Below are 46,623 nucleotides of genomic sequence, written 5' to 3'. Positions count from 1 at the left end.
CAACTGTGCGAGCGGGATGGCGGTGTCGGGTGCGTCGATCCATCTGGCGTCGGTGAGGTCGGTCAAGCGGAGGCTGGTCCGGCCGGCCAGCGGGTGCTGATCGGGCAGCGCGACGGCCAGCGGTTGCTCGGTGACGGCCATCGCCGTGAGTGGGCCGACGTCGGGGAGGTGGAGTGGGTCGTTGGGAGCGGCCATGCCGTCGACAAGGCCGAGGTCCAGGGCTGCGGTCGCGACTTCGCGGGTGATGGCCTCGCGACCAACGACACGCACCGTCACCTCCAAAAGGGGCTGTGTCTGGCGCATGTCTGCAAGCGTCCCGGTGAGCTGTGACGTCATGGCCAGCGGTGAGACGCCGATGACGATGCGGGCGGCGGGTGCTGCGGTCAGGCGCGCGATGTCCGCGCGGGCGGCGTCCAGTCGCAGCAGCAGCGGCCCGGCGTGCTCGAGCAGCCGGACGCCGACACCCGTCGCAGAGACCGGACGCCGCTGCAGCAGGACTGCTCCGAGGTCGCTCTCGAGCGCGGCGATGTGCTGGGACACCGCCGACTGGGTGTAGCCCAGTTCGCGGGCCGCCTCGGAGAAGGATCCGCAGCGTGCCACGGCCACGAACGTGCGGAGAAGGTGCGGATCCATGTCCATCAGTATCGCTAATGGAAGGGTCACAGATCATCGTTGGTGCTGGACTCGGTTGCCGGCGCAGGATGTCTGCATGCCTGAGCCTTTGAATATTTCGACAGCCCGTGTCGCGCTGGTGGGCGACCGCTCGCCCAGCGTGCGAGCCCACGCCCGTATCCCCGGTCTTCTCGACGCACTGGCCCAGCGCGACCAACTGGTCCTGGATGCGTACTGGGTCCCGACGCAGGACGCAGAATCCGCCGGCGCCCTTGCCGGGTTCGATGCCATCTGGCTGGTGCCCGGCAGCCCGTATCGCAGCGAGGCCGGGGCAATCGCGGCGGCCCGCATCGCGCGTGAGCAGGGGATCCCGTTTCTGGGCACCTGTGGTGGCTTCCAGCACGCGGTCCTGGAGTTCGCGCGCGACGTGTGCGGGCTCTCCGGCGTTGACCATGCGGAGAATCAACCGGAGGCGGACGACTTGCTGATCGTCCCGCTGGCATGCTCCCTGGTCGGTCACGAAGGCGCGGTCAAGGTAGAGGCAGGATCATTGGCGGAGCGTGTCCTGGGAGCTGAGCGGACTGTCGAGCGGTACCACTGCTCGTATGGCCTCAGGCCGGTCTATCTGGATGTGCTGCGTGCGCACGGACTGCGCTTCAGCGGCGTTGACGAGGCGGGTGACGTGCGTATTGCCGAGCTGCCGGGCCACCCGTTCTTCCTCGCCACCTTGTTCCAGCCGGAGCTCGCGGGAGACGGCACCCGGCCCCACCCGATCATCCAGGCGCTGGCCGCAGCAGCGGTCGACCATGCCGCCAGGGGCTCTGCGCCGACGCTCACCTGAGCTGAGCCGGTTACGGCTCGTGCGTGGACATGGTGCCGTCCCTGCGCCGACTGACGTCGGCGGCGTAGGCGGCCCAGTCCCCGGCGGATGCTTGCTGCCACTGGACGGCGACTTTGATGTGGACCCCGAGCATTCGGGCGAGGATCGCGGCGGGGACTTCGGTGGCGAGGGTGAACAGCGCGGTGGAGCGGTCCTGCTTGGGCCGGATCCCGATCTTGTGGAGGCGCTGGCCGATCCGGTCGTTGTCGTTGGAGACCTTCGGCCGCGAGTGCGATGATGAACTGCGCGAGTTGCTGCACGACACAGATCTGGCCCGCCACTACCCTCCCGCGTTGGAGACCACCCTCGCCTCGGACGAGGCGAACCGTGCCGCCGTGCAGGCCCTCGATGAACCGGCGGCCCGGGAGCTGGCCGTCGCGGTCGCCAGAGCGCTCATGGCCGGCGCACTGGCCCGGGCCGGCGCCGACGCGGAGTGCACCGGCGCCGAGCGGGACCGCATGGTCGAAGTGATCACGGCCAGGCTGGGCGGCGACGCGCGGATGCCTGGCGGCCGGGCGGCGGCGTTGCTCGGGAAGCTCGCCCTACGCGTGACGACCCAGCCCGCCCTCAACCTGTGGCGGGGGCCTATCACAGGAGGAGCCACCCCGTTCCTCGGTGACATCCTCCGCTACCAGGCCAGGGGGCAGGCCCTGCGCGACCACCTGCACCGTGCGATCACCGCCGACGACGGACCGACCGTGCTGATCGGACACAGCCTCGGCGGTGTCGCGCTCGTCGACCTGCTTGCGCAGAGCGCCGCATGTGGAGCGCCCGTCCGGGGACCCCTGCTCCTGGTGACTGTCGGCTCCCAGGCCCCCTTCCTGCACGAACTGGGCGCCCTCGCCGGGCTGGATCCGGACGACTCCCTGCCCGACGGCTTCCCCCGCTGGCTGAACGTCTACGACCGGCAGGACATGCTTGCCTTCCTCGCGGAACCAGTCTTCCCCGGCGACGCCAGGGTCACCGACCACGAGGTGAGCAGCCGCCAGCCGTTCCCCCTGTGCCACAGCGCGTACTGGAAGACCGGCGGTGTCTACGACGGAATTGCGCGAGCCGTGGCGGAGATTGAGTGACCGACCTGAACAGCATCCTCCCTGAGACCCTGTGCCCGGAGCGGACGTTCGCGTTCGTCGTCGGCGTCGAGCAGTACGAGCTCAGCCCGGGCTGGAACCTGCGAGGCGCGGCGCGCGACGCCCTGAGGTTCGCCCAGTGGCTCACCGGCCCGGGACAGGTGCCGCCGGACAACGTCCGGCTTCTGCTGTCGCCCCTGGACCTGCAGTGCTTGGACTGGTCGGCCACCCCGCAGCTCGCCGCCCTACAGGACCGATGGAGACCCGCCACCGAAGAGAACGTACGCAACGCGCTGTTCCGCGAACTCGCCGAGTGCGACGGCGACATGCTGTGGATCTACTGGGCCGGGCACGGCTTCCTTCGGAAGAGACAGATGATGCTGCCGTGCGCCGACGCTCATCGTGGGGAGATCCGACACCTCAACCTTGACTCCGCCCTGCACTGGTGGCGCACCGACCTGGTGAAGAGCCGCTGCTTCCCGCTTCAGGCGGCCCTGGTCGACGCCTGCCGCGTCGAGGTACCGCGAGGCAGCGCCCTGAACTTCGGCAGTATCGACTACGGGGGCGGCACCCTCCAGGCCGGACGGCGCCAGTTCGAGCTGTACGCCTCCCGCGAGGGCGAGGCCGCGAAGAACGACGCGGAACGCGCAGCGGGCCAGTTCACCGACGTGCTGCTCAGCGAACTCGCGGACCGGACCCTGCTCGACTCCGTGGCCAGCCTTCCGGACATCGCCCGCCGGATCCATCGGCGCTTCGAGGAACTGCGCCGCAACAATGAGGGCTGGCAGCTTCCGCAGTTCATCCGGGATCGTGACTGGGCCGAGTGCTCCTTCCTCGACGGGCCGCAACCTCTCCCGCCAGCTGCCGCCCGGCTCGACCAGCTCGCTTGGGACGGCCTCGGAGCGGTGTTCGCGGACCGCACCCTGCCCCGTGACACCTACGACGCCTACGCTTGGGCGTTCACGGTCACCGGGTGCGCGGCTCCGGTCCACGAGGGGCTGCCCGGACAAAGCCTGATCGACATCGCCAGTGACCTCGACGAACGGCAGGGGCGCCGGCCGGATACCCCGCTTACCCTGCCGTTCGTGCGCTTCCTGGCCGACCGCGTCCGGGATACCGATCCGGACTGGGCCACCAGGCTGTGTTCGTGGGTGGAGCAGACCCGTCAGCGGTTGGGCGCACAGCCCCTCCAGCCGCCCCCGCCCTCGGCCCGCAGCACTGTGCTGCACCTGCGCCTGGATCCCGCTCCCGACAGCGAGGACTTCCATGTGGCGCGCATGTGGCTGCGCCGGGACACCACCGCCACGGTGATCTGGGAGTCGCAGGGCCCATTGACCCTCGATCAGGTCCGCGAGGAGCTGGGCCGCCAACTCAGGTGTACGGCACATGCGTTCGGCGCCGCGTCGGCCCCGGACGCGCACACCTGCGTCGAACGCGTCGAGTTCCATGTGCCGTTCGAGCTGCTTGAGGTCCCCTTCGACCAGTGGGCCATGCCCGCCCGGCGAGGCCGGACCCGCCCTCTCGGAGTCCTGTACCAAGTCGTCGTCCGCTGTCCGGAGGAACGGCAGGATGCCCGAGCGGCCTGGCTGCGCAAGTGGAGCTGGCTGCGGACCCAGGGCGGTCGGTTCCCGGACTCCGTCAGCGTGGTGACGGACCATCAGATTACCGACATGCTCGGCGTCAACCTCGGCATCGCGGAGGCACCCGCCTGCGTGGTGGCCTCGGGCAGCCGTACGGCGGACGTGCTCGACGCGACACTGGAGGGCGGTGTACCGGTAACTGTGTGGTGGCGCGACGGTGGCCCGGCGGCGCGCGGTGCCGAAGAACCGGAACTGGCCGCGCTGCTCGACCCCGCCGACGATGGCACACCGACGACGAACGTGCTGACCCTGCCCCGGCAGGTCCACGCCCTGCGCCGCACCCGGGCCTCGGTCGACACCGAAAGCCGGCTGGCGCTGCTGTGGGACGATCCCGACCACACGATGGACGTCCGGTCCCTGCACGGCTCGGCGGCAGCGGACCCAACCCGACCATAAACCAGGGGGTGCCTCGATGGCGGGGACGGCGAAGGACTGGTGGCTCTACCAGGGGACTGGTGACACGACGGAGCGCCGCGAACGGCTGAAGGCCACACCCGCACCGCCGTGGAGGGAGTTCACCGACACATCCGATCCCTTGTGCCCGCCACCTGTCAGTCCTCTCTCTAGTTACGACATGAACATGGCCTTGAAGTGCACTGCTTAGAGTTCATCGAGGATACTTTGGTTCGGTGTTTGACCTGGGATGGTATGGCTAAGTTGCTCGACCTCTGGTCTCGCTTAGGTTCGCTGAACTGCTGTGCTGTGGTTACCCCGAGGATGTTGGAGATGGAGAGAGGATTTCCTTGGGAGCGCGTCGACTGACGCCATGTCAAAATGTACCCTTTGGGTGATTACTCCGATCTTTCTGGTATGTCGAATCCCCTGTTGGCATGAGGCTGCTGCCCCCGCGTCCGGACGTAGGTGCGCTGCTGCTCGGGGTGGGTGGTCGGGGTCGGGCGGTGCGGGTGGAGGAGATGGTCTTGTTGCGGAAGGCGGAGACCACACTGTTCCGGTCGGACCGGGATCTCATCGTTGAACACGGGTGGAGTGGGTGAGGTCGAACAGGTCGCGGATCGACTGCCGTTGCAGGAGGCACGTGAGCTTGTCGGCGAGGATCTCCTCTAGGTGCATCACCGTCAGGTCCGCGGCGCAGTCGGAGCGGTCGCTGAGGCCCACGAGGGCACCTGATCCGCGCGGGCACCCGACCGCACGGGTCGGCTCCAGCACCCAGGTGCGGCGGGCGGCCGGCAGGCAGCGGTGTGCACGCGGACCGCTTCATTCGGTAGCTTCGGTCGCCGCCCGGTCCGCGGGCGGCGACCAAAGCCGACCCGTATCCGCGGCCGCCGAACCGGGCGGTGCGCCGCGAACGCCGAGGAGCGAGATGCAGTTACGCCCCCATCAGCGCGAGGCCCTGGAAGCGATCGAGGCCGGTGCCCGCGCGGGCCTGCGGAGGATGACGGTGGTCTCCGCGAGCGGCAGCGGCAAGACCTTGATCGCCCAGCGTGCCGCCGAATCGGTCGCGCCGACCGGCGCGACCGTGGTGCTGGTGCCCACCAAGGCACTGGTCGTGCAGACCGCCTTGAAATGGCGCGAAGCCGGCTACCGCGGCCTGCTGTTCGGCCTGTGCTCCCTGTCCCAGCACGACAGCGGCATCCCCTGGCAGACCGTACGCATGACCAGCGATCCCGGCACGATCCTGCCCGCCGTCCAACAGCGGCGCGGTGCCGCGACCGTGATCGTGACCTATGCCTCCCTGCGTCACCTGACCGACGCCCGCGCGCTCGGCGCCATCCGCTGGGACCTGCTGATAGCCGACGAGGCGCACCGCACGTGCGCCGGCTTCGCGGACGGCTGGGGAGCCGTCCACGACGACACCCTGATCCGTGCCACCACCCGCCTGTACATGACCGCGACCCCCAGGATCTGGGCCGCCCGCACCGGCACTGCCCAGGACACCGGTCGCGTCCCGCTGGCCACCATGGAGCACCAGGAGGTGTTCGGCCCGATCGTCTACCGCCTGGGCCTGGCCGACGCCATCGCGCGTGGCATCGTCGCCGACTACCAGGTCCTGGTCGTCACCGTCGACGACACCGACCGCGACCTGCTCGCCATCCTCAACGACCCCCACCCCGCCGGCAGCGCCCACCTGGACGGACTGCGCAACGCCGCCGTCCAAGTCGCCCTCCTGCGCGCCGTCGCCGAACACAGGCTCCGGCGCATCCTCGCGTTCCACAACCGCGTCGAAGCCGCCGACGGCTTCGCCCGCACCCTGCCCACCACCGCCGCCAAGGTCCACGAACCGCTGCGCCGCACGCAGCTGTGGTCCCACGCCGTCACCGGCGAGCAGAACGACACCCTCAACCAGTCCCTGCTGGCCGCCTTCGACGACCCGGCCCACGACGTCGCCGTCCTGTCCAACGCCCGCCTCCTGAACGAGGGCGTCGACCTTCCCGACCTGGACGGCGTCGTCTTCGCCGCTCCCCGCTACAGCACCATCGACGCCGTCCAAGGCGTCTCCCGGGGCCTTCGCCAGCCGCCGGGCGCAGGCAAACTGTCGTCACCCGGTCTTTCTGAGTGTTGCTGTGGCTGTGAGCTGGGGCTTCTCAGTTCCTCTGGGTGATGTTCGTGGTGCCTTTGGGGTGCTTGGAGTGTGGGGCTGGGTGATGCGGTGTCTGCCTGACCTGCGCGTACGTGGGTGTGTGCAGGTTGATCGAGCAGGGTGCAGTTCCAGTGAGCTGCTACTCGTTAAGACAGGTCAGGCGGTATCGGGGTTGGTGAGGTCGTCGAGGGTGGATCTATCGGCTGTGCTTGTGTGCTTATTCGTCGCTGGTGCTGCCGGTCTGCGGTTCGAGGTCGATTTCGTGTAGGGCCAGGATGAGGTGGCTTTCGACGTCTGTGGTGGCCTCGAGGGTTGCCTGCAGTTCCTGCCGGCCACGGTCGAGGAGCGTGTCGACTGAGGGGCTGACGGGGGGCGCGGGGGGAAGGGCGGCGGCATACAAGGCGGCTGTCAGCCTGCCGTCGACGTCGGTGGTCGTGTCCAACGCGTTGGTCAGGCGCTGCATGGCCGAGGCCAGCACGCCATCTACCGGTTGGGCGGCACTGCGCCTGGGCGAGTTGCTCACAGCGCACCTCCTTCGTCCTGTTCCTGGAGCATGCGCTCGAGGCTGTGACGCGCCCGGCGCAGGTTCTGCCGGACGTTGGCGCTCGGGACTCCCAGTGCTTCGGCCGTCTGTGTGGGCGTTGCCCCGTCGATCTCGAAGGCCATTACCGTGCGCTGCAGAACAGGAAGCCGCCGCAGCAGCTGCACGAGGTCGATCTGCTCGGCGATGTCGTTGCATGGGGCAGGCACGCCCGCTTCAGGCAGGTCGGCGGGATCCCAGGACCAGGTTCTTTCCTTGCCTTTGGCCTTGAGCCACATGCGCCAGGCGGTGGTCCGCAGCCAGGCCTCGGGGTGTGTCACTGACTCCCAGGCCCGGGCCAGTTGCACGAAGGCGCTCTGCACAGCGTCCTCAGCGTCGTGCCGACTCGCACCGGCGGCGATCAGGAATCCGACGGTCGGAACGAAGCGGACTCGGAAGAGGGCCCCGTACTGCTGTTCCTGTTCGAGTGACAGACCCTGCTGCTCCTTGGGCTGCCTGGGCCGTTCTTCGACAAGCAGCCCGGTGTCCCGCTCGGGCTCGGCACGTGTGCTCTGCAGCAGCGCACGCCAGGACTTGACGGTGGGACGCCTGCGAAGCAGGGCGAGCCGTTCTCGTTCGGTCATGCCGCCCCACACGCCGAACTCGACTCGATTGTCGAGTGCGTCGGCGAGGCACTCAGTTCTCACGGGGCAGCCGGTGCACACCACCTTGGACCGGTCCTGTGCCGTTGACTGCACGAACAACTCGTCCGGATCAGCAGTACGGCAGGCCGCCTGTGCCGACCATTCATTCACCCACGATGGCACTGCCGCCCCCTTGCTTCCCAGCCGCCCGTGGGCCGCCGACTTCAATGGTGATCTTGTCGTGTTCGTCCATGACCCGGCTGCCGCTGGGCAGTCCCCGGATCATTTCGCTGCGATGCCTGCTGCGGGTACGGGCCATGCTGGTGCGGCCGTGCACCCGGATCCACATCCGCAGCACGCTGGTGAGGTATCCGGCCCCGGCGGCGAGGGCTGCAATCTCATACTCCGGCATCGCTGGGGCTCCTGATCGGTGAACGCGGGCTCGTCTTTCGAGGGTGAGTGCCTGTGAGGGGACCGTTGCGTGACCTCGATGCCAGAACTTTTTTGAGTTTCTTCCTTCCGGCCATGCAGAGCAGGGCAGTTGGGCATGCCGGGCCGAGCAGCTGTGGCCGCGTCAGTTCATGCGGGAAGGATGCCCACCGCGGAGAGAAGCTCCTGCTGGGTGGTGTGGAGGGTGGTCCATCGGGTGCGTTGCCGCTCAGTCCACCGCTGGAGGGCGGGGGAGTAGGGCTGGCCGGTGTGGTGGTGCAACTTCGCCTGCTGGTAGGTGCGTTGCCAGATGCTGGGCCAGGGTGCGTTCCACCAGGGGTCGAGGTCCTCAAGGACTCGGCTGGTGGTGGGGGAGAGGCGGCCTTGGCGGGCTGCGCGGCGTTTTTGCACCAGCCATCTGCCGAGGGGGAAGCCGTCGTGGTGGGTGTCTGCGCTGGGGGAGAGGTGGCCGTTCAGGGCGGCGTAGGCGCGGGCGTGGGCGAGGCCTGGGCTTATGGGGTAGACGCGGCTGGTCCGGCGGCGGGCGGCGGCTTCGGGGGTGATGTCCAGGTCGGTCAGGAGTTGTTGCTGTTGGGGGCGTAGGTGGGGCCAGGCGGCGTGTTGTGCTCTGATCCAGGTTCGTACGTCGGCCGGGACACCGTGGGGGCGGGTTTGTGTGGTGCGGGCGCGGGCGCAGGCGCGCTGCCAGGCCAGGTCCCAGGGCGGGTTCCACCACGGGTCGATCGCGGCGAGGGCCTGGTGGCGGGCGCTGGGGGTGGTCTCGCGTCGGGCCTGTTGGCGTTGGTCGTTGAGCCAGCGGCCGAGAGGGAAGCCGTCGTGGACGGTGGAGTAGGACACGGCCAGGGTGTGGTGGGTGTCGGCGTAGTCGCGGGCGTGGGCGAGGGCGGTTTCTGCGTAGGGGTTGAGGGGCCGGGTGCGGGCGCTGTCGCGGGTGAGGCCGATGTCGGCCAGGAGGCGCTGCTGGCCGGGGTGGAGGTCGTCGTGGTGGTTGCGTTGTGTGCGTAGCCAGGTGCGCTGGGCGGGGGCGAAGCTGCGGAAGTGGTGGTCGGCGTCGAGCCGGTGGCCGGCCTTGATCTGGTCGTGGATGTGCTGCCAGGCGCGCTGCCATGCCAGGCTCCAGGACGGGCACCACCAAGGGTCGATCCCGGTCAGGGCCTTCGCTGCGGCAGACAGAAGGGCGCCCCGGTCGGCGTCGGTACGGGCGTGCTGGCGTTGCCGGCGCAGCCACCGCCCGAGCTGGAAGCCGTCGTGGACGGTGTCGACTGCGGCGGCGAGGGTGCCGTGGATGGCGTGGTAGGAGCGTGCGTAGCCCAGGGCGGTGGCGAAGTCGGCCTCGTTTTCGGCGGGCCGGGCGGCGGCGCCGTGGGCCTGGGCCGCGGTGATTCCGATGCGGGCGAGCAGGTCGTGCTGGTCGGGTTGGAGGGTGTCGTACTGGGCGCACTGGGTGGTCAGCCACGTGGCGAGTGCGCTGGTGGTGCCGGGGAACCCGGCCGCGGTATCCAGGACGTGACCGCCGTCGACGTGGGTGCGTGCCTGGTGCCAGGAGCGCTGCCATTCCAGCGTCCAGGGCGGGTTCCACCAGGGGTCGATCGCCGACAGTGCCAGCGCGCGGGGGGAGGGGGTGCCGTGACGTAGCTGGTGGGCGCGGTCTTTGCTGCGCTGGTTGGACAGCCACTGCCCCAGCTTCAGCCCGTCCTGGATGGTGTCGGTGGTCGCGGTCACCAGCGTGCCGTGGGTGTCGGCGTAGGCGCGGGCGCAGGCGAGGACGCGCTGGAAGTGGGTGGCCATGTGCTTGCGGCGGGGCCGGGCCGCCTGTACGGCTTCGTGGGTGAGGCCGATGTCGGTCAGGAGGCGCTGCTGGCCGGGGTGCAGGTGGTCGTAGCCGGTGCACTGGTTGTAGAGCCATTCGCCCAGGCCGAAGCCGGTGGTGGGGAAGCCGTGTTCGGGCCGCAGGGTTCCGCGGGCGCGGCTGTGGTCGCGGGCCTGGTAGTAGAAGCGCTGCCACATCACCGTCCACGGCGGCCGCCACCACGGATCCAGTGCCTCGAGTTCCGCGACGTGTTCGGGTGGCATCGCGGGGAATTTCCGGTGGTTCGACAGCCACCGGCCCAGGGCAAAGCCGTTGAACCGGCTGTGGATCGGTGCGGCGAGATGGCCGTGGACGGCGGCGTAGGCGCGGGCGTGTGCCAGGCCGGTGGTGAAGGCCTGGTCCGAGGTATGCCGAAGCCCCAGGTGCAGCCGCGTTGCGCCCGCGGCCTTCTCCGGCTGCTGTGCGGCGTCGCGGTAGGCGGTGAGTTCGCGGGCGATGGGCCGGGGCCGGTGCGCCATGTGCAGCGTCCACCGCCGGTCGGCGACAGCTGCGTCCGCGTCGGCCCGTACGCAGTGCTGCACCCAGAGCAGCAAAGGACCGGCCGAGGTCGAGGCGATCCGCTCGGCAAGCCACGGCCGGTTCGTGGCCCGCGCCAACTGGCTGACCAGGGCAGGGGTGTGGGCAAGCGTGTGGGGCAGGTGTCCGCCTGTGTCGGCGAGCAGCCGCTGTCTGGTGCGTTCGCTGGTGAGGACCGAGGTGAGGGCGACGGTCTCCGGGTAGGTGACCGCGTCCCGGGCCAGCAGCCGCCACCAGCCCGGATCAGCCCCTGGCGCCGCGAGCTGCAGTGCCCGGCGCGGCCACTGCTCTTCTTCGGGCCACTGCTGCGCCCACCAGGAGACGATCACGGCATGCGCGACCTCGAACGCGCGGGCGGCGTCCGGTCGATGGCGCAGCAGATCCAGATGCCGCCGGTGCGCCGCGGCCATCTGCGGCAGCTCCGCCAGGTCGACCTGTTCGGTGTCGGCCGGCCCGCCGTCGATCCAGTGGGTGCCGAGCATCCAGCGCCGGTGGCGCGGGCAGATCCGGGTGTGCGGCTGCAGATACACCCGGGCGGGCTTGGTACGTCCGGTGCGTGCGGCCGTGCACAGCCGGCATCCTTCCCCCGCGGACGGCACCACGGCCCCGAAGCGGAACCGCCCGGCTGCACCCGCCCCGTCCGGCGAGACGGGCTCTTGGGCGGTCCAGGCGGGCAGGGCCCGCTGAAGGATCTCCTCGGGCACGCGGCAGAACGCCGATATGCGGGCGCGGGCTTCGGCGTTGAGGTACACCTCGCCGTCCGTCCGGTAGCCCTTGAACAGGCCTCCGCCGACCTGGAGGAGTGCCGGGATGAGGTCTCTGACCCCGAGGCGGTAGCGGTCGGCCAGCCGGTCCAGGTACGACAGGTTCGTCTCGCCCTGCAGCGGCGCGAGCCGCACCGGCCCCGGACGTGCCGCAGCCGTACGCGGCGGCTGCGGCTGTGGTGAAGGAAAGTCATGCATCAGGGAGCAGAAGTCGTTCCTGGCGGGGTCGGATGTACCGGCATCCGACATGGCCAAACGGGGAATCGGTAGGGACGGTTGAGGCAGACACCGCCGGTCAGGGCTGGCGTTGCGAGGGCATCCGGTGGCGGTGTGGTGCCCGGGCCCGTTGTTCGGCGGCGCTGTCGAGTTCGATCTGTTCGAGCAGTTTCTTGGTGATCTTCTCGGTGCCGTCCAGCAGGGACACGAGGGCGGCTTCGCGGATGAGGTGGGAGAGGCTGCCCATCCGGCCGCCGGTGCGGGCGTGCAGGTAGGCGGCGTGTGTGACCAGCGTGCCGGGCCGGTGCCGGCGCAGCCGCAGGGCGCTGTCCATGCCGTGCACCAGGTCGTGCCAGATCTGCTTGTCGTCCGGGCTGCCGTAGCGCAGCGGCTGGTTGCGCACGATTTTGAAGCGGCCGGCGAGCTGGGAGCCGCGCACGCCGGTCAGCAGCGGCGAGGATTCGACGTCGATGCCGGAGTAGACGAAGGTCGCCGGGATGCGCTCGCCGAGGTACTTCAGCTGGTCGGAGGTCTCGGCGCCAGCCCGGCTGCGGGTGTCCATCAGGTGTACGTCGTCGACCAGGACCAGCTGGGTGCCCATCTCGCACAGCAGCTCGCACACGGCGTTGGTGATCTGGATCTGGTTCATCCGCTCCAGCATCGGCAGGCCGAGGAAGCGGGCGAACTCGCTGATGAGCATCTTCGGGGTGGAGGACGGCGGCACCGTGATGAACAAAACCGGCAGACGCCCGTCCTGGTTCGGGTGGCGGCGCCGGTCGGCGAGTTCGACGGTGCGCCCGAGCTGCTGCATCGCGGTGGTCTTCCCGGTGGTGGCCGGCCCGGAGATGATCAGGCCGCGTCTGGCTCCGCCCTGCTGGCCGCGGTTGAGCAGCAGCAGGCGGCGTACCGCGGTGGAGATGGTGTCCATGGCGGGGGTTTTCAGCACCACGAACCGTGCGTGGTAGTCCTCCCGTTGCTCCAGCGTCCATTCCTGGTCGTCGGCGTCCCGTGCCGGTGCGTGGGGCGTGTCGACGAACTGCTGCCATCCGTCCCACGTGGTCAGCGGACTGAAAGTGCTCGTGGTGGCGGGCTGGGCCGCTGTCACCATGCCTGGGCCTCCTGGTACGGGTCGTAGATGCGCATGCCGCCCGCCCCGGCGGCGTCCACGGTCTGCTCGGCGGCCTGGTCCTGGGTCGTTTCGGCCGTCGGCTCGGATGCTTCGGCCTCATCCGCGTGGGCTGCCGCGGCGTCCTGGCCGTCGGCGAGGGCGGCGAGAAGGTAGTCCTCGTCGTCCTGGTTGTCCTCGATGTCGTCCAGGCTGTCGTCGGCGTCCCAGCCGTCGGCATCCTGAAGCGGGACGGTGAAGGAACCGGGCAGCCCGAACGAGGCCCCCGGCGCGAGAGGCGCAGGCCACTGCTGCGGGGTGGTGGCGGGGGAGGGATCGGTCATCTGCGCGGCCGCCTGGGCCCGGGCGGCTACCGTCCGCTCTCGCCTGCTGCCCAGTCCCTGGCTGGCACGGCGCAGCAGCGCATCGAGTGCCTGGGCGATCGCCGCCTCGTGCTCTTCACGGCCATGCCGGCGTTCCACGGTGCGGCGGACGTGGTCGAAGGTGAACGCGGTGAACGGGCGCCTGACCGCCCCTGCGTGGACCCACGGCACCTCGAGCCATCCCTCGGGCAGGCGCACCCACACCCGGTTCGGATCGTAGGGGTTGTGGTGGACCTCCCACCGTCCGTTCTTGTCCGCCCGCGGTGAGCGGCGGCGCCGGTAGGGGTTCAGGCCGGGGTGGTCGTAGGTGCGGTAGCCGAAGCGGACGCCGTAGTCGTTGACGGCCTGCCACCGAAGAGGCAGCAGCTCGACGTAATCGTCGGCGGACAAGGGCACCGGTACATGCCCGGTCACCGCCACCAAAGCCGCCCACATCTCGTTCGGGGAGACGGCGACCCGCGGCATCATCGGGTGCCGCAGCGCCTCGTGCCGACGCTCCTGCCACCCGCAGATGACCCACTCGTCCAGCAGTTCCTGAAGCTGCGTCAGGCTCCAGCAGGCATCCTGCTCCGCGGCCGCGCCCCGCTGGGAGACATCGGAGCCGGTGTGGCCCGGCAGGTACTGGCTGAACCCGTCGGCAATCGCGCGGAAGGTCCGCTCCACGTTCCCCTTCGCCGGGCCGTTCGCCGGCGGCACCGGCTGCACCGACACCCCCAGGCTCTCGCACGCCGAGACGAACGACGCCGACACATACACCCGGCCCTGGTCCACGACCACCGTCTCCGGCATGATCACCGGCCGGGCGGCAGCCTGCTCCAGCCGCGCGTCCAACGCGATCAGCCGCTCGTAGGGGATGACCGACCGCTGCATGGACAGTGCCGCATCCCAGCCCGGCCGCATCGCCACCGGCACCACCATCTGCGCCAGCAGCATCGCCGCGTCCACCGACGTCGTGCCCACCGGACGCACCACCGCCGCGCAGATGCTGCGCGTCGCCACGTCCAGCGCGATGCACAGTTCAAGACGGCCGGTCACACCGTCGTCCAGGACCGCCAGTACATCCAGCGGCGTGCTGTCCAGCATCACCAGCTCACCCGGCCGCAGTGCCACCGTCGGCGTGAAGGGAGGTGCCGGCCGCGACGCATGCCACCGCCGCTGTGTGGCTGTCCCCAGCAGCCCCTGTCCGTCGGCCACCGCGTGCACCAGCCGGTTGAACGTCGACGCCGGCGGCAGGGCCACCGCCCCGGCGCCGTACTCCTCCTCCAGCAGCCACCCCACCCGACGGCGCAGCCGCACCAGCGTGCCCGTCGACCGCTCCCGCTGTCCCTCCAGCCCCTTCCTGACTGCCGCGACCACCCGCTCATCGGCCCGCCCCACCGCCGACCGCTGTCGCACAGCCCGGCCGTCCACCAGCCCCCACAAGCCCTCGCTGCGGTAGCGCGCCCGCATCCGGCGCACCGTCGCCGCACTCGCCGCCCAGCCCGCCGCCCTCAACTCCTCGGCCTTCGCCCGCTCCCGCTGCGCCAGGCTCCGTGTCGCCGGATCGAACTGCTCACGCGGGGCGCCCTGCCCGACCGCATCAGGAAAGCCGGTCTCCACCTCCCGCACATGCCGCTGCCACGCCAGAGCCCGCTCCCGCACCTGTTCCGGCAGCGCCTCCAGCAGGCCGAACGGCGGCACCCTCCCCGGCGCCGTCCCGCCTTCCACCTCGAAGGACGGATCGGCGAACAGGTAGGGCAGCAGCACCACCGCCGAGGCGCCCTCGTCGGTCACCAGCGTGGCCCGCGCGCCTTCCAGCACGGCGAGCGTCCATACCCGTCCGTCGTAGCGAAGGCGCGCCCCGACCTCGACAACAGCCTGCGTCACGCCGCTTCGGCCTCCTGCCGTGCGACCGAGACGACGACACGCTCGTGCAGCGGTTCGTCCAGCCGCACCCGCAGCACACCGCTCCACAGCGCGTGAAAGACCGCAGGCCACACGGCGATCGGGTCACCCAGCTCACACACCGCCTCCACCGCCGGCCGCGGACTGGCGAACACCTCCACCAGGGCCGGCATCCGCGGCCCTGCGGCGTACCGGGGATGCCGGTAACCCGCCAGCCACCGCACATTGGCCACCAGCACCGGATCCGGCGGCCCCGCGAGCCGGTAGGACCAGCCCGCTGCCTTGGCGGCATCCGCCACAACCCGTGCCCGCGCCGCAAGCCGGGCAGAGGGCCCGCTGCGTCCGGCGCAGTCGAGCAACAGGCCGCTGCCGTCCTGAAGCCGGGCCATCAGCTGCGGTGCATGACCGACGACCTTGCTTTCCTCACGCCACACCAGTTCCACCGGCCGGCAGACCAGCGCCACCACCGCCGGATCCCGGTCCAGCAGCATGAGCTCGGTCCGCATGACACCGGACCCGTACGCCACCAGCCGCCCGGTCGTCGACGACCACCACCAGCCCGGAGCCACACGCCGCCCGTACCGGACGGGAAACGGACGTATCGCCGGACCGTCCTCGAAGACGACGTCCTGCGCAGCCTCAAGCCACGGGAGCTGGTGTGCGCGCCCCAGCGGGTCTCGAAAGCGTGCATCGAGTCGGCTGGCATCTACGGCTGTATCGCCGCCGCCTCGAACAGCGTCGTTCGTCGCCTGCATGCATGCAGTCAACCCAAACTCAAGTCCTCGCCGCCGCAGCCGAGTTGACAGAAATATCCCCTGCGTCTTGGACCGCAGCCCATTGCCATCACGAGCCGGCTGCCTGATGAGACCTTGCTTCATAGTTGGCCAGGAATCTGGCCAACCTGGGGGTCTGCTGCGTCGTGCTGGCGTCCCGCCGCCGACCCAGGGGCCGAGGGGACATCCCCGGCTTAACGCCGGTCGCATCAAGGGCTGCGTACGGACACGAAGCGAAGCAACGGGCCCTCCTCCTTCTCCGGGGTGTAGATGCCGACCCCCAAGACGATCTGCGACGGGTCCGCCTCACCCTCGTCGACGGAGCCGTCCTCCCCTTCGTGAATGGGATACAGGAGCACCGCCCCCAGGAGCGACAACGCCCCGTCGGCCCGACCCACTGCAGCCTCGACCGCAGACTCGTGCGACGGCTTCGTGATCCTGCCGAAGCTGTCCCCCCGGTCGGCCCGACGCGCTCGGCGGAAGAGTGGCAGCGATTCAAAGCCGAGAACCGATGCCGTGGGTCCGTCACCATCGGGTTGCGGCACGACCAGCAGCCACTGGCCCCCGGGCTCCCGCCCCAGCTGCTCCAGGTAGCGGAGGTGCGGGCGCAACTGCGGCCCGGTGCCCTCCAGCTCGGAGAAGACATGCATCAGGCGGGCGTGCGGGACCAGGCCGGTGCGGGCGCGGAGGGAGGTGGATCGACCGCTGAGCACGCGGGGCTCCGCCAGGACGTCCAGCAGTGGCCGCCACTGCTGGACGTTGCGGGCTTTCGCCGCCGCGTCCACGGGGTGGGCGAGCGGCTCGATCCACCGGCCGGGCGAGCGGATCTCGACCAGTTCGGCGTTGAAGAGAGCGTTCCGTCGCTGCTCCGGATCCACCGCGCCCAGGTGCTGCGCGAGCAGCGGGGGCACTTGGGCGGGCGTGAGCTGTGGCCTGCCGTCGACTTCGACGGCGTAGCGCGCCAGATCCTCCTGGAACGAGAGCTGGTCGCGGAAAATCGCCGCGAAGGCGTGGAAAAGGCCCCCATCGGCATCGTTCGGGACCCGCGCGAAGTAGAGCCGCATCAGGTCCCGGTAGCCGATACGGAAACCGGCCCAGCGTCCCATCCCGGCCAGAACCACCGCGCTATCAGTGTGGGGCCCCTGGTAGATGACGGTCAGACCCTCGACGGTGCCGCCGCCGGAGAGCCGTGAGCCGCAGACGAGGATCTTCCAGATGTGCCGCCGCGTGAAGTCCAGCTCATACCCGCCACGTTCGTCGTGTGTGGATCCGCTCTCGATCACGACGGCGTTGCCGTCGGAGTCGATCCGCGACCACGCAGCAACGACGTACGGTACGAGCTCGTCGAAAGACTCGGGGACGGGCAGCCCGTCGGCCCGCTCGCAGGAAACGGGCTCGACGTCCCTTTCGTACAGCTCGCGGAGCCGTCCCAGACCGTCGGCCCGGTCGTAGGAGCCCTCATACCAGAGGCGGCGCAAGCGCGCTGCCTGTTCCCGCTTCCGAATGACGCGATCAGAAGAGTTAACGATCATGGTGTGGTGGCGATAGTCGGTTCTTGCTTCGCCCCCGCCACGCGCGGCCCGGTACAGCTTCACCGCGCCGGTCAGCACGAACATGTCCATCGCCTGTCGTTCGCCCTGGTCATCGTCCTTGTCACGGAGCACGAGGTTGCGGACGTGCGCCTTCTCCGGAGAGTTGGCGAAGGTCCGCCGCTCCTCCGGGACGTCCGAGTCGATGTCGTGGAAGTCCTCCACACCCACGTAGCCGGCGGGGCGCGGCAGGGAAACGATGAAGTCCCTCGGGAACAGGTCCTCCGAGGCGGCTGGGTCCATGAGGGTGCCGACGAAGGGTGACGTGGCGTAGGCGACGTACTGCGCCCTGGGCAAGAGGCCCAGCAGTTCCGCCATGGCGGTCTGGACGGACGTGAGGCCCGCCTTCCCCGTTCCGGTCGCCTTCCTGTGGGTGTTCACGACGCCCGGATCCCACTCGGTGCCGTCGTCGATGATCAGCGTGGGGATCTCCGCCAGCGGCGTTTGGATGCTCTGCAGATCCTTGACCAGCTTGGACAGGATGGTCTTGTTCTTCTTCACGACCATGAGCCGTACGGCCGTGGCGTGCAGGTTCTCAGGATCGTTCAGCGGCAGCTGCGGCATCCGCTTCTCGAACTGGAGCGCGGCGAGGCTCTGGCGCAGGCCGGCGTAGTCGTTGTCGCGCGTCGTCAGACGGGCGATGTCGAACGATCCCTCCGAGGCGGGACGTCGACCGTGCCGCAGGAACCCGTCCGCCTTGAACCAGTCGGGATCGTCCCCGTACTCGGAGTCCTCGGACTCGTCTGCGCCGCGCAGGATGTTCTCCCGCCCCACCAGATCGCGGTCGAGGGTCCGCTGCCGTTGGTACCGCAGCGTGTTGCTCGGTCCCGTCAGCACGATGACCAGGCGGTAGCCCGCGTCAACCGCCTTGGCCACGGTGCCGGTGATGTGGGCGCTCGCGCCGGACCCCACGGGCGTGATCACCAAGCCCTTAGCCTGGTAGGCCTCCGCCGCGCTCGGGTCGGCCAGCTTCTCCACCACCTGGTCCGTCGCCTCGTCCAGGTCTGCCACCCTCGGGTCCGCCCACCCCCGCCGCCTCAGGACGTCGACGTACGCGGGCCAGTACCGCCCCCGATCGGGCCGTGCCTCCGGGGCGTACCACCGGGCGAACGACGACCGGATCACCACGGGCCTGCGACCGTCCCGGAGTCCGGCCTCGGCGAGCAGCTTCCCGATGCGCCGCGCAAGCTGATCGCGCTCCTGCTCGACCTGGGCCAGCTCCTGCTCGCGCTGGTGCAGCCGGTGGCGCAGGGAGTCCAGCTCGGCCGCGGTACCGTCCGTGTCTGCGAAGGCCCGGCTGTCCTCCAACTCGCGCAGGCGCTCCTCCAGCTCGCGCCTGCTGCGCTCGAGGAGCCGGATGCGGCTCGCCGGATCCAGGCGGCTCTCTTCGTCCTTGCGGAACAACGCCCACACCCGGGCGGTCTCCTCCTCGGACAGCGGCGGCCGAGGGGGCTCGCCCGCGTCGTGGAGGAGGTTCTTCACGAAGTCCTCCTGCGCGGGCCGCTCGCCACTGAGCGTGCGGCTTACGGAGCTGGCGGCGCGCGCTTCCTTGTTCGCGTACGTCCGCAGGGGCATTTCGAGCCTCTGAAACAACTCGCGCAGAGCAAGGGCGAGTTCCCGGCGCTCCGGGCCCGCATCCGGGTGGAGCGGGCCGAGGGCGCCGGCCCCACTTCGACGTCTACTGGTCGTCACTGACCCAGTGTCGGCCACCACTTGGGCCTGTCAGACTGTTGCGCACGAATTGGCAACGCGTTGCCCTCCATTGGCAACTGTTGCGCGCTGCGCACCACCCTCCGCACGCCTCAAGCTCGCAGCATGACCCAGACGGCTCCAGAAGCTCCCCAGCGCAAGACCTCCCGCCTACGCCGCGCCGCCGCGGTCGTGATCCTCGGCTTCATCGGCGGAATCGCCACGGGCCTGGGGCGCACCGCAGGGGCGGAGCTCCCGAACTGGCTCCAGCTGCTGCTCTGACAGCGCAGCGATGTGGTGACGACTGATCAGAGGCCAGCTGCAAAGGTGGCCAAGTAGGAGTCAAAGCACACCTGGTCCGTCGCGGCGCTGCCGCACAAGAGCGCCCAATGGCTAAATCCAGGGTTAAATAATGCTAGGGTCCGTGGTGGAGGTGGCGATGGCGGACCGGCCGAGTCAGGATGAGCTGTTCGCGGCGGTGGATGAACTGCTGGCGGGTGAGCCGGAGTTGCCGTCGCCGACGGAACGGGCCCGGCTGCGGGAGGCGGCCGGTGTCACGCAGGCGCGGCTGGCTCAGGTACTGCGGACGACGACGCAGACGGTAAAGAACTGGGAGAACGGCCGCTCCGAGCCGCGCCCGCCACGCCGTGAGGCGTATCTGCGGCTGCTGGAAGGCTGGGCGGCCAAGCACCCGGCCGAACCGGTCACCGAGCCCGTGCCGGAGACCTTCACCGGTCCCGCGCCCGCACCCGAGCAGCCTGCGCTCGCCGACAGGCCTGCTGACGACGCGGCGCCTGGCCACGGGAGCTCCCCGCGCCTCCACCGTCCTGCATCTGCTGCGTCCGGTCCGGCCGGCGCCTCGAGGTCGGCGTCGACGTCACGGCGTCCGGCCAGCCCGAAGGCGGCCGCACCCGTAGCCGATTCACGCTTCCCGAACGGCCCTCTCGCGGTCCTGGATGGGGACGGCACGGCGTACTGCCTGGGCGGTGTGCTGCTGGACTGCCCGGCGACCACGGTCCCGCAGCTGGTGGAGTGGGTGCTGACTCTCACGGTCCTGTCTCGTGAAGTTCTCACCCAGGTGTCATTCTCGATGAGTACCAGGAGCGTCTGTATGCAGGGGAAGTGGGGGAGTTGCTCCTGACATTGGACGAGAATGACTGACGCATGGCTATGAGAATTGCCTGTTCAGCTCCACGAGAATCACAATACGAGGGCGGCTGTGACCTGCGTCTTTGCTCTATAGGTGGTCTTCAAGTATGGCCTCCACTCGATTTCGCGCCGGGCTGTGGGTGCCGCCCCGCCGTGACGGCTCCCTATCGGTCGGCATGCTGAGCTGGCGGATAGGGATGGCCTCGGCGAACTGGGCCAGGTTGTTGCCGAACCCGCGTCAGCCTCGCGCGCTAGTCCTGCGACGACGAAGATTGAGCCCGTTTCATCCTGAAGTTGCTGGTCGCGCGGCTGGTGTGAGTGCGGTGTCCGGTTCTCGTGCAGGTCGTGGGCGGTTGCCGAGCATCGTGATCGTCTGACAACGAGGCCAGATGGCTTCCGTGGTCCGGCTGGCGACGTGCGCGACGGATCGAGATCTCGCTGTTCAGGTCTTCCGTGGAGGGTCAGTCTTTGCGGATGCTGAGCAAGTCGCCGGGCTGGCAGTTCAGTTCGCGGCAGATCGCGGTGAGGGTGGAGAAGCGGATCGCCTTCGCCCGGTCGTTCTTGAGAATGGAGAGGTTGACGACTGTCACCCCGACCCTGGTCGCCAGTTCGGACAGGGTCATGCCGTGCTCGGCCAGCAGTCGGTCCAGGTGGACCTGGACCCGATGCTCCTCTTCTGGTGGCATCAGACCAACCCCTCGGTATCGGCGCGCAGCTTCGTTCCGCGCCGGAAGACTTCTCCCAGCGCCAGGACGAGGAAGGCCAGCAGCACGTACTCGCCGGTGAAGGTGACCGAGAACGGGATCTGTTCGGCCATGGAGGTACCGCTGACCAGCATTTCTGTGGTGAGCGCCGGCAGTACCGGGGCGAGGAGGGCCTGCACCAGTACCGCGAGTCCTATGACGCTCAGGCGTCGGGCGTTCACCGGCACGAACACGTCGCCGCCGCGCAGGGTCCGGGCCATCTTGAAAAGGAGGGCCAGGATGAGGAGCAGGAGCAGGCTGCCGACGATCTCCGGCAGGGCGAGCAGCAGGCACTGACTCAGGTCGGGGTCGGCGAAGACGAGATCCGCCCGGTGGGCGCCGGTGAGGGTCATACCGTGGCCCGTTACCGCGTCGGTCACGGTTCCCGGTACCCGGGGCGGCGTCTCGGGCTCAACCTCTCGGGTGTCCATCGGATCTATCAGACCGGCCACCCCGAGGGCCGGAAGCAGCACTCCGAAGACGCCGACCAGCAGAGCAGCCAGGCCCAGAGCTGCCTCCAGCAACCGGCTGTCGGTCTGGCTCCACCAGGACTTGGCACCCATGATTCCCCCTGTCGACCGGCAGCATGCATATCGTTTATCAATACCAACGATAAACGATATGCCTTGTCAAGGGAATGTACCTGCACAGCGAGCCTGCCCACCCTGGCGATCTCAAGGTCCGTGAGGACGAACAGGGCCCGCAGGAGCCTGGTCGCGTGCCGGGCGTGGAGATTGACGCACTCGTGCTGCTCTCGGACGTGATCGTTAGCAGGTGGTTCGTCTGCCACGGGCCGGTTCGCGGGTTCTGGGGCGGTCCACCCGAGGCGTCTCGTAGGTTCCGCAACGGGAGGGAGGCGCATAGTGGACGTGCTGACGTGGACGATCGAGCGGCGGATGCGACTGACCGAGCGGGCCGAGTTGCTGCGCAAGGAGCTGGCGGAGATCGACGCCGAACTGGGCCGGCTGGAGGCGGCCGAGGTGGTGTTCGGACAGTGGGCCGAGGCGACGGACGGGGGACGGCGGCCGTCGGGCATCGTGGAGCCGGAGCCGGCGGTGGTGACGCACGGGGCGGGTGGGATGCGGCTGACCCCGGACCGCGAGGAAGGCATGGGGGCGGAGGTGCTCACGCCGGAGTACCGGCGGATCATGGAGATCGTCGCGAAGGCGTCGGGGCCGGTGATGGCCAAGGACGTCGCGCTCGCGCTGGGTCGGGAGAACACCCCGGCAAAGGTCGAGCCGGTCCGCGGCCAGTTGCGCAAGCTGTCCGACCGGGGCTGGCTGACCCGGACTGGCTCGGGACGGTACCTGCCGCGTTGATCGCCGGCTGGGGCAGAGCGGCCGATTCCGGCCGTAACACGAGGGCCCCCAGCGGGAGTTGGCGTTTGTGTGAAGAAACAGCCGCCCGCCGAGGGCTCTCCCGGTGTTGTCTACCAGGTCCGGCTTCCTGTGTCGAAGCGGACTGTCGATCTCGTCGGCGGACTGATACGCCGGCGCCGCAAGCAACTGGGCACGCGCTGGCGCAAGGCCGCTCCGGGCACGCAGGCGATCGTCGTGCTGGCCGTCCTGCGCCACGACCAGCGCCTGGCCGACATGGCCGGCGGCAACTCCGTCTCGGCCGCAACCGTCCGCCGCTGGGTCCTGGAAGTCATCGACCTGCTCGCTGCCCGGGCCCCGCGAATGGACCGCGCCCTGAAGAAGATCGCCCGTCGGGGCGGTGCGGTGGTCCTGCTGGACGGCACCCTTGTGCGCACCCGTCGCCGCACCGGGGCGGACAACCGCAAGAACTACAGCGGGAAACACAAGGCCCATGGCCTGCTCTTCCTCGCGCTGACCGATGAGAAGGGAAACCTGATCTGGATCTCCTCCGCCCGCCCTGGCCGGGCCAGCGAGATCACCGCCGCCCGCCACGACCACATCACCAGGCATCTACGCGAGGCCGGCCTCGGTGCCCTGGCCGACCTCGGCTTCGTCGGCCTCGACGACGACCCCGACGATGCTCCGGTCATCATCACCGGCCGCAAGGCGACCCGCTCCCACCGCCTCACCGACGCCGAGAAGGAGGCGAACCGGCTGGTCAGCCGCGAACGTGCCGCCGTCGAGCACGGCTTCGCGAACCTGAAGACCTGGCGCATTCTGACCAAGGTCCGCATGAACGCCCATCACGCCACCACGCTGCTACGGGCCCTGCTCGTTCTGGCGAACTGCGAAGTCCAGCGGTGACAGACGATCACCCGACGGCGATCACTCCACCTGTCAGCACGAGCACCGCATCACGGGCTCACACCAGTACCGCAACCTGCGAGTTCAAGATGAAACGATCTCATTGGAGTTCCGTGTCCCCCGCTCGCGCGGGCTTTACCTCAAGCGTGAACCGATGCTGGCGTCACGGATCGAGTCACTCCCGCTCGCGCGGGCTTTACGAGACGGAGGCCGAGAAGATCGGCCTCATGCGCGAGTTACTCCCGCTCGCGCGGGCTCTACCGCGGCGGCTGCGGTGCGGACGCTCTTGAATCCGGTCTACTTCCGAGCGCGGGCGCTGCCTGCACCCCGACTCCGAGGTCTGGCTCACCGGCGAGTCACTCCCGCTCGCGCGGGCTCTCCAGGATCGTGCGGGGCCGTTCGGCCAGGGCGGTCGGGTCACTCCCGCTCACGCGGGCTCCAACTTCACCTCGACTCAGGGGACCTTGCCCCGGTTAGTTACTCCTGCTTGCGCGGGCTCTGCAACGCGGCGGTCACCGTCCTGGACAGGAAGTCTGGGTCACTCCCGCTCGCGCGGGCTCTACTATCGGCCGGAGTCACTGGTGTGGCTGGAGGGCGAGTCACACCCGCTCACGCAGGCTCTACCCCAACGTCGAAGTGAACTTGGAGTATATCGCCGAGTCACTCCCGCTTGCGCGGGCTCTACGCGGACGCAGTCGTCCTGACCACCTATGCCACCGCGTCACTCCCGCTCGCGCGGGCTCTACGAGAGGTCCTCCAGCCAGGATCCGGGGATCTTCGAGTCATTCCCGCTCACGCGGGCTCTACCTGATCGAGGGCGGGCCCACCCTGCACCCGGCCGCGTCACTCCCGCTTGCGCGGGCTCTGCCCCAACGTCGAAACAGACTCGGAGACATCGCCGCGTCACTCCCGCTCGCGAGGGCTCTACGTCCTCGAACACACCACCGAGGACTGGTACCACGCGTCACTCCTGCTCGCGCAGGCTCCACGGCGGGCTGCCCTGCCGGCCGGATCTCGGCCTTCGGAAGCACTCCAGCCCAGCGCGGGCCGTACCCCTGCGTCTGAACACAGAGGGTCAGAAGGCCGAGTCCCTCTCGCGCGGGCTCTACGTCCACCTCAACCCCCACGAGGTCCGCCAGATCGAGTCATCCCCGCTCGCGCGGGCTCTAACGGAAGCCGATTGCCTCCCAGAGGGCGGCGATCGAGTCATCCCCGCTTGCGCGGGCTTGACGTGGTGGTGTTGCCAACCGAGTCCCGGCTTCGAGGCTACTCCAGCCGTGTGCGGGCTGTGCCCTTGTGTCTGAAGACAGAGGCCAGGGAGCGGAGTTGCTCCCGCTCGCGCGGGATTTGCCCCAAGTTCGCCCGGCGCGACGGCTTCGGTCTATGGGCCAGGCCCGCCCGTGCGGGCTCTACCGCGAGGTCGTCGGGAAGGCCGCGACAGTGGCCGGGGCACTCCTGCTCGCGCAGGTTCTACGGCACGGGTGTCGCCAGCCGGGTCTCGGCCCCCGAGTCGTATCCCTGCGTCTGAACACAGAGGACCAGGAGACCCAGTTACTCCCGCTTGCGCGGGCTCTAATATCGGCCGGAGTCGCTGGTGTGGCTGGAGGGCGAGTCATTCCCGCTCGCGCAGGCTCTGCAACCCGGTGTGGCCACCGGAGTGGCAGCGGCACGGGTCACTCCCGCTCGCGCGGGCTCTACGCGTCCACCAGGACGATGCAGCGGTCCACGTACGCGTCACTCCCGCTCGCGCGGGCTCTACCCTTCTTGACCTGGGCACTCTGGGGCACTTTGTCAGTCGCTTGCTCGCGACCGGCTAGGGAAATATGTCACATCAGAGGGTGAGCCCGTACGAGATGTACGGGTAGAGCGTGGATTTTAGCGGGCGCGAGGCTGGTTGCTCCGCTTTTGCGTGATCATGTTGTCGTGGGTTCGGGGAGGCGGCAGCGTGTGGGGATGGGAGCTGTTGAGGACGCGCGGTACGACGGTGTTGACCGTCGTCCCTGCGGGAAGTTCGATCGTGCGACGCTGAGGGTGTATTCGCTGCTGTTCCACTTGATCGATGTGGGTGCGGTGGCCGCGGTGCTGTGGGACCGGTTCCTGACCCCGAGCCAACGTAAGGTCATCAGCGCCGGGCTCAACGTCTCGCAGGAGCAAGCGCGTTCGCTGGTGTCTTTCCTGGCTGCCATGCATGACATCGGCAAGCTGATTCCGAGTTGGCAGTCCTCTGTGCCCTTGGTACGCATACGGCTGGGGGAGGATCTGCTGGCGGACATGGGCCTGGTGGTGCACGTGCCGCACGCGCGCGCGTCGATGCATGCGGGGCTGCATCTGCTGGGCGAGCTGGGATTCGCCGTCGGCGGTAACGACAGTCCCGCTGTCCGTGCTGCTCAGTCTTTGGGTGGGCACCACGGCCGGTTCCTGCAACTCGACGTGGACGGGGCAGCATCCGTCCACCGGGTGCAGGCCACCCTGGGCGGGCCTGTGTGGCAGGACCTGCGCCGCCGCTACACCCGGCTGCTGTGGCACCTGTTCGGTGTCGACGAGGCTCCGGATCGGATGTCGGTCGAGGCTGCGGTGCTGATCACGGGTCTGACGATGGTTGCCGACCGTGTCGCGAGCCAGCGCCGGTACTGGGTGCCCAACGCGGACACTCCGTCCTTCGGGGCTGCCGAGCACCACAGTCACGCCCGCAGGCAGGCCGAGGAGGAGGTCGAGCGGCTCGGCCTTACCCGCTTCGCTTTGGACCGGGTCCCGTTCACCACCGCCCACCCGGGACTTGAGGAACCCAACGCTCTTCAGGCCTCCGTGATGGAGGAGTTGCCGCGGCTGGTCGCCGAGCGGGGGAGTGGCATCGCGGTGGTCACCGATGCCATGGGGGCGGGAAAGAGCGTGACCGCCCTGGAGATGGCGCGGATCTTCAACGAGCACTGTGGCACTCAGGGGGTGATGTGGCTGCTCCCGGCCACGGCCGCCGCCGACCAGGCCTACGAGGTCCTGGACCGGTACGTGCGCGCCCACCGGCCCGAGTACGCCCCCGTGATGCTGGTGCACCACCACAGCGACCTCAACGAGGCCTACACCGGCCGAAGCCTGTCCCCGGCGGACATGTCCGTTCTGGACGGACCACCCGACAACCCGTTCACCGACGGCCCGGACGACCTTGCGGCCGGCGACGGGACGGAGTCCGGCCCGGGCACCGCCGGCCCGGACCGATGGCTGCGCGGAGGGGACAACGCGCTCCTGGCCCAGTACACCGTCTCCACCACCGACCAGGCACAGATGGCTGTCCTCCCCGTCCGCTACAGTGCGCTGCGCATGCTGGCCCTGTCGGGCAAGACAGTCGTGGTCGACGAAGCCCACGCGCTGGACCCGTTCAGCCAGCTCCAGTTGCTGCGCCTGCTGCACTGGCTGGGAGCCCTGAACTGCCCGGTTGTCCTGCTGTCGGCGACGATGCCTGCGTCCACCGCCACCGAGCTGGTACGGGCCTACCTGGCCGGAGCCGGCCAAACTGGTCTCCACGGCGCCTCGTTCGCCCCCCGCTACCCCGGATGGCTGTTCGCGGACGCGGCAACCGCCACCGCCCACCGCATGTCCGAACCGGCCCACGGCCGGCAAAGGGCCGCCCAGCGCAGGACCGCTCACCTCCGCATCCGCCCGGTCACTTACCGGCGCCTCGAACAGGCCGGCCGCACCGTCGACCCCGGGGAGCGCCTGGCCGTGATCGCCGACACACTCCAGCCGGTGGCCCGCCACGGCGGATGCGCGGCTGTGGTGTGCGCGACCGTCGCCGACGCGCAGGACACCTACCAGTACCTGCGCCGCACATGGACCGGCCCACCGCACGACCTGGTCCTCGTCCACGCCCGGCTCCGGGGGCGGCGACGGCAGAGCACACTGCGAGACCTCCGGACCCGGCTGGGGCCCACCGGCCCGCGCCCGGCACGCCTCGTCTTCGTCACCACCAGCCTCCTCGACATGAGCCTGGACCTTGATGTCGACCTGATGGTCAGCGATCTCACTTCTCTGGCCCGCCTGCTGCAGCGCCTGGGGCGCCTGGGCCGCTTCACCCGTCTGTGGGCCGGGCAGGATCGCCGCCCCGCCTGGTGGGACCGTGACAACAGCCCGACGCTGACGGTGCTGAACCCGGTCAACTCCCGCGGCGTGACCGCTCTGCCGCCCGGGTGGGGCACGGTCGAGCCCGCCGTCACCCTCCACGAAACCGCCCGGCTCCTCCCCACCCTGGAGAAAGAACCCCTTGTCGTACCCGACGATGTCCAGGCCCTCGTCGAACAGGTCCACGGCGTCACCTCCGGTTTCGCGGCGGAAACGACGCGTCTGCAGCAGATGGCAGCCACCCACCAGACCCGCACCAGTCGTCAGCAGCAGCTCAGCGCGATCCACCTGGCGCCCCCGGCGATACGGGTCTCTTCCCTGGCCGACCTGCACCGTCAGCACCTCACCACCGCCCAGGCGGCCACCCGGCCCGGCATCCTGCCCCGCCGCCTGCTGCCCTGCTACCGCGGCCCCGACGGCACCCTGACCCTCGACGCAGCCGGCCTTCTCCCGCTCCCGGACCAGGAACACCTCAGCCAGCGCCACCTGCGCAGCATCCTGGAACACACACTCCCCGTCCCGGCCGCCTGGGTCACCCGCGCTTCCGACCGGCATCAGCCGCCCGAAAGCTGGAAGAAGCATCCTCTTCTCGCCGACACCGTGCTGCTGCCCACTGATTCTTCAACACGGGAGAGTGAACAGCGTTTCGGTCATCACTGGCTCCGCATGGACGAAGAACTCGGCCTCCTGCACCGCAAAGACCATCAATGATCACTGCACGTAATGCTCAGGGCTGAAAGCATCACGCCACCCTTCGATAGTCGGACTTTCTCACCGGTCGTGAAGCGCTGTGGCGACATGATTCGCTGTGCCGCACACCACCGAACGCCCGGTCGCACATCGCACACCGATCTGCCCCACAAGGGCGCTGCTATGCCCCCTGCACAGCACCGGCCGCGCTCGTCCCGGCCGCCGCGTTGCCCCGCCGCAGCAAACCAGCCGAGAACATGCCCTGGTCCCGGCGGCCCGCACCCCGCCTCCTCACGTTCCTCCCTCTTTCCGGAAGACACCCCCTTGCCCTCGTTATCCCCGCCCGCCACGTTCAGCGCAGCGGACAGTCCCTGGATCGACGTCCGCTCCGGTCACCAGTACGACCAAGTGGGCCTGCGGAGCCTGTTCCTGGACGCCCACCGCATCGACGATCTCGCCCTGCCCCACCCGCCGGCAGCCTCAGCCCTGCTGCGGGTCGCGGCCGTCTTCACCGCCCGGATCACCGGCCTGGACGACCCCGAACTCACAGCCTCCCAGTGGAACGCCCTGCGCCGCCGCTGCCTGGTCCGGGGCCGTTTCGATCCGGACGCCGTCCACGCCTACTTCGACCAGCACGGCTGGGACGTCTTCGACCCGGTCCGGCCCTGGCTGCAGGACCCCTCGCTGCGCACCCAGTGCCCCCACAGCACCGGCATCAACGTCTTCGTGCCCGGGCGCCCCGCCGGCAACAACCTGGCCTGGTTCAGTCCGCACAGCCATCACACCGCCGAACCCGTTCCCACCGCCGAGGCCCTGCAGATCCTGCTCATCCACCACTACTACGGGCGTTCCGGCAAAGGCACCCCCCGCACCCTGGACGGTGCCACCAGCATGAAGCAGACCAGCGGGCCCCTGCGCTCCAGCGTCTCCTTCCACCCCCTGGGCCGCACCCTGCACGAAACGCTCCTCACCGGTGTCCCCGCCTTCACCGGCGACGAGCAGCCACCCGGCGCTGACGCCTGCCCGTGGGAAGAACCCGCACCGCCCGACCCGCAGGCCCCGCCCCGCCCGCCGACCTGGCCCGGCCGACAACTGACCGGACAGAACCGGCACGCGATCCTCCTCGTGCCTGGCCAGGGCGGCACCACCGTCACCGACGCCTACATCACTTGGGCCACCCAGCAGCCCAAGCAGATCACCACCGACCCCTACCTCGCCTACCGCTTCACCCCCGAACGCAAGAACGTCGCCCGGCGCCGCACCATCCACCGTGCCGACGCGTCCCGCGCATGGTGGCGCGACCTGGAGACACTGCTCCTGGCTCCGGATGAACACGGCACGCACCGCCGGCCGGCCATCTTCGACACCCTCAACGACCTTCCCGAACCCGTGCGGCGCAGCCTGCGGATCCGCGTCCACGGATTCGACCAGGACGGCAAGGCCATCGACCGGCAGTGGTACACCGCCCTCACCCCGCCCCTGCTGAACTGGACCCAGGAACACGACCCGGTCAAAGCCCAGCGCATCGCCGAGTGCTGCCGGGAGGCCGAACACGCCGCACACCGGCTGGCGACCGTCGCCAAACAGGCCTGGGACACCGTCGCCCGCAGCCGCACCACGCAGCCCCCCTGGGCGGGCAAGGCTCTGACCCGGTACTGGCCGAGGGCCGAGACGGTGTTCTGGCGGCTTCTGGACGAGCCCGGCACCGGGGCACCCACCGCCTTTGCGGCCGCAGCTGCGGCCGCCCTGCGCGAGGTCACCGAAGCCGCCCGGATCCGTCACCCCTCCGCGGGCCGCGCCGTGGCCCATGCCGTCAGGGACCTCTACCGCCAGCCCTCAGCACCCCGGAAGGCTGCCTGATGCCCACCGCAGCCGAACACCGCGCCTCCTGCGACGCGTTCGTCGCCCACGTCCACCTCCTGTGCGCCGAACCTGGCGCCCGCGTCCGCCTCAGTAGAGGGAGGGGCCGGCCCGTCGAGGAATGCGCCCCCATGGACCGCTACCTGGCCCGGCGCACCGCATGCCGCGCCGGACGCCGCGCCTACTACACCGTCGCGAGCCTCATCGCGACAGCCGGGCCCCAGGCCCACACCCCGGGCGTGCGCCCTGACCCGGACGACGACGCCGGCCTCATGACCCTGGGAGACGATCCCGGAGTCCGCCTCGTCGCCCCCGTCGAACCGGCCCCCGCACCATCGCCGCCGGATCCGGCGGCCTGGTTCGCCAGGCCGAACTTCGGCGCCACCCTCGCCACCGCCGTACACCGAGCCGGCCACGGAGCGGAGCGCACCGAGGATCTCCTGAGCGTCCTGACCCGCCTCAGCGACGACCAGTTGCACCGCCGCCTGCCCGCACCTGTCACACAGCTACTGAAGGACGGCATCACCCCCGACTGGGGTGTCCTCCTCCACGACCTGGTGCAACGCCCCCACCAGCGTGACCAGGTCGGATTGCGCTGGCGCGACGCCTTCTACCTCGCCACCCCCGAACCCCGGCGCTCCTGACACCCCCGCCCCAACCGGCCCCACCCCTCCATGTCGGCGCTCCCCACCGGGACACCACCCCGGTGCAGGCCGCCCGGCGGCCCATGCCCCGGAACCGTCCGGTACCCCTCGGGCCTCGCCCGACCGCCCAGGCCGCCCGACCGCCCGGACCGGCCGGCGGCACACAGACCGATCCCGGCCCTTCACACGGCCCACGGCACCCCGTACCCCGCGGCCCATCCGCGCCATGCCCGCCGCCCCAGTGAAAGAAGCACACCCATGCACACCCCGGCACGATTTCTCGACCTGCACATCCTCCACCCTGTGACCGCTGCGAACCTCAACCGCGACGCGGACGGCGATCCCAAGACCATCTCCTTCGGGAACGCGATCCGGGCCCTCGTCTCCTCCCAGGCATGGAAGCGCCCCATCCGCCTCAACGTCGAACAGGACCTGGGCGAGCACGCTGCCCGCACCCGCGAGGTGCCGCCCCTCGTCACCCGGAAACTGCAGGAAGCCCAGTGGCCCGAGGACCTCGCCGTGTTCGCCTCGGCACAGATCGTCCACTCGGCCAAGAAGGGCGGCCTGAAGCACAACGACAAGGAGGGCTACCGCACCCAGGCCATGCTCTTCCTCCCCACGGACGTCATCGACGACCTCGTCGCCCTGTGCGAAAAACACCGCACCGAACTCGAAGAAGCACTCGCCGCCCACACCCCCAAAACGAAGATCGACGCGGTCCTGCCCGCCAAAGACCTCGCCGCGCACCTGACCCGCCGCACCGCGAGCATCAACCTGTTCGGGCGGATGCTCGCCGAACTGTCCGCCGGCCACGTCGAAGCAGCCGTACAGATGGCCCCCGCCTTCTCCGTGCACCAAAGCGACCCGCAGCCCGACTTCTTCACCGCGGTGGAAGACCTGCCTCAGGACGCAGACCCTGGCAGCGCCCATCTCCAGACCGCGTTCCTGACCACCAGCGTCTTCTACCGTTTCGCGACCATCAACATCACCGACCTCCACCACAACCTCGGATCCGGCGCCCCCGCCGACACGGTCAACGACCTCGTCGAGCTCTTCGTCCAGCACTTCATCCTGAGCATGCCGGGCGGCAAAAAAACGTCCACCGCACCGCACACCGTCCCCGACCTCGTCCACTACGCCGTCCGCGACCGCCGCTCCGTCTCCTACGGCGCCGCCTTCGAACAGCCAGTCAAAGCCGCCCCTCAAGGCGGCTACACCGCCCCCGCCCGCCAGACGCTCACCGACTACGCCGCCACCATCACCCGCCTGCTCGGCACCCGCCGCCTCGTCGCCCACGGACATACCGGGACCTTCGCCAAGCCCATCAAGGACCTCGGCACCCACCACACGTCCTTCGACGACCTCGCCGCCGCCTGCGCCACCGCCGCGACCGCCGCTCTGACCCCCGCAGGCCGGCCGTGACCGGCCTTGTCCTGCGCCTGGCAGGCCTGCTGCAGTCCTACGGCGAACGCGGCGTCTTCCACTACCGCGACACGTGCGCCTTCCCCACCCGCTCCTCACTCATCGGCATGTTCGCCGCGGCCCAGGGCCGCCCCCGCGAACACGCCCTCGACCTCTACCCCCACCTGCGGGCACCGGGCGACACCACCTCCCCGAGCCACCGCGACCTGACCCTCACCATCCGCGTCGACCAGCCCGGCACCCTGTACCGCGACTTCCACACCGTCGGCGGCGGCCGCCCCAAAGACCAGAGCCTCCTTACCGGTGACGGCACCCGACGCAAGCTCACCGCCTCCACGCTCGTCTCCCACCGCGACTACCTCACCGGCGCCGTCTTCACCGTCGCCGTCGAAGGACCCGACCTCCTCATCAGCCACATCGCCGAAACCCTCGAACGGCCCCGCTTCGGACTGTTCCTCGGCCGCCGCGTCTGCCTGCCCGACGAACCCCTCGTCCTCAACGCGGGCAGCCCCGACCCCGTCGACGAACTCCTCACCCGCACCCCCCTCACCCGTAACCGGCCCCCCGGCTCCACCGACACCCATGTGCCCACCACGTTCGTCTGGGAACACCCGCCCCCCGGCGCCGACCCCGCCACCCCGCCCGACCGGGAAAGCACCAGCGAACCCACCAACCTCACCCGCCATGCCCGACGCCACCTGCCACGCCCCCTGTGGATGAGCACCGAGCACCTGCCCGCCCACCTCTGCGCCGGACCCCGACCGATCGACGCCCTCACCACGTACATGCACGGAGAACCCGCATGACCAGCCTCACCCGCATCACCATCGACCCCCACCACGCAGCGGCCAGAGCCGACCTCGCCGACGTCAACAGCCTCCACAAGACCCTCATGTGCCTGGTCCCCGACCAGGCCGGCCCCACCCCCCGGGCCACAGCCGGCCTGCTTTTCCGCACAGAACCCGGACCCACCCTCCTCGTGCAAACAGCCCACACACCCGACCTCACCACCCTGCCCACCAACTACGGCACAGCCCGCACCATCGACCTCACCCCCCTGCTGAACTTCCTCACCCCCGGGCGCACCATGCGCTACCGCATCACCGCCGCCCCCACCACCGCACGCTCCGCAGGCAATCCCACACCCCACCCCGTCACCGGGAAACGCCGCGGCAAAATCACCCACCTCACCGGCGACGACGCCATCGCCTGGTGGCAACACCGCGCCACAGACGCCGGACTCGAACCCGTCACCATCTCCTCCCTCCCCAGGCCCTTCCCTCGCACCCACCTCGCACGCTCGGCCCCCTACTTCAGGCTGACCCAGTTCGACGGCTTCGCCCGCATCACCGACACCGGCCTCCTCACCCACGCACTGAAGAACGGCATCGGCAGGGCAAAGACCTACGGAGCCGGCCTTCTCTCACTCGCCCCCGCCTGACCCCAACCAGGAAACACATTCGTCATGCCACAAATCCCTGACCAGAACGCCCTGCGCGCTGCCGCCATCCACCGCCTCTACACCCTCGAGCAGTCAGAACGGCTCACCCGCTCCCGGCTCATCGGCGTTGCCGACGCCTTCGGCGTCGCCCCCCGCACCGTCGACCGCTGGCTCGCCAACGCCCGCGCCAACAACGGCACCTACCAACCCCGAAGCCGACCCTGCTTCATCCTCACCCCGCTCATGCTCGACGCGGTTGCCCGCTGGCGCGGCAACGCCACCGCCGCATGGAGGGAACTACGCGCCGACGGCCACCCCGTCCCGTCCCTGCCCACCTTCCACCGCGCCGCGAACAGAGCCCTCACACCCGGAGTACGGGCCGGCCTCCGCGGCGGCGAGAAGGCCCGCCGACGCTATGACGTGTCCGGTGAACGGGACCGCCACCACCGCAACTACGCCTGGGAAACCGACCACGTCGAAGCCAGCGTCAAAGTTCGCATCGACGGCCACATCCGCAAACCATGGATCACCTTCTTCGTCGACTGCGCCACCTCAGCCATCTGCGGCCTCGCCATCAGCCCGCAACGCCCCAGCCGCGAAGGCGTCCTCGTCGCCATCCGCGACGCCGTCCTCATCGACGAACACCACGGGCCGTTCGGCGGCATCCCCACGTACGTGCGCGTCGACGGCGGCAGAGAATTCCTGTGCGCCACAGTCAAGGAAGCACTCGGCGTCCTGGGATCCGAAATCATCGCCCTGCCCCCCTTCAACCCCGACGGCAAAGGCAACGTCGAAGCAGTCAACGGAGCCATCAAAAAGACACTGTTCGCCGGCATGCCCGGCTACACCCACGCACCCACCCTCCTCGGCGGGAAACCCGTCGACCCCGACCAACCACTGCTCCACTTCGAAGCGTTCGTAGGCCGGGTCCTCGAATGGGTTCACCGCTGGAACCACGAGAACACCCCCAGGGGCCTGGGAGGCCAGACTCCCCGCCAAGCGTGGGACGCCGACCCCGCACTCATCGACACCGTCACCGCCGAAGACCTCCACACCTACACCCTCGAACGCCACGGCAAGCCCCTGGTCATCAACAACGGTGGTGTCCGCTGGCAGAAACGCAACTACATCGCCGACTGGATGCACGGCCGCGTCGGCGAAAAGGTAGACCTGCGCTACCTCCCGCACCACGATCACCGCGTCGAGCTCTACGACCCGCAAACCGGCCGCCACCTCGGCGCCGCCGTCATGGCCGGACAAGCGACCCGCGAGCAAACACTCAACCTCAAACGAGCCCGGCGACGCGAAGCCGACCGCCTGCGCACCCAGCTGAAGAAGGCCGAGAAGAACCGCAACACCCGCTACGCGGCCGCAACCCGCCCCTCCCCGCCCGTGCCCCTGGACGTGATGCCCGAGGAAGAGGCCATCGAGCACCTGCGGGCCCTCGACGGCTTCGACCCGGCAGCAGAGGCACTGCCCGACCTCATCCAACTGCCCGAACCCGACGCCGAATGGACCCTTCCCCTCAACCCCAACACCGAGCCCTCACCCCAACCGCCGACCCACACCCAGGACCAGCCGTGAGCACCCCCACCACCTCCCCCCGCCCCAGCCAGCTCCCCCCACCCAGCCAGGACCACTACCTGGGTCTCACCGGAGCCAACGCCATGGCCACCAAAGCCGTAGCCGAAACCGAAGCCCGCATCCTCAAGGCCATCAAGCACAACGCCATGGTCTGCATCCACGGACACGTCGGCCTCGGCAAAACCTTCGCCGTCCACACCGTCCTACGCCGCCGCGCCCCCGAAACCACCGTCCGGCTGCGCTACAACAACGGCGCAAACATGAACGAAATCCGAACCCAGCTCTGGCGCCGCCTCGACCTGCCGGGAGAACCACCGCAGTCCGTCGGTCCCTGCGACCAGCAGATCCAAGACGCACTCGAAGCAGAGCCCCGCGTCCTGCTCATCGATGAAGTACAAGGACTCGGGACGAAGGCACTGGAATACTTCCGCAACCTGTGGGGCGACGACGCCCGCCGAGCGGCCATCATCTTCGTCGGCAGCGGCAACGCCCGGCAGAAGATCCTCAACAACCCGGCCCTGCACTCCCGAATCCTCGACTGGTACCAGTTCAGCCCTCTCACGCCGACCGAAGTCCAGGCCATCATCCCCGCCTACCAGCAGACCTGGGCCGGTACGCAGCCCGAACTGATCCTCTACGCCGATGACATGGCCGGCCACGGATCGTTCCGGAACTGGGCAAGAATTACCCTCCTCCTCCACGACGCACTCGAGGAGAACCCCGACCTCGCCCTCAGCAAGGACCTCATCCGCTGGGTACTCAGTCGCATCGACCCCACCACCCGCCACACCCCGCAGCGCAGCTGACCGCACCGCCCCCGGCAGGAGCGAAACCCGCCTGTGGGTGGCCCAGTACGGACGAGCGGGGAGGCGCCGTTCAGTAGCGCCTGCCGGGCTTGGAGTACCAGGAGCGAGGTCGCCCCGGCCAGCACGGTACACGCAGTGCGTGCGAGTACGACGGTCACTTCCCGGGCCGGGTGGGAGACGGTACGACGACCGTGCGCTGTCTGTACGGCGCGGGACGGAGTTGGGACCATGGACGGCGGGCCGACGGTGGGGGAGTGGTGGCATGGGTTCGGACGAGATCAGGTCCCAGGGCTTCAGTCTGTGGGAGCTGTTCCGTGATGTGACCTATGAGATCGACTACTACCAGCGTGAGTACACCTGGGGCGAGGACGAAGTCCGCACCCTGCTGCGGGACCTGTGCGGATCGTTCAGGAACTGGTTGCCGAACACGGCCTACCTGCGCCGTCCGCACACCGCACCGCAGTACTTCCTCGGCCAACAGAGACCCGGGTAGCATGATCGCAGAACAGCTTCCGAGCGCCGACTGTGCCCCTATTGAGGAGCAAGCCGCAAGCCGGGCAGCACATCCAGGATCGCGACCATTGCGTCAATCCAACGGTCGACCTCGGGAAGTTCGGCCTTCCTCCGTGACCAGGCTTCGTCCGGTGCGTGCGTAAACGGCACGGCGCGGAAGGCCTCCTGAGGGCCGCGGCCGAGACGCGGCAACTCTCCGGCCAGTGTGATAGCGGTGGCTCGCTCCGGCCACTGCAGGCCGCAGTCGGCAGCGATGGCCTGCGCACTCTGGCACTGACCCCAGCTTTCGATAATGCCGCCAGTCCAATTGGTGGTGGCCGCATGATAGGAGACGGGGATGCCCGTCAGCGCCTCGAGACGCCGGTTACGTTCGATCAGCTTGTTCTGGTAGTGCTGGGCGGGAATCGGACCAGGCGTGGCCAGTACGTGCGGTGCCGGTGCAGGAAACTGGGCCCGCATCTCGTGGTGCAACGCCTTGATCGCCAGTAGCTCGGCCCTGACCTGTGCCGGATCCGCGACGCTGAAGGGTGCCATCACCGTGTCCACCATGTTCCGGCCTGCCAGTGAGGCGCGCTGGCGCGCCCGGTGCTCTGCGGCCGCCTGCGAAAGGTGCTGCTGCAACTCGTTGATGACCAAAAGCGCTACTGGAAGCGCAAAGAAGAAGCACACCAGGCTTGAGGCGACGTTTGTGAGGAAGGCGTGGTTATCCCAGAAACCGTGGGCTTCGGCCGCCAGGCCGGCAAGAAAGCCAAGTCCTCCCAGTGGGATGCCGACGAGGGCAGTCCGCTTGACGCTGCGCGGAGTCCGGCGCCATCGCGCCATGAGTCGGGTGAGCACGTGTGAGATGACTCAATGTATCTCCGAGTGGTTCCCAATGACGTGCCTCGCGAACAACTCGACCAGGTGCGTACCAAGAACGGGCCGCTGCTTTTGCTGCGTACATGCTGGACTGTCGGCCCCCACGGCGAAGACAGGAACTTGGCCCGAGGTGGTCGACAAATCGGTGTAGGCGGTCCGGCCTTAACCCTGCGCCTCAGGCGACTCCGAACCTCCGACGGACGGACCCTCGCACCATGGTGATCAGGATCTCGCACAGCTTGCAGCCCGGGCCGACAGCACGGATGCGGCGAGAGATCTGCAGGAGTGCATCCGGTGTCCCCTCTTGAACAGGACTGTCCCCATGGTTCCCCAAGTGGCAGGAGGCTCGCCCTCCGACCATCCTGCGGAAGAAAATGAAACAACAATACGTTGTTTCATTGAGTCATTGGGGTAGAATGGCGGCATGGCGCATGATGTTCACGACGAGGCCCGCCGGCGGTTGTCCGCGCTCGCGGAGGACCCCGCCGCCCACTGGGCGCCGGCGCGCCGTCTGGAGCAGGACGCGGCGTTGCTGGGGCGGCTGTTGAGGGTGGCCGCCGACCATCAGCAAAGCGGTGGACAGGCGGTGGACGTGACCTTGGACGATGTGGGTGCGGCGCTCGGCCTGTTCGAGGGCATGCGCCATCAGCTGGACCGGCTGGAAGCCCAGGTGGTCATCGAGGCCAGGCGCCGCGGCATGGACTGGCGGCAGATCGCCCGGCATCAGGATCTGAACTCCTCCCAGGCCGCCTCGCAGCGCTATCAGCGGCTGATGACCCGCCTCGAAGAGATCCGCCAGGGCGTCAGGTAGGGGGTGCGCAGATGACGGACCAGCCCCAGGAACTGTTCGCCGCCGTCGACTCGCTGCTCGCCGCCGTCGACGGCGGCACCGTGCTGCCCATCCCGGCCGAGCGGGTGCGGCTGCGCGAGGCCGCCGGGCTGACCCAGGCGGCCATCGCCCAGGCTCTCGGCACGCGCGTGCCGAGCATTCAGGCGTGGGAGGCCGGCCGCGCCGAGCCGAAGGGGGAGCGCCTCGAGGCCTACCACAGGCTGCTCGAGGGCCTCGCCCAGCGCCATCCCGCACCCGCCCCGCCTCCCGGCAGCAGGCCCGCGCCACCGGAGCCGCCCTCTGCCCGGTCGATCCCGGCAGCACAGGGCCCTGTGACGGCTCCGCGTACGGCACCCCCGGCCCAGGACGCATCACGCCGGCCGGTGATGCGGCGCCCGGCCCGGCCGAAGACAGCCGCGCCTGCTGCCGATGCACCGTTCCCGAACGGGCCGCTGGCGGTGCTGGACGGTCACGGCATCGCGTACTGCCCGGACGGAGTGCTGCTGGACTGCCCCGCGGCCACGCTCCCGCAGCTGGTCGACTGGGCAGTGAAGGAGTCCGGGCTCGGCGCCGAGCGGCTGCACCGCCACGGCAAGGACTCCGATCCACTGATCGTCCTCACCGATGAGGCCACCGCCCGCCTCGGCCTGCCCCCCGCCCTGGAAGACCGCCGGGGCCTGCGGCTGCCCGAGACCCACCCGGTGGTACGTCAGATCACCGCCGCGAAGTGGCAGTTGACCCGGCGCGGCCTCGGCCCCTGGGCGCGCATCTACCGGCCCGCCCACGACGGCCGACGCCAGTGCGTGCAGCTGGCCGTCCTGCCCTGGGGCGCACTCGACACCCGCACCTGGGGCAGCGCCCACCAACGGCCGGCCCCCGAACTGGCCCAGATCCTCGGGGACTACGCCACGCGCGTGATCACCCCGCGCGGTTCCGCGGCCGTCTGCGGCCTGGAACTGATGACCGCGCTGCGCCCGCCCACCCGCCCCGTCAAGGACCCCGCCACCGGCACCTGGGCCTCGGGCCCAGGCCCCGGCTCGCTCACCGCCGCGGTCGACCCGGCGCCGCCGGAGGCCCCCGACGAGCATCCCGTGGTCGCCGCCCTGTACCCGCGCGGGCACCAGCGCATTCCGGCCGAGGTCCTCGACGAGGAAGCCTGCGAATGGATCCGCGACCCGGAACTCCTCACCGATGCCGAATGCGCCAGGCCGTTCGCGGTCGGCATCGACGTCAATATGGCCTTCGCCGCGGCCGTCAACCGGCTGACCGTCGGCCTCGGCGCACCGGTCCACGTCACGGCTCCGGCCTTCGACAAGTCCCTGCCCGGCAGCTGGCTGGTGGACCTCTCCCACATCGACTTCGATGCGCGCCTGCCCAACCCGTTCACCCCCAACGGCACCCGACCCGAGGGACCCGCCTGGTACGCGACCCCCACCCTCGCCTACGCCACCGAACTCGGCCACACCGTCACACCGCTCGAGGCATACCTGCGGCCCGACAACGGCCCGTACTTGGACCCCTGGTACACCCGCCTGCGCGACGCCTACCTGACCACCATGGAGCAACTCGGCGTCACCTCCCACCTGCCCGAGGCGGACTTCCTCACCGCCATGGACCACCACAAGCCCACCGACCCCGCCCAGGCCGCCGTACTCTCCGCCATCAAGGCCACCGTCAAGGGCGGGATCGGCAAACTGAGGGAGCGCCCACAGGGCGCCGGATACCGGCCCGGCCAGCGCTGGCCCGCCCTGGAACGCCCCACCTGGCGACCCGACATCCGCGCCGCCGTCATCGCCGCAGCCCGCATCAACATGCACCGCAAAATGCTCACACTCGCAAGCGTCGGGCTGTTCCCCATCGCGGTCCTGTCCGACTGCGCCGTCTACCTCTCCAACGGGCCAAGCCCGCTGGACTTCCTGCCACGCACCCCGGATGACAAGCCGCTGCCCGGCGGCTTCCGCCTCGGCGTATCGCCGGGCATGGTCAAGCACGAAGGCACCCAGCCCTTGATGTGGGCCGTGCAGATGCTGGACGAGGGCCACAACCCAGCCCGGCACATCAAAGGCACCGACGCCGCCGCGGGCGGAGAATAGGCGGGCCGCGATGGGCATCTTCGGCGACAGCCTCGACAAAGCCACCACCAGCACCTTCACCCGGCACCCGCCCAAGTCCCCCCAGGCCCAGATGCGGTTCCTCGTCAAAAGCGCCAAGGGCACCCGGGCCGCAGCCCAAGCGCTGGGCATCTCCCAGCGCACCGTCGAGCGCTACCTGAAAGGCCAGATCAAGCAGCCACGCCCGGACCTCGCCGCACGCCTCGCGGACGAGGTACGCCGGCGCTGGCAGCCCCGGGTGCGTGAACGGGCCAAGAAACAGGCCGCGACCACCGGCGGCATCGTCATCGAAACGCGCGCCCGGTTCGGCTTCACCGCCGCCCCCGGCACCACCGACGACGCCCGCATCCGCCTGATCACCCAGCAGCTGCCGCCCGCCTACGCCGCCCGCCTCTTCGACGCCCACGCCGCCGGCGCCACCGACCAACAGCTCCAAGAGATCGCTGCCGAAGGCCTGCAGGAGATCTACTTCAAAGACCGCGGACGGCGCGCCCCCGGCCTGCAGGTGGCCTTCACCGACATCGACTACGTCGAACTCGACTTCTAACCCACATCGCTGTCGTACCGCCCGGGTTGCTCGCCCGCGCGACCTGCGCAGTTAGAGACGGGACCTCCTCTCCGGAACGGGGACGGACGGACAACGGACACCTCGACAACTGCATCGGCCTTCGCAAGTCCTGCCTCTCTCCTGTCCCCGCAGGCCGGGGGCCTGCCCTCCCGCCGAAGAGCACCGAGGACGCTGAATGCCATCGGGCTATGGCCGACGCGCAGCGTGCCCGGCACGCCGTGCCGGGCGGGCTGCTGCTGCTCAGTCATTCCCGGTGCTCAGGCAGGTGCCAGGAAATCTCGTCGTTGTCCCGGTGGTGCCAGGCGGCCAGGAGGCGTGTGCGGACCAGCCGGTCGAGAAGGTCCTCCGTCTGCTGGGGTGACTGTCCGCACAGGCGGGCGAGGACGTCCAGGTCGGTGCGGCCCGCACCGGCCCGGGTGTGAGCGGCCAGCACGAGCGTGGTCAGCTGCGCGGCCGGTGGCAGGGCGGGCGGGACGGTCAACGGGGCGGGGTGCAGCGCCCATTGGGCGGCGCGGAGCCGTGCGGTGCGCCCGGGGGCCTGGCCGAGCACGGCGGCATCGAGCAGCTGCGCCTCCAGGCGGGAGTGCTTGCCGGTCGGGCAGTGCAGCCAGCCGGCGTGCTCCAGCTCCTGCCACAGTTCCGTGCGGCCGTGCAGCCGCATGCCGCGCAGGAAGCCCCCCGGCAGCCGGACGCGCCCCTGGCGGTCGGCGCGCAGGGCGCACTGCAGGGCCAGCAGCCGGGCGGTGGGGGAGGAGAACCGGGGCAGTGCGGCGGCGAGATAGGTGAGCATCTCCCGCACCCGTTGCTGCTCGCCCGGCCCGTACGGCGGCGTACTGCGCGCGGGCCGTGTTTTGCCGGAGGCGGACTGGGTGCGGCCGGCGTTCAGCAGTGTGGGGGGCACGATGGCGGTGTGGCTCATGGCGGCCGCGCATGCGGCGCAGGCATCGGCCAGCCGCCACGCGCGGCCGCCGCGGTCGCAGGTCAGCGCGAGGAGTACCGGACCTGAGCAGCCGCGGTGGCGGGGGTGCCAGTGGCAGCCCCGTGCCCGGCACTGACAGGTGCGCAGGTGCCGGGGCAGTGCGTCGGCGCGGGCGTGGCGTGCCAGATGGGTCAGGGCGGCCGACCGTGCGGAGGCGGCCTGCAGTGGGTGGTTGTGCGTGGGGCAGTGCGGGCAGGCCAGAGTCGGTCCGCCCGGCTGCGGGCGCAGTTGCACCGTCCAGATGCGTCGCATCGCGGCATGCGTACCGGAAAGCCGCATCGGCTCGTCGCCCTCCCGTCTGAGTCTGTGCCGCCGGGGCGGGGGGTTCTCCCGGCAGGCGCAAGCGGGAGTCGGCCGCACCGTAGTGCAGATCTCTGCACTCGCGCAGCGGCCGCGGCGGCAGGGCCCACCTGCGCAGATAGTGCAGAAGTCTGCACTGACAGGGCAGGGTCCTGCACCGTCGGATGGTGGAGTGACGATCTTGCCGCCCGACCCCGACCTCACCGCGCTGCGCGTGACGCTGGCGCAGCTGAGGAACGAGCGCGGATGGACCTTCGACGAACTCGCCCGCCGCAGCGGCCTGGCCCGGCGCACCCTCATCGACCTCGAGCACGGCCGCACCACCGGCAGCGTCACCACCTGGCACGCCCTCGCCCACGCCTTCGACATCCCCATCGAGCACCTGCTCGGCACCCTCTGCAACGACCACGCCCCGCCCGGGCTCAACGGCTCCTGACCCCCGGCCGCACCCAGCCCTGAGCCACACACGAATCACCCGAACCGGCGAGCAGCCGCAGAACGCATGTCCGCCCAGGCGCGCGGGAGTTCGATACCGCTGGGCCGTTCGGGGGACACCACCCCCGCCCACCCCGTCACCGCGGCGTGGCGCCTGGCACGGTCCCGCCATGCGCCCCAACACCGCCTCCACCGGCAGCCCCCGCACCCGCCAGCCGCGCCGCCCGCTGCGGGTGGCCGCCACCAGCCCCAGCCGGCTGCTGCGCACCGGCCAGAGCGGCCGCTGCCGCGGGTGCGGCCACCGCATCGACTGGCACCCGCGCGCCGACCAGCGGCCCATCGCCCTGCACCCGGCGGAACTGGCCACCGCCCACGTGCCCGCCTCCTGCCGCTGGCACCTGAGCAGCGGCATTGCCCTCCCGCACGGCGACGGCAGCGCCTGGTGCCGCATCCCGCACGCCGTGCTCTGCCCCCACCGCACCCCCACCGCCCCGGCCGGCCCGCACATCCAGGCGCTACGCCGCCAACTCGCCGTCCGCACCCGCCGCCTGATCGACACCGGCGCCTTCACCCCAACCCCGGCCGCTGCCTGCGGATCGCCCGCCGGCACGACAGGCCGTCCCACCCGGCCCGTCGTGCAACTGCTGCTGGGCCGCTACCTCGCCGAGACCCCCATCGAAGACATCCGGTGTGTGGCCCAGACCCGCCAGCGCCACCGCTGCCCGCAGCCCGTCCTTGCCCCCCACACCCCCCAAGGCGCCTGGACCCTGCTGCCCACCAGCCCCCAACGCGGGCAACTCGCCCTGCCCGCCGCTCTGATGGCCGTCTACGACCTCAGCCGCCTGCCGTACACCGAGCAGCTGCGCTGGCGCACCCAACGCTGCCCCGCCCACGCCGCAACCCCGGGCGCCGCCGACCTCGCCCTGGCCGGATGGCAGATCTTCGACCCCCTCCAGCACACGGAACACATCCACACCCGCCTGCCGCACCCCACGCCCGGCCGCCCCGGGAAGGCGTGACGATGCCGCACCACGCCCTGGACATCACCCTGACCAGACCCCTCACCCTCGCCGAACTCCAGCAGGCCGCCCGCACGATGCCGCTTGCAGCCAACCACGACGCCACCCATCTCATGACCGTGGTGCCGGCCAAGACCCCGGGCAAGGCCCTCAACCGGCTACGTCACCGGATGGGCGGACGGTTGCCCATCGACGTGATCACCACGCACTACCCCGACTCCAGCGGGCAGATCCTGCTCAACGTCGCCTTCCCGCCCGTCACACAAACGGTTCTCCGGGCCGCGGCCGACCGCGCGGGACAGCCGCCCCGCCGCTTCGTGCAGCTCGCCCTCCACCGAGCCCTGGCGCGACACGCCAGCGACGAGGCCAACCGCCTCGACCAGGAAGTCCAGCATTTGCTCGCCCACACCCCCGCCTCCCACTTTCTGGCAGCCGTCGGGTGTGCCCTCGCCCACACCCCCGGAGTCGCGCCATGCTGAACCCCACCGACGAACAGCAGGCCGCGGCCGACGCCTTTCACGCCGGCCACCACCTGGCCCTCCAGGCCGGAGCAGGCACCGGCAAGACCACCACCCTGGCCCAGCTCGCCCACGCCACTCAACGCCGCGGCCGCTACCTCGCCTACAACCGGGCCATCGCCCAGGATGCGCGCTCCCGATTCCCGTCCACAGTCCAGTGCAAGACCGCCCATGCCCTGGCCTACGCCGCCGTCGGCCACCGCTACACCCGCCGCCTGAACGCGCCCCGCCGCCCGGCCTGGCAGACCGGACACGCCCTCGGCATCACCAAAGCCATCCGCATCGGCGAACGCGACCTGTCACAAAAAACGCTCTCCAACGCCGTGCTGCGCGCCGTGGCCCGCTTCTGCCACACCGCCGACCCCGAGATCACCCGCCACCACGTCCCCCACCTGCGCGGCCTCGAAGACCGTACCCTGCACGCTCAACTCGCCGCCCACGTCGTCCCGTTCGCCCGCAAGGCCTGGGGCGACCTCCAGCACCCGGACGACGGCGTCGTGCGCTTCGACCACGACCACTACCTGAAAATCTGGGCCCTCACCCAGCCGAAGATCGACACCGACTTCCTCCTGCTGGACGAGGCCCAGGACACCAACCCCGTCGTCGAACAGATCTTCCTCAACCAGCGTGACCACGCCCAGCTGGTGATGGTCGGCGACTCAGCCCAGGCCATCTACCAGTGGCGCGGCGCCAAAGACGTCATGACCGGCTTCGACGGAACCCAGCTCGTCCTGTCCCAGTCCTTCCGCTTCGGCCCCCAGCTCGCTGACGAGGCCAACCGATGGCTGGCCATCGCCGACGCCCCCATCCGCCTCACCGGTACCGAGACCGTGCCCACCGAACTCGGCCCCCTCACCCAGCCTGACGCCGTACTGTGCCGCACCAACGTCGGCGCCATGATCCAGGTCATGGACCTGCTGGCTGCCGGACACCGGGTAGCACTTGCCGGGGGAGGAGACAGCCTGCGGGCCCTGGCCCTAGCTGCCCGCGACCTCAAGGAAGGCCGCCGCACCACCCATCCCGAACTGGTCCTGTTCCCCTCCTGGGGCGAACTGCAGGACTACGCCACCCATGACACGGCCGGGCGCGACCTTCAGCCGCTGGTTGACCTCGTCGACACTCACGGCATCGACGCCATCCTGACCGCCGTCGCCCAACTCGTCCCCGAGAACAGGGCCGAGGTGACCGTCTCCACCGCCCACAAGGCCAAAGGCCGCGAATGGGCCTGCGTGAAAATCGCAGACGACTTCACCCCGCCCAAAGACAGCGAAACACCAGACGACACGGGTCGTGCTCTGCCTGGTCCCATTGACGATGCCGAGGCACGCCTCGCCTACGTTGCCGTCACGCGTACTCGCCAACGTCTGGACATCGGTGGCCTGTCCTGGATCCGTGATCACCCCGATGGGAATCCTCTCCGCGCCCCGATGCACGACATGCGATGACGCACGTGGCATGAGATCAGCGGGGCGCAGCAAACCATGGACGGCCCGCTTCCTCACAGGGGGTTGGACTTCCGCGAGGGAATTCGCAGGCGACGCTGCTCCTTCTCTCGCCGCTCGCAGAACTCCTCGTAGGCCAGCTCCTCGAAATCCGGATCGACTCCTTGTTCCATCATCTCGACCCCCACCTCGCTGTAGTGGCGAGGTTCCGGGAGCACGCTTTCGCGGATCATGTCGAGCCAGGCTGCTCTGTGGGAGGGAACTGGCAGACGGTCGCCTCTCACGGCCGCTTCGAGGCCAGCGATGGCATCACCGAGGTAGGTCTCCACGACTTCCCTCCGGCTGGCGTAACCGTAGATCAAGGACCACTGGAGGGTGCGGTCGAAGTTGGTCTTCAGCCGAGTTCGGAGCGCCGCGCTGTGGAGGAATGCGACCTCATCCTCGATCGGCTCCAGGAGTTCGCGGACGCGCGCGTTCTCGTCGTCCAGGATTGCGCGTCGCGCCTGCTTGAGGGCATCCCGCAGCGAGCAGGCGCGTTCGCTGTCGCGATCCGAGCGCTCCTTGGCAGCGTCAAGCTTCATCTTGTGTGATCAGCGCAGAGCATGTCGACGACGCTCTGGACTGGTCCGTCAAGGCCCTTGAGAACCGAAGCCCCAAGGCCCTCATCGCCACAGCGTCGCTGGCCCGATGCATCCGTCTTATCGGCCAGCAAACAGCCGCAAGCCCGTCTGCACCCTTTGCCGTGCCTGCCCGCGAACTCGCAGGTCACCACGCTGCCCCTGCTCTGGTCGGCGGGCGACATTCCCTCTACGCCCCCGAGTCCACGCCCCACAGCAGGAAGAACAGAGAAGTGGGTGGGTGGGACAGGCCCCGGGCGGAGGGCGAGGGGATCGGGTGCCGCTGGTGTTCCTCGCGCGCGACGGCGGGCCGCGCGCGATGCGGGAGAGGGGGCACGGTTCCGGAAATGCGTGGTGACGGCCAGGTGATCCCGTTTAGCGTGATCTGGCTGGCGATCGTCAGCAGCACGTGGTGAACACACTGGAGTACTGATGGCTCTGCCCGCACGGCTCACCGCCGCCCTGGGACGACACCCCGACGACCTCACCGAGGACGATCTGCAGCGTGCGGTCGAGAGCCAGATCCCCGAGAGTGTCGACCTGGACTGGAAGAAGGACTTCTACAAGGGCAGCGACGCGGGCAAGAAGGAACTTGCCAAGGACGTGTCAGCCATGG

At 69.7% G+C, this 46,623-nt stretch carries 40 protein-coding genes and 2 pseudogenes (1 of these 42 cut by a window edge); 25 read left to right on the top strand and 17 right to left on the bottom strand.

Going from position 1 to position 46,623, the window contains the following annotated elements; genetic code table 11:
- On the bottom strand, positions 1-633 hold a 633-nt coding region (locus AQJ91_RS38840; protein WP_199848140.1), incomplete at its 3' end, for a LysR family transcriptional regulator.
- 76 nt (positions 634-709) lie between these two features.
- On the opposite strand from AQJ91_RS38840, the gene AQJ91_RS38835 reads away from it, so the two are divergent.
- Positions 710-1,453, top strand: a complete 744-nt coding sequence (locus AQJ91_RS38835) for a CTP synthase C-terminal region-related (seleno)protein (RefSeq protein ID WP_067031660.1) — start codon at positions 710-712, stop codon at positions 1,451-1,453.
- A gap of 10 nt (positions 1,454-1,463) precedes the next feature.
- Here the strand turns inward: AQJ91_RS38835 and AQJ91_RS38830 are convergent, their stop codons facing one another.
- Positions 1,464-1,757 (bottom strand): hypothetical protein, encoded by a 294-nt coding sequence (locus AQJ91_RS38830; RefSeq protein ID WP_234383300.1) that lies wholly within the window; start codon positions 1,755-1,757, stop codon positions 1,464-1,466.
- Positions 1,758-1,785: 28 nt separating this feature from the next.
- Here AQJ91_RS38830 and AQJ91_RS38825 point away from each other — a divergent pair, with 28 nt between their 5' ends.
- Complete coding sequence (locus AQJ91_RS38825) at positions 1,786-2,565, top strand: RBBP9/YdeN family alpha/beta hydrolase (protein ID WP_159054756.1); 780 nt, start codon at positions 1,786-1,788, stop codon at positions 2,563-2,565.
- Positions 2,562-4,598, top strand: coding sequence for a VMAP-C domain-containing protein (locus AQJ91_RS38820; protein ID WP_067031654.1), 2,037 nt, complete (start codon positions 2,562-2,564; stop codon positions 4,596-4,598). The genes AQJ91_RS38825 and AQJ91_RS38820 overlap by 4 nt, the downstream gene beginning before the upstream one ends.
- Before the next feature lie 570 nt (positions 4,599-5,168).
- Here AQJ91_RS38820 and AQJ91_RS50920 read toward each other — a convergent pair.
- Complete coding sequence (locus AQJ91_RS50920) at positions 5,169-5,318, bottom strand: nucleotidyl transferase AbiEii/AbiGii toxin family protein (protein WP_079085545.1); 150 nt, start codon at positions 5,316-5,318, stop codon at positions 5,169-5,171.
- A 205-nt stretch (positions 5,319-5,523) separates the two neighbouring features.
- Between AQJ91_RS50920 and AQJ91_RS38815 the strand changes: the two genes are divergently transcribed.
- Positions 5,524-6,762 (top strand): DEAD/DEAH box helicase family protein, encoded by a 1,239-nt coding sequence (locus AQJ91_RS38815; protein ID WP_067031651.1) that lies wholly within the window; start codon positions 5,524-5,526, stop codon positions 6,760-6,762.
- 196 nt (positions 6,763-6,958) lie between these two features.
- Here AQJ91_RS38815 and AQJ91_RS38810 read toward each other — a convergent pair whose 3' ends face one another.
- The 9 genes and pseudogenes from AQJ91_RS38810 to AQJ91_RS38775 form a co-directional block, all read right to left on the bottom strand.
- Positions 6,959-7,264 carry a hypothetical protein gene (locus AQJ91_RS38810; protein WP_067031648.1) on the bottom strand — a complete coding sequence of 102 codons (306 nt, stop codon included), beginning with the start codon at positions 7,262-7,264 and terminating at the stop codon, positions 6,959-6,961.
- The gene (locus tag AQJ91_RS56615; protein ID WP_407696988.1) at positions 7,261-7,800 is read right to left on the bottom strand and encodes an RNA polymerase sigma factor; all 540 of its coding nucleotides are present in this window, start codon (positions 7,798-7,800) and stop codon (positions 7,261-7,263) included. Before AQJ91_RS56615 ends, AQJ91_RS38810 begins: the two co-directional genes overlap by 4 nt.
- Positions 7,795-8,088: pseudogene (locus tag AQJ91_RS56610) on the bottom strand (WhiB family transcriptional regulator); the annotation flags it as partial. The gene AQJ91_RS56615 and the pseudogene AQJ91_RS56610, both read right to left, overlap by 6 nt.
- Positions 8,069-8,317 (bottom strand): hypothetical protein, encoded by a 249-nt coding sequence (locus AQJ91_RS52855; RefSeq protein WP_067031645.1) that lies wholly within the window; start codon positions 8,315-8,317, stop codon positions 8,069-8,071. The pseudogene AQJ91_RS56610 and the gene AQJ91_RS52855, both read right to left, overlap by 20 nt.
- A 167-nt stretch (positions 8,318-8,484) precedes the next feature.
- Positions 8,485-11,754 (bottom strand): Helicase associated domain protein, encoded by a 3,270-nt coding sequence (locus AQJ91_RS38795; RefSeq protein WP_234383299.1) that lies wholly within the window; start codon positions 11,752-11,754, stop codon positions 8,485-8,487.
- A 46-nt stretch (positions 11,755-11,800) separates the two neighbouring features.
- On the bottom strand, positions 11,801-12,829 hold the full coding sequence (locus tag AQJ91_RS38790) for a TniB family NTP-binding protein (protein WP_067031639.1): 1,029 nt from the start codon (positions 12,827-12,829) through the stop codon (positions 11,801-11,803).
- Positions 12,823-15,075 carry a DDE-type integrase/transposase/recombinase gene (locus AQJ91_RS38785; protein WP_067031637.1) on the bottom strand — a complete coding sequence of 751 codons (2,253 nt, stop codon included), beginning with the start codon at positions 15,073-15,075 and terminating at the stop codon, positions 12,823-12,825. The genes AQJ91_RS38790 and AQJ91_RS38785 overlap by 7 nt, the downstream gene beginning before the upstream one ends.
- Positions 15,072-15,848: a TnsA-like heteromeric transposase endonuclease subunit gene (locus tag AQJ91_RS38780; RefSeq protein WP_234383304.1), complete on the bottom strand. Its 777-nt coding sequence runs from the start codon at positions 15,846-15,848 to the stop codon at positions 15,072-15,074. The genes AQJ91_RS38785 and AQJ91_RS38780 overlap by 4 nt, the downstream gene beginning before the upstream one ends.
- Before the next feature lie 227 nt (positions 15,849-16,075).
- A complete protein-coding gene (locus AQJ91_RS38775; protein WP_159054755.1) occupies positions 16,076-19,147 on the bottom strand; it encodes a Z1 domain-containing protein in 3,072 nt (1,023 codons plus the stop codon).
- Positions 19,148-19,270: 123 nt separating this feature from the next.
- Between AQJ91_RS38775 and AQJ91_RS54065 the strand changes: the two genes are divergently transcribed.
- Positions 19,271-19,426 carry a hypothetical protein gene (locus AQJ91_RS54065; protein WP_159054754.1) on the top strand — a complete coding sequence of 52 codons (156 nt, stop codon included), beginning with the start codon at positions 19,271-19,273 and terminating at the stop codon, positions 19,424-19,426.
- Between the two features lie 157 nt (positions 19,427-19,583).
- Positions 19,584-20,186, top strand: a pseudogene (locus AQJ91_RS38770) (helix-turn-helix domain-containing protein); the annotation flags it as partial.
- A 568-nt stretch (positions 20,187-20,754) separates the two neighbouring features.
- On the opposite strand, the gene AQJ91_RS38765 reads toward AQJ91_RS38770, so the two are convergent.
- Both AQJ91_RS38765 and AQJ91_RS38760 read right to left on the bottom strand, forming a co-directional pair.
- Positions 20,755-20,979: a helix-turn-helix domain-containing protein gene (locus AQJ91_RS38765; protein ID WP_067031626.1), complete on the bottom strand. Its 225-nt coding sequence runs from the start codon at positions 20,977-20,979 to the stop codon at positions 20,755-20,757.
- On the bottom strand, positions 20,979-21,599 hold the full coding sequence (locus AQJ91_RS38760) for a DUF2975 domain-containing protein (RefSeq protein ID WP_067031623.1): 621 nt from the start codon (positions 21,597-21,599) through the stop codon (positions 20,979-20,981). The genes AQJ91_RS38765 and AQJ91_RS38760 overlap by 1 nt, the downstream gene beginning before the upstream one ends.
- 300 nt (positions 21,600-21,899) lie before the next feature.
- Between AQJ91_RS38760 and AQJ91_RS38755 the strand changes: the two genes are divergently transcribed.
- From AQJ91_RS38755 to AQJ91_RS38705, 11 genes are all read left to right on the top strand, one after another.
- Positions 21,900-22,355 (top strand): hypothetical protein, encoded by a 456-nt coding sequence (locus AQJ91_RS38755; RefSeq protein WP_067031620.1) that lies wholly within the window; start codon positions 21,900-21,902, stop codon positions 22,353-22,355.
- Positions 22,356-22,424: 69 nt separating this feature from the next.
- Positions 22,425-23,258, top strand: coding sequence for a transposase family protein (locus AQJ91_RS38750; protein WP_067031617.1), 834 nt, complete (start codon positions 22,425-22,427; stop codon positions 23,256-23,258).
- Positions 23,259-25,211: 1,953 nt separating this feature from the next.
- A complete protein-coding gene (locus AQJ91_RS38745) occupies positions 25,212-28,082 on the top strand; it encodes a CRISPR-associated endonuclease Cas3'' (RefSeq protein ID WP_067031614.1) in 2,871 nt (956 codons plus the stop codon).
- Between the two features lie 303 nt (positions 28,083-28,385).
- A complete protein-coding gene (casA, locus tag AQJ91_RS38740) occupies positions 28,386-29,921 on the top strand; it encodes a type I-E CRISPR-associated protein Cse1/CasA (RefSeq protein ID WP_159054753.1) in 1,536 nt (511 codons plus the stop codon).
- On the top strand, positions 29,921-30,565 hold the full coding sequence (casB, locus tag AQJ91_RS38735; protein ID WP_079085544.1) for a type I-E CRISPR-associated protein Cse2/CasB: 645 nt from the start codon (positions 29,921-29,923) through the stop codon (positions 30,563-30,565). The genes casA and casB overlap by 1 nt, the downstream gene beginning before the upstream one ends.
- Positions 30,566-30,823: 258 nt before the next feature.
- Positions 30,824-31,987 carry a type I-E CRISPR-associated protein Cas7/Cse4/CasC gene (gene cas7e / locus AQJ91_RS38730; protein WP_067031608.1) on the top strand — a complete coding sequence of 388 codons (1,164 nt, stop codon included), beginning with the start codon at positions 30,824-30,826 and terminating at the stop codon, positions 31,985-31,987.
- A complete protein-coding gene (gene cas5e / locus AQJ91_RS38725) occupies positions 31,984-32,793 on the top strand; it encodes a type I-E CRISPR-associated protein Cas5/CasD (protein WP_067031606.1) in 810 nt (269 codons plus the stop codon). Before cas7e ends, cas5e begins: the two co-directional genes overlap by 4 nt.
- The gene (cas6e, locus tag AQJ91_RS38720) at positions 32,790-33,428 is read left to right on the top strand and encodes a type I-E CRISPR-associated protein Cas6/Cse3/CasE (RefSeq protein WP_067031603.1); all 639 of its coding nucleotides are present in this window, start codon (positions 32,790-32,792) and stop codon (positions 33,426-33,428) included. Before cas5e ends, cas6e begins: the two co-directional genes overlap by 4 nt.
- A gap of 24 nt (positions 33,429-33,452) precedes the next feature.
- Positions 33,453-35,012 carry a Mu transposase C-terminal domain-containing protein gene (locus tag AQJ91_RS38715; protein WP_067031600.1) on the top strand — a complete coding sequence of 520 codons (1,560 nt, stop codon included), beginning with the start codon at positions 33,453-33,455 and terminating at the stop codon, positions 35,010-35,012.
- Positions 35,009-35,818, top strand: a complete 810-nt coding sequence (locus tag AQJ91_RS38710) for an AAA family ATPase (protein WP_067031597.1) — start codon at positions 35,009-35,011, stop codon at positions 35,816-35,818. Before AQJ91_RS38715 ends, AQJ91_RS38710 begins: the two co-directional genes overlap by 4 nt.
- Before the next feature lie 262 nt (positions 35,819-36,080).
- The gene (locus AQJ91_RS38705) at positions 36,081-36,311 is read left to right on the top strand and encodes a DUF262 domain-containing protein (protein WP_067031594.1); all 231 of its coding nucleotides are present in this window, start codon (positions 36,081-36,083) and stop codon (positions 36,309-36,311) included.
- A gap of 38 nt (positions 36,312-36,349) precedes the next feature.
- On the opposite strand, the gene AQJ91_RS38700 is transcribed toward AQJ91_RS38705, so the two are convergent.
- A complete protein-coding gene (locus AQJ91_RS38700; RefSeq protein ID WP_067031592.1) occupies positions 36,350-37,168 on the bottom strand; it encodes a hypothetical protein in 819 nt (272 codons plus the stop codon).
- Positions 37,169-37,613: 445 nt separating this feature from the next.
- Between AQJ91_RS38700 and AQJ91_RS38695 the strand changes: the two genes are divergently transcribed.
- Genes AQJ91_RS38695 through tpg form a run of 3 tightly spaced genes read left to right on the top strand, consistent with a single transcriptional unit; the run spans position 37,614 to position 40,676 of the window.
- Positions 37,614-38,000: a hypothetical protein gene (locus tag AQJ91_RS38695; protein ID WP_067031589.1), complete on the top strand. Its 387-nt coding sequence runs from the start codon at positions 37,614-37,616 to the stop codon at positions 37,998-38,000.
- Positions 38,001-38,011: 11 nt separating this feature from the next.
- Positions 38,012-40,111, top strand: a complete 2,100-nt coding sequence (gene tap / locus AQJ91_RS38690) for a telomere-associated protein Tap (protein WP_067031586.1) — start codon at positions 38,012-38,014, stop codon at positions 40,109-40,111.
- Positions 40,112-40,121: 10 nt separating this feature from the next.
- The gene (tpg, locus tag AQJ91_RS38685) at positions 40,122-40,676 is read left to right on the top strand and encodes a telomere-protecting terminal protein Tpg (protein ID WP_067031583.1); all 555 of its coding nucleotides are present in this window, start codon (positions 40,122-40,124) and stop codon (positions 40,674-40,676) included.
- A gap of 265 nt (positions 40,677-40,941) precedes the next feature.
- Here the strand turns inward: tpg and AQJ91_RS38680 are convergent, their stop codons facing one another.
- The gene (locus tag AQJ91_RS38680; RefSeq protein WP_067031580.1) at positions 40,942-41,955 is read right to left on the bottom strand and encodes a hypothetical protein; all 1,014 of its coding nucleotides are present in this window, start codon (positions 41,953-41,955) and stop codon (positions 40,942-40,944) included.
- A 193-nt stretch (positions 41,956-42,148) separates the two neighbouring features.
- Between AQJ91_RS38680 and AQJ91_RS38675 the strand changes: the two genes are divergently transcribed.
- The 4 genes from AQJ91_RS38675 to AQJ91_RS38660 all read left to right on the top strand — a co-directional run bounded on the left by AQJ91_RS38675 (position 42,149) and on the right by AQJ91_RS38660 (position 45,393).
- On the top strand, positions 42,149-42,412 hold the full coding sequence (locus tag AQJ91_RS38675; protein ID WP_067031577.1) for a helix-turn-helix transcriptional regulator: 264 nt from the start codon (positions 42,149-42,151) through the stop codon (positions 42,410-42,412).
- Positions 42,413-42,581: 169 nt separating this feature from the next.
- Positions 42,582-43,430 (top strand): DUF6083 domain-containing protein, encoded by an 849-nt coding sequence (locus AQJ91_RS57930; RefSeq protein WP_067031574.1) that lies wholly within the window; start codon positions 42,582-42,584, stop codon positions 43,428-43,430.
- On the top strand, positions 43,427-43,909 hold the full coding sequence (locus tag AQJ91_RS38665) for a hypothetical protein (protein WP_067031571.1): 483 nt from the start codon (positions 43,427-43,429) through the stop codon (positions 43,907-43,909). The genes AQJ91_RS57930 and AQJ91_RS38665 overlap by 4 nt, the downstream gene beginning before the upstream one ends.
- Positions 43,906-45,393 (top strand): UvrD-helicase domain-containing protein, encoded by a 1,488-nt coding sequence (locus tag AQJ91_RS38660; protein ID WP_067031687.1) that lies wholly within the window; start codon positions 43,906-43,908, stop codon positions 45,391-45,393. Before AQJ91_RS38665 ends, AQJ91_RS38660 begins: the two co-directional genes overlap by 4 nt.
- A 53-nt stretch (positions 45,394-45,446) precedes the next feature.
- Here AQJ91_RS38660 and AQJ91_RS38655 read toward each other — a convergent pair whose 3' ends face one another.
- Positions 45,447-45,971 (bottom strand): hypothetical protein, encoded by a 525-nt coding sequence (locus AQJ91_RS38655; protein ID WP_067031568.1) that lies wholly within the window; start codon positions 45,969-45,971, stop codon positions 45,447-45,449.
- A 468-nt stretch (positions 45,972-46,439) separates the two neighbouring features.
- On the opposite strand from AQJ91_RS38655, the gene AQJ91_RS54825 reads away from it, so the two are divergent.
- Positions 46,440-46,623, top strand: partial view of an AlbA family DNA-binding domain-containing protein gene (locus AQJ91_RS54825; RefSeq protein WP_199848139.1) — the beginning only. 1,139 nt of this gene lie beyond the right edge of the window; 184 of the gene's 1,323 nt are visible here — the first part of the coding sequence; it begins with the start codon at positions 46,440-46,442; its stop codon lies off the right edge, out of view.

The organism is Streptomyces dysideae, from assembly GCF_001514305.1.
Taxonomy (GTDB): domain Bacteria; phylum Actinomycetota; class Actinomycetes; order Streptomycetales; family Streptomycetaceae; genus Streptomyces; species Streptomyces dysideae.
Note: the sequence above shows the minus strand (reverse complement) of the source record. Positions and strands in the feature narration are given on the sequence as shown.

What these genes read in the sequence shown, in the direction of transcription:
- AQJ91_RS38655 (WP_067031568.1), bottom strand. Translation starts at nt 45,971, where the DNA reads ATGAAGCTTGACGCTGCCAAGGAGCGCTCGGATCGCGACAGCGAACGC.
- AQJ91_RS38835 (WP_067031660.1), top strand. Translation starts at nt 710, where the DNA reads ATGCCTGAGCCTTTGAATATTTCGACAGCCCGTGTCGCGCTGGTGGGC.
- AQJ91_RS38815 (WP_067031651.1), top strand. Translation starts at nt 5,524, where the DNA reads ATGCAGTTACGCCCCCATCAGCGCGAGGCCCTGGAAGCGATCGAGGCC.
- AQJ91_RS38745 (WP_067031614.1), top strand. Translation starts at nt 25,212, where the DNA reads ATGGGAGCTGTTGAGGACGCGCGGTACGACGGTGTTGACCGTCGTCCC.
- AQJ91_RS52855 (WP_067031645.1), bottom strand. Translation starts at nt 8,317, where the DNA reads ATGCCGGAGTATGAGATTGCAGCCCTCGCCGCCGGGGCCGGATACCTC.
- AQJ91_RS54065 (WP_159054754.1), top strand. Translation starts at nt 19,271, where the DNA reads ATGACCCAGACGGCTCCAGAAGCTCCCCAGCGCAAGACCTCCCGCCTA.
- cas6e (WP_067031603.1), top strand. Translation starts at nt 32,790, where the DNA reads ATGACCAGCCTCACCCGCATCACCATCGACCCCCACCACGCAGCGGCC.
- AQJ91_RS38680 (WP_067031580.1), bottom strand. Translation starts at nt 41,955, where the DNA reads ATGCGGCTTTCCGGTACGCATGCCGCGATGCGACGCATCTGGACGGTG.
- tap (WP_067031586.1), top strand. Translation starts at nt 38,012, where the DNA reads ATGACGGACCAGCCCCAGGAACTGTTCGCCGCCGTCGACTCGCTGCTC.
- AQJ91_RS38795 (WP_234383299.1), bottom strand. Translation starts at nt 11,754, where the DNA reads ATGTCGGATGCCGGTACATCCGACCCCGCCAGGAACGACTTCTGCTCC.
- AQJ91_RS38780 (WP_234383304.1), bottom strand. Translation starts at nt 15,848, where the DNA reads ATGCAGGCGACGAACGACGCTGTTCGAGGCGGCGGCGATACAGCCGTA.
- AQJ91_RS38765 (WP_067031626.1), bottom strand. Translation starts at nt 20,979, where the DNA reads ATGCCACCAGAAGAGGAGCATCGGGTCCAGGTCCACCTGGACCGACTG.
- cas7e (WP_067031608.1), top strand. Translation starts at nt 30,824, where the DNA reads ATGCACACCCCGGCACGATTTCTCGACCTGCACATCCTCCACCCTGTG.
- AQJ91_RS57930 (WP_067031574.1), top strand. Translation starts at nt 42,582, where the DNA reads ATGCGCCCCAACACCGCCTCCACCGGCAGCCCCCGCACCCGCCAGCCG.
- casB (WP_079085544.1), top strand. Translation starts at nt 29,921, where the DNA reads ATGCCCACCGCAGCCGAACACCGCGCCTCCTGCGACGCGTTCGTCGCC.
- AQJ91_RS38790 (WP_067031639.1), bottom strand. Translation starts at nt 12,829, where the DNA reads ATGGTGACAGCGGCCCAGCCCGCCACCACGAGCACTTTCAGTCCGCTG.
- AQJ91_RS38760 (WP_067031623.1), bottom strand. Translation starts at nt 21,599, where the DNA reads ATGGGTGCCAAGTCCTGGTGGAGCCAGACCGACAGCCGGTTGCTGGAG.
- AQJ91_RS38695 (WP_067031589.1), top strand. Translation starts at nt 37,614, where the DNA reads ATGGCGCATGATGTTCACGACGAGGCCCGCCGGCGGTTGTCCGCGCTC.
- AQJ91_RS38705 (WP_067031594.1), top strand. Translation starts at nt 36,081, where the DNA reads ATGGGTTCGGACGAGATCAGGTCCCAGGGCTTCAGTCTGTGGGAGCTG.
- tpg (WP_067031583.1), top strand. Translation starts at nt 40,122, where the DNA reads ATGGGCATCTTCGGCGACAGCCTCGACAAAGCCACCACCAGCACCTTC.
- AQJ91_RS38715 (WP_067031600.1), top strand. Translation starts at nt 33,453, where the DNA reads ATGCCACAAATCCCTGACCAGAACGCCCTGCGCGCTGCCGCCATCCAC.